This is a genomic window from Acinetobacter endophylla (genome assembly GCF_053543775.1).
In genome coordinates this window covers 115,344-172,349 of sequence record NZ_JBLVOM010000232.1, presented here as the reverse complement: position 1 = coordinate 172,349, position 57,006 = coordinate 115,344, and the positions used below count along the sequence as shown (strand labels likewise).

Here is a 57,006-nt window from a genome sequence, read left to right as displayed (position 1 = left end):
ATCTTGACGAAGAGCGTGCCGAGTTTTTTTCTCGTCCGCGCGCATTGCCACAGCAGCGTCCAGATGCAGCTCTGGATGACTGGCAAGTCTGGTTTATTGGTCACGCCACCACATTAATACAGATCGGCCCCTATAATTTCCTGACCGACCCGGTCTGGTCGGAATATGCCAGTCCTTCGGCTTCCACGGGTCCGCAGCGGGTCATTCCGGCTGGCATTGCTCTGGATGAGTTACCCCAGATTGATGCTGTACTACTCAGCCATAACCATTATGATCATATGGATCTGGCCAGTCTGGAATGGCTGCACAACACTTTTGAGATGCCGATTTATACCGGTCTGGGTAATGCCTGGTATTTGCCAGAACATTACACCGTGCATGAAATGGACTGGTGGGAAAATGCCTTTTTTGAAGAGATCCGGATTGTGTATACGCCGGCTCAACATGCCTCAGGGCGCGGTATGCGCGATCAGAACTGTGCACTTTGGGGAGGCTTTTCTTTATTATATGGCAAGGAACATTGTTTCTTTGCCGGAGATAGTGGCTACGCCTCACATTTTAAAGAAATTCGTAAACGTCTGGGTGCACCGCGAATTGCCTTACTTCCGATAGGAGCGTATGAGCCACGTGAACTGATGCGTGCGATCCATATGAATCCGGAAGATGCCTTTCATGCCCATCATGACTTGCAGGCCAAATGCTCACTGGCGATTCATTACCGTACTTTTCAGCTCACAGATGAAGACCGGGATGCACCGGAACATGAGTTGCATGAGATCATCAAGCATTCTTCCAAGTTAATTAATCCGTTTTATTGCATACGGGAAGGCAAGCGGATTATTGTTTAAGCACTTCCTATTAAATGAGTTGAATGGCCAGTACAGACAGCTTCTTCCAGAAAATGGCGTTTATTTTCGCTGGATGGAATCAGGCAATACTCGGTTTTACCAAATAGCCTGTAACGATTTAAAGCAACCACACGATATAGAAAGTCGCGGATAAAGCGCGGAACCAAATAACCTGCGCTCATTAAATTAAAGGGAAAACCGAGATGCTGCAGCACCTTCAGCAAGGCAGTCGATTCGGTATAGAGAGTGCCATCTTGAATGACGAGCATGGTGGTGTAATGCTCGGTTTGCATCTGATAATGTTCGAGCAGTGCCGTACCTAAAGGCGATTGGGCGGAAACCAGTTTAAACTGAATCTTTTTATCGTATTTAATCAAAAACCGTGCCCAGCCATTGCAGATCACGCAAACAGCATCAAATAAAACAATGTCGTGTTGTTGAATGATGTCTTCAATATTCGGATGCATTATTGTATTTCTTTTTGTGCCAGCTTGTTTCTATAGTGCTTGATGCTGCAATAAAAAACCACCCGAAGGTGGTTTCTATACATGTCTAAACTGGCTTAGAGAAAGCTAGGCAAACCTTTGGCTGGATCGCTTTCACGTGCTGCTTGGGCATCTGCTACGGTCATGCCGAGGGCTTGTGCTACGCCTTCGCCGTAGGCTGGATCACAGCTATAACAGTTGCGGATGTGACGGTATTTGATGAAATCTAGTGCATCACCCATTGCTCCGGCCGTGTTATTAAACAGAGCCTGTTTCTGCTGGTCATTCATCAGATTGAACAGGGCACGGGGTTGGCTGAAGTAATCATTGTCATCTTCACGGAAATCCCAGAAATCGGCATCACCGGTAATTTTTAGTGGCGGTTCTCTGAATTCCGGCTGTTCCTGCCACTGGCTGAAACTATTCGGCTCGTAATGTGGCAATGAACCATAGTTGCCATCCATGCGGCCTTGACCATCACGGCGGTTCGAATGAACAGGACAACGTGCAGCATTGACCGGAACCTGTGAATGATTCACGCCAACACGGTAACGCGCTGCATCGGCATAGTTCACCAGACGAGCCTGTAACATACGGTCTGGTGAATAGCTGATGCCCGGTACAAGGTTGCTTGGTGCAAAGGCAGCCTGTTCCACATCCTGGAAATAGTTTTCCGGATTGCGGTTCAGTTCGAATTCACCGACTTCAATCAGTGGATAATCGCCCTTTGGCCAGACTTTGGTTAGGTCAAATGGATGATAAGGCACTGTTTCGGCTTCCAGTTCTGGCATGACCTGAACGTACATTTTCCATTTTGGATAGTCACCACGTTCGATGGCATCAAACAGGTCGGTCTGGCTGCTTTCACGGTCTTTGGCAATCAAGTCTGCAGCTTCAGCATCGGTCAGGTTTTGAATACCTTGCTGGGTACGCATATGGAATTTCACCCAGAAGCGTTCATTCTTGGCATTGATAAAGCTGAAAGTATGGCTGCCAAAACCATGCATATGACGGTAACCGGTCGGGATCCCACGATCCGACATGACAATAGTCACTTGATGCAAGGCTTCAGGCAGTAATGCCCAGAAATCCCAATTATTGGTGGCACTGCGCTTGTTGGTTTTCGGATCACGTTTGACTGCTTTATTCAGGTCAGGGAACTTGCGGGCATCCCGCAGAAAAAATACCGGGGTGTTATTGCCGACCAGATCCCAGTTGCCTTCTTCGGTATAGAATTTCAGTGCAAAACCGCGAATATCACGTTCAGCATCGGCCGCACCACGTTCACCCGCCACCGTTGAGAAACGCGCAAACATTTCGGTTTTTTTGCCGACTTCAGAGAAAATTTTAGCGCGGCTATATTGCGTAATATCATTGGTCACGGTAAAGGTACCGAAAGCACCTGAACCTTTGGCATGCATACGACGCTCTGGAATCACTTCACGGACAAAGTTGGCCAGTTTTTCATTCAGCCATAAATCCTGGGCAAGTAAAGGTCCACGCGCACCTGCCGTCATACTGTTCTGGTTGTCGACCACAGGTGCACCAGCTTCAGTGGTCAGGTGGGTGACAGGGCATTTTTTTAAATCTTGGCTCATCTTTCCTCTCCAAGTTTTGAATATCTTGTGTCGTTTATCTAGTATTCATAAGATATTGAGATATATGCTAATCAGATCAGGTTTCACTATATTTACAATATCTTTAAATAAAGGGTGTTACAGCACAAAACGGAATTCAGGATATAATTGAGTGAGATCACTCAAAAAATATTTTTAAAGTTAATAAAGTTTAAAATATTGAAAATTAAATGGTTACTCTTAAAAAGTAACGGGTTTTCCACTCTCTGACAATATCAAATTCTATATATTTTGAATAACTCGAATAATGAATGGGATTAAACGAAAATAACAATATCTAAGTCCATAATATGTTTTTATCAAAGGATAAAAATAATAAGTGAAAAGTGTTATTTAAAATACATTTTATAACTGATTTACTTTAAATAGTTTTTTAATTGAGTTTTGTTTGGCTGAAGAAACCCATAAAAATAATGAATGAAATAAGGGTGTTTTCTGGCTATAGCTCCCATTTTTGCATACAGAAAATCCTAGCTAAATGGACTTTATTTTTAAAAAAGCATTGGCAGATATGCTTGAAAATTAGTCAGTCGGCCCTATAATTATTTCACTCCTTCTTCCAAATCATATAGAGAGCAAGATGGCCAAGAAAAAAACAGCCGAGCAGGTGGTAATCCACAATTTTGTGGCAAAACACATGTATGAAGTCAACAAAAGCCAGGTCTTTGTAGACCGAAAGAAAAATGCAAAACGTGGCTACAGCAAGCACAGACAAGGGCGATATTCCATGGAAGATCGCCCTTTTTTAATGGCCGCTTAAGGTCGGTAAGGTGGCTGGGGACGACGCGGTGACTGTTTAGGATTGGTTTTAACTGGAGAGAGCGGGGCGACAGGCCGGTTATTACGAGTTTGCGAATATTGATTCGGATGCCGGGATGGCGTTGTCGATTCATCCGCAATTAAGTCATTAAAGAATTTATTGAGTCTGCTTTGCACTGGCGCGTTGTGGTGAGGGGAGTGAGGCTGTGGTCTGGCCTGCTGAAAACTGGCAAATTGATCTTTTTGCTGGTGATAGAGTCTGGCGGCAATGACGGAGGGGTCATCTCTGCCTAAACGCCGCCGTTGCGATGCCGAAATTTCAATGCCCAATAATGGAGTCATTTTAGGCCGATCGGCATAGCTCGTTGCTCGATTGCTGGCAGGGCGTATATAAGATGAACCGGAATTATGAGCTTCTTTGCGGGCAGCCAAAGCTGGTGCAAGAATGACCACATAAAACACCGCAACAATCATGAACAGGATGACCAGAAATTCCATAACCACCTCTACCACTGTCGAGGGACTGGAAAAAGTCCCGTATTAGGCACTCACCATACGTGATGCTGATTTCACCATATCCCCTAAACCATGGGTTCTGAAATAATATTCTAGCCAGCTTTTTACCATGAGTGGATTGTCCATTTTTAACACATGTTGCAGCAATTCCTGTGCATCACTCATCGGAACATGACAAATGGTTTTACGTACCCGCAAAATATTACTTGAACTCATCGACAGGGTATTAAAGCCCATGGCCATGAGTAAAACGGCAGACAGTGGATCACCCGCCATTTCACCGCAGATACTGACCGGTTTTTCATTGCGATGACAGTCCTGAACCAGACGGGTCAAGGCACGCATTACTGCAGGGTGCAGGTGTGAATAGACATTGGCCACCCGTGGATTATTACGGTCGACGGCCAACAGATATTGGGTCAGATCGTTGGAGCCGACCGAGAAGAAATCGACCAGTTCGGAAAATTCATCAATCTGATATAGTACGCTGGGAACTTCCACCATAATACCGAGTTTAGGCTTGTTTACCTTGACCTGTTCTTCTTCCTGAATCGCCGCATGATCACGTTCCAGCAGATAGAGCGCTTCCTCGACCTCGCTGACACTGGTCACCATCGGCAGCAGAATATGCAGGTTATTCAGTCCGATACTGGCTTTGAGCATGGCGCGAATCTGTGAAGAAAAAATTTCCGGATGATCCAGGGTAAAACGAATGCCACGCCAGCCGAGTGCCGAATTTTCTTCTTCAATCGAGAAATACGGCAGGTCTTTGTCTGCACCAATGTCCAGCGTTCGCATCACCACCGGTTTATTGGCAAAATGACTGAGTTGCTGACGATAAATCGCACGTTGTTCTTCCTCGCCCGGGAAGCGGTCACGCAGCATAAACGGAATTTCAGAACGGTATAAACCGACACCTTTGGCACCGCGCTGCACGCCACGCACCACATCAATCATCAGGCCGGTGTTGACGTACAGTTTTACGGCGATGCCATCCGGGGTAATTGCATCTTTGGTTTCGTACTGACGCAAATCTTTGGCAATCTGTTCTTCTTCTTTTTGAATTTCTTTATAGCGACTGCGCAGGCGACGTGGCGGATTAATAAAGACCCGACCCTGATGCGCATCGACAATCATCTCCACATCATCGAGGGTATTGATTGGCAGTTCGGTTACACCGACTACGGTGGGAATGCCAAGGGCACGCGCCACGATCACCATATGCGAGTTCATGGCGCCTTCGGTAGTGACAATCGCGGCAATTTTATCCACGGGCAGTTCAACCAGTGCAGCCGTCGATATTTCCTCACCAATCAGAATACTTTCATCGGTCAATTCACGGTGACTGGCATCGGCTTCCTGTAAACGTGCCAGAATGCGGCGACCCAGATCTTTTAAGTCCGCCACTCGCTCACGTAAATAATCATCTTCCATCTGGGAAAATTGTGCCACATGATTGTCAATGACAATTCGCACGGCGCCTTGTGCCCAGTGACCTTCACGAATAAAGGCCTTGATTTCTGAAGGCAGGGCATTTTCATCCAGCATACGCAAGAACACGCTAAACAGTGCGCGTTCCTCGGCCATCAACGCATCCTGCATTTTGTCATCTAGCGACTGGATTTCTTCGCGGACTGAATTCAGGGCGTTATCTAATAGCTCCAGTTCTTCGCTAATGTCATCCGCTTCACGGTCAGGGACTGCGGCAAGATCTGCTGGCGGATAAAGAATCACTGCACGACCTAAGGCAATACCACCGGAGCCAGAAACTCCCTGAAAGGTTTTATAAGCGGGCAGGTTGCTCGGTTTACGGAATACATCGATATTGCCAACGGCATGGGCATGGGCGATGACGCCAGAAAGCTGCGCACAGAGTGTGACCAGAAAGGATTCAGCAGCTTCAGAAAAGTCCTGTGATTCTTTATTTTGAACCACCAGCACACCCATGACCTTACGACGGTACATCACCGGCACACCAAGGAAGGAGTTATAAATTTCCTCACCGGTTTCAGGTAAAAACAGGAAGCGCTCGTGTTTAGGGGCATTGTCCAGATTGACAATTTCCTCACGCTGCCCAACCAGGCCCACCAGACCTTCGCCGGTTTGCAAAGACACATGGCCGACAGATTCTGCATTCAGGCCTTTAGACGCCATGAGCAGATAACGCTGATTGCGTTCATCGAGGAGATAGATCGAGCAGACATCAACCTGCATGGCCTCGGCCACATGTTTGACCATAATGTCGAGTGATTCATGCAAACTGGTGGACGCATTGATCTCCTGAACAATACGTCTCAAGGTGTCCAGTTGCATATTCGACATAAGGTCTGCTCCGTCTATTCAGAATTTCAGTGATTAAGTTTATTTATAACAATAGCCGCGTAAAAAATCTGCATTATTTATGCGATTTTTTAAGGTTTTTGCTGGGGCAGTTGCTGACACAACTCCACCAGGGCTTTGCGGTAAACATCACGTTTGAAATTCACGACTTGACCGAGTGGGTACCAGTAACTGACCCATTGCCATTGATCAAATTCGGGCGGATCAGACAGATTCAACTGAATATGCTGAACGGGGGCCGTGAGTTTGAGTAAAAACCACTTTTGTTTTTGACCGATACAGACCGGATCAGAGTCCGTACGAATGTATCGATGCGGCAAACGATAGCGCAACCAGCCTTTGGTTTGCGCGACTATCTGGACGTGTTCGGGCAATAAGCCAACTTCTTCTCTCAGCTCACGATAGAGTGCCTGCTCAGGGGTTTCTCCATATTGGATCCCGCCTTGTGGAAATTGCCATGCATTATGACCAATGCGTTTTGCCCATAAAACCTGTCCAGCATCGTTTGCCAAAATGATCCCGACATTCGGTCGGAAACCTTCAGAGTCGATCATTTGGCTACCTAAAAATTGTTTAATTTATGCCTTTGCCATCGGGGAGCATTATTTCGTTATCCAACTCGAAAAAAGCAAAGTTTAAAAATGTTAAAATTGCTATGATCTTAACGAATTTCTATCGACTAGCGGAGATAGATTTACAATTTTTTTCTTAAATTTCAGTTTTAACGAGTATTTTCATGAAATTGGCGCTATTTGATCTCGATCACACCTTGTTAAACACGGATTCGGATCATTCTTGGGGAGAGTTTTTGGTCAGTGAGGGCCTGGTCGATCCAGTTCAGCATCGCGCCATGAATGACAAGTTCTATGACGATTATAAAAAAGGTGAGCTGGATCCTTATGCCTATAATGAATTTGTGTTCCAGTTTCTAACCCAACATGACAATGATTATTTGATTGAATTACATCAACTGTTCATGCAAAAAGTCATTCGTCCACAAATGCGTCCTGAAGGTTTTAAAGCCATTGAGCGCCACCGTGAAGCAGGGCATGCCTTAGTGGGGATTACCGCAACTTCAGACTTTATTACCGCACCCATTTTTCGTGAATTCGGAATTACTGAAATTATTGCCACCAATGCTGAAGTCATTGATGGGAAATATACTGGTAAAGTCATCAATACCGCATGCTATCAGCAAGGCAAGCTGGTGCGTCTGGAACAATGGCTGGAAGGCCGTGACGTAACCGAGTCTTGGGCTTATTCAGATTCGATTAATGACCGTTTCTTGCTGGAATATGCGGATCATGCGATTGCAGTGAATCCGGATGATCGCTTGGAAACTCTAGCCCAAGAACAAGGCTGGGAAATACAGGACTGGTCGATCTAATCACTCCGAACTCATTGATGTGATTATTAAGTACAACTTCGGTTGTGCTTTTTATTTGCCTCATTTGAATATTAATGTTTTTTCACAGTCCAGCTGAATCAGACATGCTATGCTCGAAAAACAGGACATGATAACAATAGTAGATTCTGAGGTATGAGATATGACTCACGTTCGACCACGTATGACACATCTGTTCCAACAGCTTGGCTTGGATGCCAGTGCAGAAGGTATTGAAACATTTATTCACGAGCATCAATTGCATAAAGATCTGACTTTACTGGATGCGCCGTATTGGTCAGAGGCACAACGTCAATTTTTAAGCGAGAAAATAGCCTCTGATGGCGAATGGGCGATTGTGGTAGATCAACTCAATGAATCCTTGCATGAAAATTCAACCAGTGAAGGATAAGATATAAAGCCAATCGTATGATTGGCTTTTTTAGACTATGACCTTACCTTTAGCGAATCCGTTTCCAGATCGTGACTTGTGACAGGGTATGTTGATACTTTCTGGCCGTTTCTCGAATCACAAAAGGCACATCTTGGGGTTCGTCCACCAATTCAAAGTGCTGGGTTAAAATGTTGGAAATACCAGCCAAAGTCGTGATCTTTTCCCCATCCTGCTGAAAACCGCCCAGCCATTCGCTACGCGCCGTATGTTCTTCCAGCCAGGTATAGGGCGAACTCAGCATTAAAATTCCACCTATATTGATACGTTTATGAATCTGCAATAAAAAGTCTTTCGGATGATGCAGCCGGTCAATCAGGTTCGCTGCCAGAATAAAATCATAGTCGCTAAAATGTGCTTTCAGGTTGCAGGCATCGGCCTGAAAAAATTCCGTTTTTGACGCAAACTGTTCCAAAGCGACATCTTCAAGTGAACAGCTTTTTTCTTCGCTTAATTCACCTTCTAGCGGCAGCTGATAACGTACCCTATTGCCTTGAGCCAAATAGACTGCCTGCTGGATAAAACGTGCTGAGAAGTCCAGACCGGTCACCTGATCAAAATAGTGTGCCAGTTCAAAGCTGGCGCGGCCGGTAGCACAGCCAATATCTAAGGCACGATGACATGGCACTTGCTGAAAATAGGGTTGTGCCAGATCGACCAGTGTTTTGGCAAAATTAGCGATACCAAAATATTCGGGGCCGTACTGGAATTCCAGATATTGGGAGACCAGCTGGTCGCTTTCATAGTTCGAAGGGAAATGTTGCAATGCTTGATCAGAAGCGACGTAGCGAAAACCAGCGTGCTGGAAGAAATGCCGTCTGAAGGCATAGCGGGAACTATATAAAGCTTCATTGCCCGCCGAAATCCAGGAGCCACCTTTCATCAGGTTATGGCGGCCGTCAAAGGTCGGTGTGCTGAAATCATCATAAAACGGATGCACCTGAAAACCCTGAAATGGATAGATCGGAGTTTCAGTCCATTGCCAGACATTGCCCTGAATATCGTAAAAATCGCCCTGCTTGAAATGATCGACCGGACAGGAACTGGTACCGTATTTCAATTCAATATTGGCCTGTTCAGGACTCGGTAAATCTGAATCCAGATCGGAAACCGCATACAGGCGATACCATTCATCTTCAGTCGGCAAGCGAATGGTTTTTTCCAGCTGTTGCGATTTCCACTGACAAAAGGCCTTGGCTTCATGATAATTCACTTCTACCGGCCAGTCCCAAGACATCGGCACTTCTTCCAGCATCAGTCGCAATGACCAGCCTAATTCAGTTTTGCGCCAGAAACAGGGATGAGCAGCTTGTGAAAATTGCAGCCAGCCTAGACCTTCTTCACTCCAGTATTGTTCGGTCTGATAACCTTGTGCTTCGACAAAGGCCAGAAATTCCTGATTCGATACCAGATATTTGGAAGCTGCAAAAGCCGCTACCTGCGCTTCATGCTGGCCGTATTCATTGTCCCAGCCATAAAATGGATCGTTAAAATATTTCTGCAAAAGCACCTTGCCGTCAGGTACCTCTAGCAAGTGATTATCCGGAGCCATGCCGGTAATGATATTGGCGCGCCACTGCGGATGCTGGCGTACATGTTCCAAAGCATGCTGGCGAATCAGCACGGAAGAAGTTTCCAGATGAATCCGTTCATGTTCGATGCCCATGATGATCGTCCACCAAGGATTTTGCCAGTTTAAGGGTAGAGTCAGCGGAGCATGTTCTAGAATGCTCAAGATCAGGGCACGTACCTGATGCCGATAATCACGGACTTCCTGCACACTGGGCCAGTCATAGTGCACTTCATCCAGGTCATCCCAGCTCATCTCGTCTACACCGATCGCGAAGATACTTTCAAAATGCGGATTTACGCGTTCGCTAATTAGCTTGCTGAGCAGCAGTTTATTGACAAAAAAAGTGGCGGTATGGGCAAAATAAAAAATTAGCGGATGACGTAAAGTAATCGGTTTAATAAAAAAAGCATCTTCATGCTTGAGACATTCAAACAGTTGCTCATAGGTGTCAAAAGTATTTAAGAAATATTCACGCAGACCGTGTCGGGCGGTCTGTTCATCGGAAAAATCAAGTGCCGGCGTGGGAAGCAGCATAGGTTTGGCCGAAAGCCACAGGCTGCTTGTATTGGTTTTATCTTGAGAGTGGGATTTTAGGGGAGAATCGAGCTGCATCCGTCAGGCTCCATCGAATAGTTTAAGCATTCCTCTGCATGCAAAAGAATGGAATTGTCTTAAAAATACTCGAAAGATATCGCCAGATGGGGTGTATTTCGGTAACAAAATGCTGCATCGTTTTGGATGCAGCATGTTCAGGAACAGCTTAAATAGACAGGGAGGCGCCTTGCATGAGCTGAACCAAAGCTTGTGCCGCTTTGGACTGGGTACGACCCGGATGCCAAACCATACCCAAGCGACGGTTCATTTCCAGATTAATATCCAGTTGGTGCAGGTCATGATTGACCAAAGTTTTTGGCAGTACCGACCAGCCTAAGCCAATCGATACCAGCATCCGGATCGATTCCAGCGGATTGTTGCTCATGCTGACTTTCGGTTTAATACCCTGTTTTTCAAACTCGGCCAAGGTGATCTGCGAGGTATAGGTCTGTGATGATGGCAACAGGCTCGGGTAGTCGAGCAAATCTTCCAGACACAGATTTTTTTGCTGTGCCAGCGGATGAAACGGTGCCACCACAAAGACCAGAGGATCATTCCAGATGGTCACGTAATTTAGACGCGCATCACCACGGGGCGGCAAGGTTAAAAATGCCAGTTCCAGATCGCCGGCAATTACCTGTTCATGCGCCTGTTCGGAATCTACAAAATGCACATCCAGAGTCACGTCCGGATATTCCTGGACATAACGGCGCAAATGACTCGGCAGATGATGCAGGCCGATATGATGGCTGGTACCAATTTTTAGTTTGCCCTGTACCTGACCCTGTTCATGACTCAAGGTATAATGAATATCACCGAGTTCATTCAGCCAGTTTTTCACTTTAGGTAACAGAGAGTGCGCCGCGTGGGTGGCCTGTACGCCACGTCCGGCAGATTCAAACAGCTTGACCCCAAAGTATTCTTCCAGACTGTGAATACGTTTGGTGACAGCAGGCTGGGTAATGAAGAGCTGATCTGCGGCCAGAGAAATCGAACCGGTTTCCATGACTTTCACGAAGGCTTCAAAGGCTGCGAGATTCATCTTAATCACCTATAAAGAATTTTTATGTGTAAATCTATTATTGTTATATTTTAAGAATAAATCAAAGCAAAATTAGCTCATCTATGTTGCAGTGCTGAATTACTATACATTTTCAAAGCCTTGGCATTTTAAAAACTAAAAAAGACCACCTATAAAGGCAGTCTTTCATCAGGAACCTCGACCGAAGAGCTTAGACGGTAATGTCCTCATTCTGCTGTTGGTTATTACCCTCCCAGATTTTTTCATGAAAGAAGAAAGCCACTGCCTGTACTGTTGGTTCTAATAAACTTAAGGCAATGGCCATGGTTAAACTGCCAGTCACCAAGTAGCCCACAATCATCGCCACAGTAATGTGCATAATGTAGTAGCTGAAGGTCTTTTTGAACATGCGCTGGTTGTTGTCTACAAAGCGTTGAATATGTGCCATGTCGAAGTTCCTCAAAATCATCATCTCTGTCGATGAGGAAATAATAATAATTCTCATTTAATTTGTAAAAGCGAATATTTTCTATAAATTAATCGGAAAATTAGATTTATAAAAATAGTGCTCAAGCATGATTTGATTCAGCTTTTGAAAGATTCCAAAAAGTTTCTTAACTGATAAAAATGATAAATTAGATTTATGTGATTGCAGCGATATAATCAAAATCAGAGAAAGAATTTACCCAGTCCAGTGGAGTACATCGACATGGCAGGCGCAACCCAAACAGCAAAAACATTATATGATAAATTGTGGGACGACCATTTAGTAACGCAACGTGATGATGGTTCTGCCTTACTGTACATCGACCGTCACTTATTACATGAAGTGACTTCTCCACAGGCCTTTGAAGGTTTGCAATTGGCCGGGCGTAAGCCATGGCGTTTAAGTGCAAATATTGCCACACCAGATCATAACGTACCAACCTCAAAGAAAGAGCGTGAGCAGGGCGTTGCCGGAATTGAAGATGAAACCTCGCGCATCCAGGTACAAACTTTGGATGATAACTGCAAGACCTTTAATATTGTTGAATTTGATATTAATGATATCCGTCAGGGCATCGCGCATGTGGTCGGGCCGGAGCAAGGCTTGACCTTGCCGGGCATGACTGTGGTATGTGGGGATTCGCATACAGCAACACACGGTGCTTTTGGCTGCTTGGCGCACGGTATTGGTACATCAGAAGTTGAACATGTATTGGCAACCCAATGCCTGGTTCAAAAGAAGATGAAAAACATGTTGGTACGCGTTGATGGCAAATTAGGCCAGGGCGTAACACCGAAAGATGTGGTCTTGGCCATTATTGGCAAGATTGGTACCGCAGGCGGTACCGGTCACGCGATTGAGTTTGGTGGTCAGGTCTTCCGTGACATGTCGATTGAAGGCCGTATGACTGTATGTAACATGGCGATCGAAGCCGGTGCACGCGTGGGTATGGTCGCTGTCGATGACAAAACTATCGAGTATGTTAAAGGCCGTCCTTATGCGCCGACTGCGGAACAGTGGGATCAGGCGGTAGCGTACTGGAATACATTGCATTCGGATGAATGTGCATATTTTGATACGGTGGTCGTGTTGCAAGGTGAAGAAATTGAGCCGCAAGTGTCTTGGGGAACTTCTCCTGAGATGGTCATTCCAGTGTCTCAAGCAGTACCAACTTTAGAACAAGCCAAAGACGATGTACAACGCAATGACTGGAACCGTGCTTATCAATATATGGGCTTAAATGCCGGTCAGGCCTTGGCTGAGATTCAACTGGATCGTGTCTTTATCGGTTCGTGCACCAATTCGCGTATTGAAGATATCCGTGCTGCAGCCGAAGTGATCAAAGGTCGTAAGGTCGCATCTTCAATCAAACAGGCGATGGTGGTTCCGGGTTCTGGTCTGGTCAAAGCTCAGGCAGAAGCGGAAGGCTTGGACAAGGTATTTGTCGAAGCGGGCTTTGAATGGCGTGAACCAGGTTGTTCAATGTGTCTGGCGATGAATGCCGACAAGTTGCAGCCGGGCGAGCATTGTGCCTCGACTTCGAACCGTAACTTTGAAGGTCGTCAGGGCAATGGCGGTCGTACTCATCTGGTAAGTCCAGCCATGGCAGCCGCTGCTGCGATAGCCGGTCACTTTGTTGATGTTCGTTCATTCTAGTTTAAGCCCTCATCCTGACCTTCTCCATGAGCCAAATGGCGCAAGAGAAGGGGTTCCCTCTCCTGAGTGAGTTTTAAGCACTGCTTTAAAACGAAGCGCAAGTGAGGGCTAGGGAGAGGTTACGGATTCATTGGGAAATAAATATGAAAGCTTATACCGTTGAACAAGGTATCGTTGCACCTTTAGACCGTGCCAATGTCGATACCGATTTAATTATTCCAAAACAGTTTTTGAAATCGATCAAACGTACCGGTTTTGGTGACAATTTGTTTGATGAATTGCGTTACTTGGATGAAGGTTATCCAGGTCAGGACAATTCAGTTCGTCCGATCAATCCGGACTTTGTCTTGAACCAGCCACGTTATCAGGGTGCGTCTATTTTAATTTCACGTGCCAACTTTGGATGTGGTTCTAGCCGTGAACATGCGCCGTGGGCTTTGAGTGAATACGGTTTCCGTACTGTTATTGCGCCAAGCTTTGCCGATATTTTCTTTAATAACTGTTTTAAAAACGGTATGTTGCCCGTGATTTTGGCTGAAGATATTGTTGAGCAGTTATTTAAGGAATGTGCGGCAGATGAAGGCTATCAACTGACCATTGACTTGCAGGCACAAGAAGTTCGCACCCCTACAGGTGAAAGCTTTAAGTTCGAAGTCGATCCATTTCGCAAGCATTGCCTGTTAAATGGTCTGGATGATATTGGCTTAACTTTGCAGGTGGCGGATGATATTCGTGCCTATGAAGAAAAAACCAAACAATCGCGTCCTTGGGTATTTGCCGAAATTCATGGATAAATCAGTAAAAATTGTCATGGCATGACTGCGATGCCCTTGCTAATATCGGAAGATTATTGAGTTTTTTGATTGGGTAAGACAGACATTATGGCGAATTATTGGAAACAGTGGCTTGCTTTAAGTTCAGTATCGGTGCTGTTGACTGCATGTCAAAGCATCGACACGATGAAACTCAAACATGCCAAAGAAAATACTGAGAGCAAAAGCAATGCCCTGATCTACTGTACAGGGACGCCAGATTGTCAGTTCGAACGCTTCAATCAGACCATTATTGTCAACGCCGACAATGGCCGCATCAGTGATGAGGCGCTGAAGCAGAAACTGGTGCGCTTGCAGGCCAAAAATTTAAATCAGGCCAATTCGATTTATTTATCTGTGCCGGCAGGACAGCATGAACTGGTCGTGCGTTTTTATCCGATCAGTAAGGATAAAGCGGAAACTTTACATGTATTCCATCGTTTTCAGGCCAATAACCGCTATAGCTTAAAAATGTTTCGTGACCGTAGTGCGCGTAGCAGCAGTTTATTAAATTCTTCGGCGCCGGATCCGCTTTGCGTAGATCTGGTACAAGAGCAAAAAACCATTCGTCGTTTTTGCAAACCCTATAATGCAGTCACCGGGATTGCAGAGTTTGTAGAAAAGAAAATTTAACCTCTGTCAGGTCTGAATCTGACGTTTTAAACGGAAAATCTCATGTCTAAACAAATTTTGATTTTAGCTGGTGACGGCATCGGCCCTGAAATTGTAAAAGCCGCAGAGCAAGTACTCACACGCGTAAATGAAAAATTTAATCTTGATTTGACATGGGAACAGGGCTTACTCGGTGGTGCAGCCATTGATGCTCATGGTTCACCGTATCCTGAAGTGACTTCTGAACAGGCCAAAAAAGCCGATGCGATTCTACTCGGTGCCGTGGGTGGTCCAAAATGGGATACGATTGAGCGTTCAATCCGTCCAGAACGTGGTTTATTGAAATTGCGTAGCGAACTGAACCTGTTTGCTAACTTGCGCCCAGCGATTCTTTATCCGCAACTGGCTGATGCTTCAAGCTTAAAACCTGAAATCGTGGCGGGTCTGGATATTCTGATTGTGCGTGAATTAACGGGTGGTATTTACTTCGGTCAGCCACGTGGTATCCGTGAACTGGAAAATGGTGAGAAGCAAGGCTACAACACCGACGTTTATTCAGAGTCTGAAATCAAGCGTATCGCCAAAGTCGCTTTTGAAATGGCCAACTTGCGCGGTGGTAAAGTGTGTTCAGTGGATAAAGCTAACGTGCTTGAAGTAACTGAGCTGTGGAAACAGACAGTGACTGCGCTGAAAGATGCCGAATATCATGAAATTAATTTATCGCACATGTATGTCGACAATGCTGCGATGCAGCTGGTGCGTGCGCCAAAGCAGTTTGACGTGATTGTCACCTCGAATCTGTTCGGTGATATCCTGTCTGATGAAGCTGCGATGTTGACCGGTTCAATCGGCATGTTGCCATCGGCATCTCTGGATGAAAATGGCAAGGGCATGTATGAGCCTTGTCATGGTTCTGCACCAGATATCGCCGGTCAAAACCTGGCAAATCCATTAGCGACGATTCTTTCGGTGGCGATGATGTTGCGTTATACCTTCCGTGAAGAAGCGGCTGCTAAAGCGATTGAAGATGCAGTAGGTCAGGTCTTGGATCAAGGCTTGCGTACGGCAGATATCATGTCTGAAGGCATGCAAAAAGTCGGTACGGTTGAAATGGGTCAAGCAGTCGTTGCTGCATTGAACTAAGCCTGTTTTGATTCAAAAAAACGCAGCCTTGAGCTGCGTTTTTTTATAATAGAAATTTCAAAGCTTAAACCCCTTAACAGGTTCGGCCTGTGGTGCGTACCGCGGTGGCAATATTATCTTTGAGTAAGAAGGTGATTTTACATTGCAATTTGACGTCATAGCCGCCGGCAGGGCTTACTGACACTGGAATCGGTACAGTGCCTGTCCCTGTGGCAGGAAACTGCGCTACAGGCAAAGGAATGGTAATGGGGCGTTGTACCACATAGCTTAATTGTTTTGCGCTGCGTTCAGGCTCACTGATCTGCTGGTAACCTAAACGTTTTAGATCCAGAGTTTGATCGATCAGTTGGCTGCTCTGCCCAATGAACTGTTGTAAATAGGCATCACGCTGCGCAGTTGTTGATGAGGTGGTGCTGCATGCATTAAGCAAACTGAATGCTGTACAGCATACTAAAATCAGTGTGAACTTCATGAGCTGTCCTCACACCAAATAAAATGAGTGTAAGCGCATTCCATGCAAAAATACTGTTGTGATTTGATACACGGTAGAAGTTTAGCGTGGTGAGGTTGATCCCTGATTTAATCCGATACAGGCTTTGAACTCGATGAGTACAGCTCAGCAAGCTCTACCGGTAAAGCGAATCGCCTGAACAATTTCATCTTTCAAGTCAAACCAGATTTGGCATTTCATCTCAATGTTATAACCACCATTTGAGGGCATCGGCATTGGTGCGCCGATCGGAATGCTCTGACTAATATTCGGCGTTCCCATTGGAATATTCATATCCCGAAAAATAGTGTAGCTGAGAAATTCTGTGGTTTGAATCGGTTGCTGGGAGGTCTTGAATCCAATGGCACGAAGATCAAGCTGGCTACGAACCTGTGCGGCAGTTTGACCTACATAAGGTTGTAGAGACTGATGCAGATGCTGATTGCCGCCGGTAGCGCATGCAACGAGAAACAAGCTGGAAAGTAGGGATAAGCATTTCATATTCATTGTTTTTATACATGTTATTTTTAATTCAATGAATAGTCGTGAATTTATAAGGCTGTGTCAAATTATTTTATTGATTGATAAATAATTCAAGTAATAAAAAAGCCACTAAAAGTGGCTTTTGCTTACGCTAAAACTTAGCGTGCACGATATGTGATACGACCTTTAGTCAAATCATAAGGTGTCATTTCAACCTTCACACTGTCGCCAGTTAAAATACGGATATAGTGTTTACGCATTTTACCAGAGATGTGGGCAATCACTTCGTGACCGTTCTCTAAACGTACACGGAACATAGTATTAGGAAGCGTCTCGGTGACAACGCCTTCGAACTCGATGAGTTCCTCTTTATTGGCCATAGCCTACCTGAATGAATAAATTGGAAAGGCGCAAATTATAGTCAATTTTTTTGCAAAATACAAGACGAAACGGGCGTTAGACTGATCATCTGCCAGTAAAATAGGCGAACTGTCACGATAATTTTTTTAACTAAAAAGACACCTGTTTCTGTTGTCAGTTTGGTCAATCACAGTTAATCTAAAATTAATCTTTTTAAGTATAAATGAAGTACATACAAGGAAGGCTTTTGAGTGAGTCAGCTAACGGATGCATCAGTCGTATTGCGTTTAGGCTATCAGGCGATTCGTCGTGCGGGGTTGCCGACAGAAGAACTTTTGACCAAAGCAGGAGTGGCTTTAAATCAGGTAGAGGCCAATGACCGTACGCCGCTGAGTGCCCAGTATGCCTTTTGGGTGGCGGCAGAGGAAGTCAGCAAGGATCCGGATATTGGATTGCATCTGGGTGAGCACCTGCCACTTTATCGTGGTCAGGTCATTGAACACCTGTTTGTTTCATCTGAAAATTTTGGTGAGGGACTGAAACGTGCTTTGGCTTATCAGCGACTGATCAGTGATGCCTTTGCTGCCAAATTAGTGATTGAAGATGATCGCTGCTATTTAACCAATGGTGAACAGCCTTTTGCTGAGAGTCTGGTCAATCGTCATTTTACTGAATGTGCTATGTCAGGTGTACTGCGTTTCTTTAAATTTATTACCGAAGGGCATTTTGAGCCGATTTATATCGATTTTAATTTTTATAAAGGGGCACCTGATGATGAATACTTCCGGGTTTATGAGTGTCCGGTCAGTCTAGGTCAGAAAGAAACCCGTTTGTATTTCGATCCGACTATCCTGGAATATCCGCTGTGGCAGGCTGAACCTGAGCTGTTGCAGCTGCATGAGCAACTGGCGATTGAAAAGCTACAGGAACTGGCAAGATATGATCTGGTCGGTGAAGTACGTCGTGCAATCGGCTCTACTTTGGAGAGTGGCGAAACCACGCTAGAAACTGTGGCAGCCCAGCTGAACATCACGCCACGCCGTTTGAGAACACAACTGAGTGAGGCACATACCAGCTTTCAGCAGATTCTCTCGGATTATCGCTGTCGTCTGGCCAAGCGTTTGCTGGCGAGTACCAATGAGAGCGTCGAGCGGATTGTCTATCTGACCGGTTTTTCCGAGCCAAGTACCTTCTATCGTGCCTTTAAACGCTGGACCAATGAAACGCCAGTGGAATATCGGAAGCGGAAGCAGCGTTAAAAATCCCTCCTAACCTCTCTTTAAAAAAGGGAGGAATTCCCCCACTGCTGTCCCACAATTTTTACAAGAGGAAGCTCATTTAAGCTTCCTCTTGTTTGATGGGGACTTTATCGGGTGAAAATAACGCTTTTAAGGTTTTTATTTCAAATAAATTCACTTGAATTATTCTGAGTAAGCGCTGAACTGTCCAGCCTTTTTTCCCTAAATGTTGAGCGAAACTTACCAGTAAATAGGCGATCATCGCAATCCAGATTTGCGTCTGAATGGCGTTCTTGCTTCGGCCTAAAAAGGCTTTTAATTTCAGGTTCTGTTTAATCGCTTTAAAGAACAATTCAACTTTCCAGCGGTCTTTGTAAATCGCTGCAATGGTAGAGGCAGCTAGATGAAAGTTATTGCTGAGAAAGCTAAAGTGCTTGCCACTTTGCTGATCTCTATATTCAATTCTTCTTAATACGGGGGCTTTTCTTTTTAGGGCATGTGCGCTATTTAGCTGAATGGTTTCATCTTTTAGAATGCCTTTGGATTCAAGCACTGGATGTTGCTGGATCACCTGATACACCGATTTAGGTCTAAAACGTGTCACAAAGCTAACGTTTTGAGCGCTTAGATTCGCATACCATTGATAATCGACATAGCCTTTATCAAAGACCACAATGCTGCCAGCGGGAAACTGGAATTTTCGGCCTTGTAACATGTCATTTTCTTTACCATTTTCAACTGCAATAAACTCAGGAATATCATTGCTGTGATTCAATCCTATGCTGAGTTTCATGCTGGCTTTTGAGTCGTGAACTTTGGCCCATTCACATAAGGAAAGCGACAGGTCAATATGACTGGCATCCAGGGAATATAATGGATTCTTAAAGCGAAATTTATGGGCTACTTTTGAGTGTTCATAGTATTTAAGCAACTTGTAAAAGAGCTGTTGATACAAGGCAGCAGGCTGCTGCTCATTGATTCGTGCCAGTGTACTTCGGGGAATAGACTTTGCTCCGAAATGACTCAGTTTGTCCTGTTGGCACTCCAGATTGGATTGAATATCTCTCAGACTTTGCCTGCAGGAAAGTTGAGACATCAAGATGGCAATAAACTGATCCCATCTTGAAGCCGCTCTAAATTTCTGTCCAACATGGTGTACTTTAGCAAGTTGTTCAAAATCCTGTCGCACGACGGGTTTAATTAGCTGATGAAATACGGTATTCTGATGTGACAAAACCTGAATCCTGGTCGTTAAAGTGTTTGTTTGCACTCATATTTTAACTGTTTGGACTCAGGTTTTTTATTTAAATCAAACTATGGGACAGCAGTGGGAATTCCCCTCCTTTTAGGAGGGGTTAGGGGAGGTAAATATTCTAAAAAATTTAAAAACTATTCCGGCATATTCAGCCAGTGCGGACCTAAGGGTAATTCAGGTAATTCAAACTGCGCCGGATAATCAGCATGAATAAAATACAAACCATCTGCTGGCGCAGTCACACCAGCAGCTTTACGGTCTTCTGCCGCGAAAATATTATCAATATGATCGGCAGCATACATGCCCTGACCAATTTCCAATAAACATCCCATGATATTGCGCACCATATGGTGCAGAAAGCCATCGGCCTGAATATCCAGTACCAGATACTGACCATGCTGAATCAAGCGGCAATGGCTGACATGACGAACGGGCTGATTGGACTGACAGGCTGCGGCGCGGAAGCTTTCAAAGTTATGCGTGCCTTCAAACTTTTTCGCGGCGTATATCATCTGTTCAACATCAAGCGGTGCATAGACATGGGTGACCTGTTTATGCAGCAATGCCGGGCGCACAGGGTGGTTATAGACCACATATCGGTAGCGGCGCGCCTGTGCCTTAAAACGGGCATGGAAGCTGTGATCCATTTCTTTGATCCACTGAATCGAGATGTCTTTAGGGAGTTGGCTATTGCAGCCCATTAGCCAGCCACGTTCAGAACGCACGGCATCCGTATCAAAATGCGCCACCATATTGGTCGCATGTACCCCGGCATCCGTGCGGCCGGCACCATGCAGGCTAATCGGTTGATCGGCAACTTTGCTCAGGACCTTTTCAATGGTTTCCTGTACGCTTGCAACTCCCGGCTGTTGAGTCTGCCATCCCCGATAATGCATCCCACAAAACTCAATTCCCACCGCAAAACGCTGCATAATGACCTCAAAACCTTATTGATCGTACCAATGACGATGCCATTGCTCTACAGTGTCGTATTGTAAATACATTTTCAGGGCTTTTGCATACAGATCCGCATGTCCATAACTTTCATTCAGCAAAATTTTGCAGTGATTCACCCATTCGGCAATGGCATAGCGCTGATCCGTCGCACCAAAAGGCACTTGGGTGGTTAAGACGCAAATACAGCCCTGCTCATAGAGTTGATCAATGAGCGCAATCATGGCGTCATTGACCGCCAGGTTGCCAGTGCCAAAACCTTGCAGAAATAAAAAATGCGGTGGTCGAGCCAAGAGGTTGTTCAGGTTATTCAGCTGCTGGGTCAGATCAACCGGCTGCATCATGATGCTCATACAGTTGAATTTAGCCGCTTTCACAATATCTTTAGCTTCGATCTGATAACACGCTTGACTGGTTTGGATTGCGATATTGGCTTCAAGACCTGCAAAGGCATTTAACTCGGTAGTATGCTGTTTCAGTGCAGTTTGCGCATGTAGCAGCTGATGATGGAATGCCAGATAGACTCCAGCGCTACATTCGCTGATGGAATCTAGTGCAAATTTCAGGTTATCCAGGGCATCACTAAATTCACGCTGTTCATTGCCTTGAGCATTCAGCAACGGATATTGGCTACCGGTCAGCACCACATGCGCCGAGTTTCCAATAAAATGTGCCAGTACTGCACTGGCATAACTCAGCGTATCTGTACCGTGAATAATCACAAAATGCTGGATTTGCCGCGATTGCAATTGCTGAATAAACTGTACCAGTTGCAACCAGTCGGTTGCTGTGCAGGCACTACTGTCCTTAATGGCGGGTGCATGGTGGCATTCTACAAAATACTGCTCTGCAAGTATCTGTTCGAGCTTTGGAATAAATAAATCAGCAGGCATCGGTGCGAGAGGATCCCCCACGCAGCCGAATGTGCCGCCCATATAAATTAATGCAATATTTTTTATCATAAAAAAAGCAGCCAATTATTGACTGCTTTAGTGTAAATCGAAATGCATCAAGATGCGATTTGATTCAGTAATTGCTCGGCGCGTTGTTGTTGCTCAGGAGTATATTCAGCTTCTCGCTCCGCAATGACTTCACGGGCAGCGGCATAGGCACCGAGTTGAATATATTGCTGCGCAAGATCCAGGTCGAGACCTGCTTCATTAACATCCAGTAATTCCGGGAAAGATTGCACCAGCGGATCATGCTGATCTATCGTTGCCTGAGCTGGTGTAGCAGGAAGATCGAAACTCATCGCTGTCGCAGCAGGCGCTTCTGGCGTGGTTTCTAAATGATCTAATTTGAAATCCATGCCTGATAGATTGGTTTGTGACGCTGGTTCTGCCACAGGTGCTGCAGCTGTCAAGCTAGACAGGTCAAACTCAGTCGCTGGCACTGCAGTTTTCTCAGCTGCTGGTACTGGCGTGTCAAGCGAGAAAGAAAAATCTAGAGGTTTGATTTCTTCAGTGGCAGCAGCTGTTTGTGGATGGTTACTTTCTAACTTGAGATCAAAGTCAGCAATTTCATTGCCGCTTATTTTCTTTTCAAAATTTGGCTCTAGAGTGTCACGAGCTGCAGAGGGTGAAACTTCAGTTGTAGTGGTCTCTACTTTAAAAGAATCGAAGTCAAATTGAATTTCATTACTGTTTTTAGCTGGTGTTTCAGTCGGTTCAGCCTGAGGAATACTAGGTGCGGTATTAAAATCTAAACTCTTATTCTCGACAGGCTCAGTCTTCGTTGTGACTGGTGCAGCAGGTGCAGAACTAGGCGTAAAGTTAAACTCAAGAGGTGATGGTTCTTCTTTCGCTGGAGCGATTTCCTGTTGTAATTGCTCGAATGCCAATTCCGTTTTAGTATCCGCAGGCAGCGTAGCTTGATTTAAGGCATCAAAGGCGGTGTTATTGGATACGGGCGTGGCAGGTGTAGCAGTCTGAGTCGATTCTGTAGCTTTTGTTTTTTCGTAAGCCGTTCTCTTTTCTTCAGCTGGGCTGAGTACATCGTCAATGTTGAGTGCACGAATATGATTAATGAGTTGCGTAATCGCAAAATCATCTTTCTGCAAGATATGAATATCTAACAGCAACAGATAAAGTTCGTGTTGGGAATTGTCACGATTCAGCGCCTGATTAATCTGCGCTTCGGCGGCAAAAAAATTACGTTCCTGAATTAGGCCTTCAATTTTCTTGCGTGTTTCTGCCGATAATGGTGTTGCTGATTTTTTTGTGACCCCGACTGGCTCCACTACTTTGGTTCTTTGTGGAGCAGCTTTTGAAGCAGAGCCAGGTTTTTTCGCTTTTACCGTTTTAGTTTTTGCTTTATCTGATTCTTGAGCATCTTGTCGTTTTTTAAAGACAATTAATACGATGATCAATATCACTAATGGAATCACATAAATCAGCATGTTTTACCCCTTGGGGATAGAGTAGTTTAAGTTCGCCTATCCCAATAAATCGTCATGTGTAACTTTTTAATTAATTGGCTTCTTATCTGCTTGTTGGGCTTTGAGCTGTTGTTGTAGCTGGGCCAGACGCGCATTTAATAACTGAATTCTGTGATCCTTCTGATTGAGTGCCAATTCTAATTCAGTTACGTTTCTCTGTAATTTAACGGTTTTTTCTCGGGCTGTCATAACTTTTAATGACAATTCCTTTGATGTTTGATTGCGTTCTGTGTTCTGGTTTGCAGAAACTTGCCCGGAATCGCGCTGGTTCTCAGCCACTAGGCTCATTTCTGCCTGATTCAGGCGGTATTTAGTCTTGCCAGTAGGCTTAGACGGTAGCTCGGTTTGCTTTGCCGCAGTGACTTTAATAGGCGCAGGTGTAGGATGAGTCGTATTTAAGTTCAATGCAGCACCTTTACGTAGACGATTGGCATTTCCTCCAATAAAAGCATGCTCATTGTCTTTTTTAATTTGTTGCATGACTTCATTGACCGGGCGCTGCTGCTGTTGAGCAATTCGTGAGGCAATTCCCCACAGTGACTCATTGGATTGAACTACATAAGTAGGTTGAGTCTGATTCGGAGTTGCTTTGACTGGTGAAGCTTTTGTAGTAACTGGAGCTGGAGTTTTCACCGGATTAGTTGATCCAGTTGATTTTCTGGCTTGTTCCTCAGCAAATTTTTTCACCAATGGATCACTGGAAGCAGTTTGATGATCAGAATGGGACTCTACAGCTTTCTGCATATTTGCTTTATTTGGTGCTGATGCACTTTGATTTGCTGGTATCGTACTGGTTGGTTTGTTTGTAGTCGAGGCTGCTGCAGGAGCCGGCGATGCAAGAGTTGCTTGTGAGGTCCTTACTGAATCTGAAAGCGCCGCTGCAGTTTTAACTGGGGCTTGAGTATCGGGTGGAGTTACAGCCTCGCTTTTCAATACAGGCGCAATCGCTTGAGCCTGAATCGCTGGACTTGATGTCATTACAGCTGGTGCAAATGCAGTTTTAGGAATGGAAGTGTTCGATAATGCAGGTGGTGCTGTGCGTTGCAAAGCCAACGGCTTTTCTAAAACCGGTGGATTATTTAAGGCTGTGGAAGCTGCTGTACTGTAATGGCTACTTACGGGTAAGTTGAGTGCAATATCTTTTTCACTGACGACGACAACTGGTGCAAGCGGGCGTTCATTCTGTTTGAGGCTGGCTTTTAATAAATCGGTTTTAGCTTGTAAGGGCGTACGGATATGTTGCAGACGTGCAGCACTGCCTTCCTTGATTTTGACAATAATATTCAGCTCGCGCTCTGTCATGGGTCGAGAAGAGGTAATGGTAATAACCCCAGTGCCATTATTGCTGCGCCGAGTAAAAAAGTTCAAATGACCGGGTGGCTGATGCGATGCACCCATCGAGATTAAATCTTCAGGTGAAGCCAGACTGACTTCAATCGGCAAATTGATATCAGACTGCCGAAAAGTCATTTCTGCGTAAAGTAACTCCCCAGGGGCAGACTGAATCTGAACCGGATCTACATTAATCGCATAAATGTTTTGTGAAGCGACAATGGCTAAAATGGCAAGCTTTAATTTGTTATATACAGTCATCTTAATCGTGAGCTCAGTCATTATCGCATAGCGAAAATTATAGATTAACGGGATGTTTGTTTTTTGTAAAATACTTACGCAATAGTTACATAAAAAAGCCGATCAATAAAGATCGGCTTTTGGCTTTATATCCACAGGATATTAGGCATTTTTATAATCAATCAAAATACGTAGCATACGGCGTAACGGCTCAGCGGCACCCCAAAGCAACTGGTCACCTACAGTGAACGCACCCAGATATTCTTTACCCATATTCAGCTTGCGCAGACGGCCGACTGGAACGCTTAAAGTACCTGTTACAGCAACAGGCGTCAGATCAGTCATGGATGCTTCACGAGTATTTGGAACCACTTTAGACCAGTCATTGGCACGTGCAATGATGTCTTCGATTTCATCCAAAGGTACATCTTTTTTCAATTTCAGGGTTAATGCCTGAGAGTGACAACGCATGGCACCAATACGCACGCAGTGACCATCAATTGGCACGATCTGCTGGTTGCCCAGAATCTTGTTGGTTTCAACCTGACCTTTCCATTCTTCTTTCGACTGGCCGCTTTCCAGTTGCTTGTCGATATAAGGAATGAGTGAACCAGCCAAAGGAACGCCAAAGTTTGCAGACGGGAAGCCTTCACCACGTTGTAATTCAGCAATTCTAGAGTCGATATCCAGAATTGGAGAACGCGGATCATCTAGCAACTCTTTGGTATTGTTATATAAATAACCCATACCATTGATCAGTTCACGCATGTTTTGCGCGCCTGCACCTGAAGCGGCCTGATAGGTCATTGACGTTGCCCATTCCACCAGATTGTTCTGGAACAGACCGCCCAAGCCCATCAGCATCAAGGAAACTGTACAGTTACCACCGACAAAAGTCTTGGTGCCTTTAACCAAACCATCTTTGATCACATGCATGTTGACCGGATCAAGTACGATGATGGCTTCATCATCCATACGTAAGGTTGATGCTGCATCAATCCAGTAACCGTTCCAGCCTTCAGCTTTCAATTTCGGGAAAACTTCAGAGGTATAGTCGCCACCTTGACAGGTAATAATGACATCCATTTGCTTCAGACTGTTAATGTCTGATGCATCCATAAGTGCTGGGGCGGTCTTACCGCCAAATGCCGGCGCTTCACCGCCTGCATTACTGGTAGAGAAATAGAATGGCTCAAAATGAGCAAAATCATTCTCTTCAACCATACGTTGCATAAGGACGGAACCGACCATCCCGCGCCAACCGACCAGACCTACTTTCATGTCACTTTGCCTCGGTGCGTTAAAAAATCAAAAGGGATTCGAGTGTACCAAAAAGGGACCCAACTGCAAGAGCTACACAATCAAAACATCAATATTCTTGAGAGAAATATCTGCTTTATGATACATACAAAATTGATAACGTCATTTTTCTTTTAGAAAAAATAATAACTTAATTAAGAGCGCAGTTTATGATATGGGTTATCCAAATTCTGGCAATCATTGTCATTTGGTTAAGTTTCTGGTCACTGATACCACGCGATGAATGGTGGATTCGGGGTGCGGATTTTCCACGATTACAAATTCTGGTATTGGGCTTTATCGCCTTTATTCTTTTTCTCCTGGTTGATCATCCCTGGAACTGGTTGAATCAGCTGCTTTTTATCGGTCTGATGGCAGCTTTGGCCTATCAGTTGAAAATGGTATTGCCCTATACCTTTATCTGGAAAAAACAGGTCAAGCAGGTCAAGCATGATCAGCTGGATCCGCAACGTCAGATTTCCCTGGTCGTTTCCAATGTACTTACTACCAATACCAAATATCATTTACTGATCGAGCAGATCCAGATTCATCAGCCAGATCTGGTTTTGACTCTGGAAACCGATCAAAACTGGCAAAATGCACTCTCGGTGATTGAAGCTGATTATCCTTATCGCGTGCCTGTGCCTTTGGATAATCTGTATGGCATGCATCTTTATAGCAAGCTTGAACTCAGTGAAACCGAGGTTAAATTTATTCTGAGTGATGAAATTCCCTCAATTCATACCACGGTGATCTTACGCTCAGGACAACCGGTACAGCTCTACTGTCTGCATCCCAAACCGCCCAGCCCGACCGAGGCCAAAGATTCCACCTTACGTGATGCTGAACTGCTGATTGTTGGTGATCAGATTAAAGATCTGGATGAAAGCTGCATCGTGATGGGTGATCTGAATGACGTGGCCTGGTCACGTACCACACGCCTGTTTCAACGCATTAGTGGGCTGCTGGATCCGCGGGTAGGGCGTCATTATGTGAATACTTTTCACGCAGATTATCCTTTTTTTCGCTGGTCGCTTGATCACGTCTTTCACAGTACCGATTTTGCCTTGGTACACATGGAGCGTTTACCGCATGTGGGTTCTGACCATTTTCCGGTCTTTCTGGTTTTGCAAACCGGTCGGATATTCGAGCATATTCAGGAAGAATTAGAACAAACTGATGAAGATGAGCAGGAAGCACAAAAAGCTATTGAAGAAGGTATTCAGAAAGCAGAGAAAGAGGAAAAAATAGTCACTGATGAAGTTGCTCTGACATATAAAGAAGGGGGCAAAATCTCTTAGCTTTTTAGAAGAAAAGTGTACGATATTGCTTACAACAGTTTCCGCTTCTTGCGAATGGGCAGAGGTTGGGAATCTGGGTATTCTAGGTTTATCAGCACAGGGAGTCGAGAAAGGATATTCTCATAAGGAAGACGAAGCTGAATGAAGACATCATGGATATGATGCTGAAAGGGAAATCAAAAAAAAGCAGAACGAATTATAATATGTGAAAGCACAACCTCATTAACCCGAGTTTTACAGGATGTAGAGCTCGGGTTAAATTATTTCCAATGCTTATTTTTCTAATTTGTTGATAATTAAAATTATTTATTTAAGGCTATATTTTGAGAGTGCAGAAAGGAAATTGTCATTGTCAGTAATGATTCGGTCAATCAATCGGAAGTACTTCAGCTCTATCGTATGAATCTAATGGTCTGCCGCTGAGAAACCACAACTTTTACTCCAAGCGTTACAACACTCGCATCGTCTGGTCACTGCACGGATAAATGGCCGGCTAGTTGGACTGGCAAATGCGATTTCAGATAATTATCTGGTGGTGTATTTCCCGCATTTTTTGGTTGATCCCAAGTTGCAACGACAGGGCATTGGTCGTCTGATCATGCAAAACATGCTGCAATATTATTCAGGATTTCATCAGCAGATTTTAGTGGCCGATCAGCAGGCGACAGGTTTTTATCAAGCCTTAGGCTTCACGTGTGCGGGAAAAACGGAAGCCATGTGGATTTATCAGGGAACGGATCATTAAAATGATTTTAAGCTAGAGCCCTTCAAATCCCGTGATCAAATAGATTTAGTAAATTGATTTATAGCCTTCAGGACGAGTCTTAAAACGGCGGTGGAACCACATATATTGGGTCGGTGCGATGCGCAACTGCTGCTCAATCACCCGGTTCACGCGAGTGGCATCTTCAACTTCATTCTCACTAGGGAAGTTTTCCAGTGCCGGTTCAATGAGCACATGGTAGCGCGGATTGTTAATATCGCCATGACGGTAGAAATATAAAGGAATTGCAGCCGCTTTGGTCATTTTCAGTAAACGGCGATGTGCGGTTACAGTCGCCGCAGGCACGCCAAAAAAAGGTGCCATCACGCCTTGTTTTAAACCATAATCCTGATCCGGACTGTACCAGATCGCATGGCCATTTTTCAGGTTACGTACCAGACCGCGCATATCATCATGGTCAATCTGATTGGCATAAATTGTGGCGCGACAACGGTAAATCAGCATGTCCAAAAGTGGATTATTCTGCGGACGATAGACCACATCCGGTTCAAAATATTGTGCGCAAAGATAACCACCCGCATCGAGCAAAGTTGAATGCGTGCCTAATAACAGCATGCCTTGGCCTGCGGCTTGTGCCTTCTGAATATGTTCCAAGCCTTCAATACTGACGCGGCCCTGAAACCATTTCGGACTGTACCAGGCATTCAGCGTCTCAAACACCCCCAGCATTTGATCGATAAATACCTGACGGGCATTGTCCTGTACCTGCTTTTCAGACCATTCGGGAAAGCAGACTTCCAGATTACGCAGCGTGGTTTCACGGCGTGATTTCAAGTATTTAAAAGAAAGGTGGCCCAGCAGGGACGCCAGACGATGCTGAATGGCCCAAGGTAAGATCGCCAGAATCATCAGGAAAATAATGCCCAGCCATTTGCCCCAGTATTGAGGTAACAGGAATGACCATTGAAATTTACCGGGTTGATATGCAGGCTGAGTACTCATAAAACAATATAGGGCCAAAAGATTAAGTGCAGTCTAACAGAGAAGATTATTGAAATAAAAAAGCATCTGTACGAATACAGATGCTTGAGTAAAAGCTCGGGGAATATTTAGCCGTTACTTAGATTGTCCAGCTCTTCCCAGCGCTCTAATTTTTCCAGTAACAGCTCATCAATTTCAGATAAACGGTTAGAAAGTTTCAGTGCTTTATCAGAATCAGTCACAAATAAAGAACCATCAGCCAGTTGTGCATTGATCTCGGCCTGCTCTTTTTCCAGCGCTTCCATCTCAGCAGGAAGTTGGTCGAGTGCGCGCTGGTCCTTGTAGCTAAGCTTAACTTTTTTGGCAGCGACCGGCGCAGTCTCGGCTTCTGCTTTGGCCATGGCTTTTTTCACAGCACTTTTTTGATCAACCACGGTTTGATCCGGACGCTGTTCTAGATAATCCTGATAACCACCGACATATTCGTCGATATTGCCCTTACCATCAAAGACCCAAGTGGATGTCACCACGTTGTCCATAAAGGCCCGGTCATGCGAGATCAACAGCAGAGTGCCTTTGTAGCCGCCCAGCATTTCTTCCAGTAACTCTAAAGTCACCATGTCCAGGTCGTTGGTTGGCTCATCCATCACAATCAGGTTCGATGGTTTCAGCAACAGTTTCGCTAGCAGGATACGATTGCGTTCACCACCCGACAAAGCTTTGACTGGGGTACGTGCACGCTCCGGCGAGAACAGGAAATCTTGTAAATAGCTATAGATATGACGGCGGTTGCCATTCACATCGACGTGGTCAGAACCTTCGGAAACGTTATCTTTAACAGATTTTTCCAGATCCAGTGCATTACGGAGCTGGTCAAAATAGGCCACTTCTAACTGCGTACCGGTCTTCACCGTACCGCCATGTTCTAGCTCGCCCAGAATGGCTTTAATCAGCGTAGTTTTACCGACACCGTTATCACCGACCAGACCGATACGGTCGCCACGGAGGACCAGTGCAGAAAAATTATTGATGATCGGTGCATTGTCACCGAATTTCACACTCAGGTTCTCGATTTCAAACACCAGTTTGCCTGAACGGTTGGCATCCTGAGTCGCCATCGTCACTTTACCTTGCTGTGAACGACGTGCTTTAGATTCTTCACGCAATGCTTTCAGAGCGCGGACACGGCCTTCGTTACGGGTACGACGGGCTTTAATGCCTTGACGGATCCAGACTTCTTCTTCAGCCAGCTTTTTATCGAAGAGCGCATTTTGCTTTTCTTCAGCTTCCATTTGCTGGGCTTTCATGTCTAGATAACGTGAATAGTTACCTTCATAACTGCGCAGCTGACCACGATCCAGCTCGACAATACGGGTGGCGATGCTATCGACAAAGGCACGGTCATGCGAAATGAACAGCAGGGTCAAATTGTTTTGATCGAGCAGGAATTTTTCCAGCCACTCGATACTTTCAACGTCTAAATGGTTGGTCGGCTCGTCGAGTAACAGTACATCAGGTTGGGTAAGCAAGGCACGCGCCAGTAAGACACGACGCTTACGACCACCGGACAAGTCGGCAAGATCTGCATCCGGGTCCAGGCCCATTTTGCTTAAAATCGAATTGACCTTGGTTTCCAGCGCCCAGCCATCCAGCTGATCCATTTTGTGTTGCAGGTTGCCCATACGATCACAGGCGTCCATGTCACCGAGTACACAGGCTTCACTAGCAGCATGATAAGCACGCAGAACTTCTGACGCTTCACCAGCGCCATCTGCCACGATATCAGCCACTTTGCCTGAATCCATCGGTACATCTTGCGCCAGCATGGAAATGGTAATACCGTTTTGTAATGAAACTTCGCCGTTGTCAGGCAGTAAACTTCCTTCAATCAGCTTAAGTAAGGTAGACTTACCCTCACCATTACGGCCAATCAAACACACTCGTTCGCCGCGTTCCAAGTTAAAATTCGCGCCGTCGAGCAGGGCGGGTCCACCAAACGCAAGTTGGACATCCCTAAGGGTAATATAGGCCATAATGTTTCCTGAAATCCCCAATGAGGACTTTAAATGACTAAACAACAAAATCTAAATGATCAGGCGTCATTTTCCGCACCCATTGAAGATTTGCAAGTGCGAATTGCATTTTTAGACGATTTAGTTGAACAGTTGAATGATCAGGTGGCCAAACAAACCCTGGAAATTGCTGATCTGAAAAAGCAAATGACGCTGTTATATCAACGTGTTGAGTCTTCAGATTTGTCTGAAGGCATTGCAGAATTTGATCCGGTTGCGGACCGCCCACCGCATTATTAATTTGCAAGCAATGATTTAATCAACAACAACCCTTAGCTGATCTAAGGGTTTTTTATTGAAAAATAAAAATGAGCCACTCTATAAGATGGCAAAAGAGAAATATTTTTGTTTTGAATGGGCTTTTAAATTGCATTAAATCCGCATATAAAAGTAATCAAGCGTAGCGCGATGATCAAGTGCCAAAGAAATTTTCCTGTTGAAAACAAACATTCGCGCTTGCAAACAGATTTTTTGCATGCATTTCATAAAATGCAGTTTGGACCTCTGCCGAAACAGGCCTGCACCCATTCAGCCGTAAAATTATTTGACCTTTCACTCACTTCCTACTCTAATACGGGCTCTCAGGTACATTCCGGAATTGCGTCCCATGCACCCAAAAGTTGTTCTCCTCGACCTCGAAAATAATTTCCCTACAGCCAAGTTAATGCGTGAGATTGTGGCGCATTATTCGACTTTATATCTGTTTAGCTGTGCCGGAAAATTTGAATTCTCCTTAGAGGATTTAACCGAGCTTGCCGGCTGGATCAGCAGTGGTCAGGTGGTGGTACTGGACACGCCTGAATCGCCACAAAAAGAATATGAATATGCGGTCATTGTCGGTCAGCTTATGGCGCTACTGGAGCCGGAAACCGAGGTTGAATTGATCTCGGCGATGGACAGCTGCGAGATGTTGCAGCAGATGCTGCAAGCTTCTGATATTCCGTGTCACCTGATTCAGATTCAGCCTGATGAGCCAAACATTCTAACCGATCAACCTAAAAACCATCTTCCGAGTCTGGAAGCCATCAAGAACAAACCTACCTTGCAACTGGTGAAAAAATACTGTGATGCTTTAGGGAAAATGAGTGGCAAACCGAATACGGTGGAAACCCTAAAAAACTCAGTGGCGAATATTCTGAAAGTGATGCCGGTAAAAGCTCAGCATGTGGTCGGCATGTTGATTAACCTGAAAATCGTCAAACGCTATGATGAGCAAATCAGCTTCCGCAAAAAAGTCCTGAAACAATGGCTGCAGCTCAATCTGGATGAACAAAGCCCGGTTGAAAATCCAAAACTGGATCAGGTCATTTCCCAACTGAAGGCAGATGAAGCTCCAGTTGCATCTGAAATACTCAAGTCACCAATCCAGTCGGCACAGCAAGACCTGTTCAAGAACTTTGGCCGGATCGATCCGGTACAACTGGAAGTGGCGCGTAAACTGCGTGAATTGCAGGGTGATAAACCCAAAGACATTTATGAGCTGCGTGATTTACTGGAACAGTTATTTCCAAAATCGGACATTCGCTTGCTGCTGAAAGAGCTGATCGAGAAAGGTTATATTTACTGGAATGGTCACGAAATTTTATATAGTCATGAAATGTTCCTGAATTAATTTTATCGTGCAAACTTGCGTTTTATATTGTGCTTATGCAACTCTAATAATAGAACATAAAGGTTGAACTATGGAAAACACTGGAATCTGGGTGACGGTGGTCATCATCATTTTCGTCATAGGGTCGATTTTCGGGTTACGTGTAAGTCCCCGAGAAAAAGCCTTGGGGCTGATGCGTGATAAAGCCCGTAAAATGGGTTTGCATCCACGTCTGGTGGTGGCACCGGACTGGACCAAAATCCCGAAGGCGACTGAAAGTCGTGCCAGTATGGTCGCATACTACAGTGTGCTGATGCCAGATGCACGTTTGCCCTTGATGCGCGCCCGTGTTGTCGATAATAAACTCGAAATCGTGCAGGGTGATGAGAAATTTAAAGATTTTCCCATTGCATTAAAAGGCATTTATGCTATTGATATGCAGGCCAACTGTGTCGGCGTGTATTGGGATGAAGAAGCTGATTTAAGAGCGACCCAACTCGACGACATCAAAGCGCTGTTACACGCTTTGGCTGAACTTTAATTTAGAAATAAACAGGATTAACGGTTAATTATGGCGAACGCTCCTCGGTCCACATCAAAAAGCAGCACAGCGAAGTCTCCCGACGCTGGAAGCAAGCGTGCCCTAGTGATTGTGGAGTCGCCTGCAAAAGCGAAAACAATCAATAAGTACCTTGGTCCGAACTACATCGTAAAATCATCAGTGGGTCATGTGCGTGACTTGCCGACAGGCGGTTCTGCAAAATCGACAGAGAAAAAACCGGCGACACGTACCAAACTGACGGATGCAGAAAAAGCTGAAAAATCACAGAATGCGTTGATTAACCGCATGGGTGTCGATCCGGAACATGACTGGAAAGCCAAATACGAAGTCCTTCCTGGCAAAGAACATGTGGTTGCCGAACTGAAAAAACTGGCATCGCAAGTCGATGAAGTCTATCTGGCAACGGATATGGACAGGGAAGGAGAGGCGATTGCCTGGCATTTAAAAGAAGTCATCGGTGGTGATGATTCGCGTTATCAGCGTGTGGTCTTCAACGAAATTACCAAAAACGCGATTCAGGATGCCTTTAAGCATCCGTCACGTCTGGATACCAATAAAGTCAATGCACAGCAGGCACGCCGTTTCCTGGATCGTGTCGTGGGCTTCATGATTTCGCCATTGCTTTGGGAAAAGATTGCCCGTGGTCTGTCGGCCGGTCGTGTACAGTCGGTTGCAGTGAAGCTGGTGGTCGAGCGTGAACGTGAAATTCGTGCCTTCATTCCTGAAGAATACTGGCAGGTGTTTGCCGATACCAAATCGAAAAAAGATGATATTCGTCTCGAAGCGGTCAAGCAAAATGGCAAGACGCTCAAGCTGCGCAACAAAGCCGAAACTGATGCCTTATTAAACCTGATCAAAGATGCGGATTATACGGTTTCTGCACGTGAAGATAAGCCAACCAAGGTTAATCCAAGTGCGCCGTATATCACGTCAACGCTACAACAGGCAGCCAGTACCCGTCTCGGTTTTTCTGTGAAGAAAACCATGATGCTGGCGCAGCGTCTGTATGAAGCCGGCTTCATTACCTATATGCGTACCGACTCGACCTTCTTGAGTGATGATGCGGTGAATATGGTGCGTGGTCATATCGAATCCGAGTTTGGCGAGAAGTATTTGCCTGCCAAGCCGAACCGTTATGGCAATAAAGCCGGTGCGCAAGAAGCGCATGAGGCGATTCGTCCATCTATGGTTGGCTTAAAAGGCGACAGTCTGGTGGGTGTTGAGCGTGATGCACAGCGTCTGTATGACCTGATCTGGCGCCAGTTTGTTGCCTGTCAGATGACTCCGGCAGAATACCTGTCTTCTACCATTTTAGTGGATGCTAATGGCGTGGAACTGAAAGCCAAAGGCCGTACCTTGGTCTTTGATGGCTTTACTCGCGTGCGTGGTGCCAATAAAGCCGATGACGATATTTTATTGCCTGCGGTCAAAGTCGGTGAAGTCCTCAAACTTGAGAAACTTGATCCATCTCAACATTTCACCAAGCCACCGGCACGTTTTACCGAAGCCTCACTGGTCAAAGAACTCGAGAAAAAAGGCATTGGCCGTCCATCAACCTATGCTGCGATTATCTCGACCATTCAGGATCGTGGTTATGTGAAACTGGATAACCGTCGTCTCTATGCCGAGAAGATGGGTGAGATCGTTACCGATCGTCTGGATGAAAATTTTAGTAATCTGATGAACTATGCCTTTACCGCAGATCTTGAAGGTCAGCTGGATAAAGTAGCAGATGGTGAGCGTAACTGGAAAGAGTTATTAGACAGCTTCTATGGCGATTTTAAGCAACGTTTGACTACGGCGCAGGGTGAGAACGGTATGCGCCGCAATCAGCCTGTAGAAGTGGATGCAGTACACTGTAAAGAATGTGACCGTCCAATGCAGATTCGTACCGGAACCACAGGCGTATTCTTGGGTTGTTCAGGCTATAACCTACCGCCGAAAGAGCGTTGTAAAGGAACCTTGAACCTGACACCAGTTGAGTCTCTGGCTGCATTATCTGATGATGAGGCTGCGGAAACTGCTGACCTGATGTCGAAGAAGCGTTGTCCGATCTGTGAAACTGCCATGGACAGCTATGTGATTGATGGCGGCCGTAAACTGCATATCTGTGGGAATAACCCGGACTGTAGTGGTTTTGAACTTGAAGAAGGTGAGTTCAAAATTAAAGGCTATGATGGCCCGAGTATCCCATGCGACAAGTGTGATGGTGAAATGCAGCTGAAGACGGGTCGTTTTGGTCCGTATTTTGCCTGTACCAGCTGTGACAATACCCGTAAAGTCTTAAAGAGCGGTCAGCCTGCGCCTCCACGTGTGGATCCGATCAAGATGGAGCATTTACGTTCTGCCAAGCATGACGATTTCTTTGTACTGCGTGACGGTGCAGCCGGTTTATTCCTGGCGGCAAGCAAGTTCCCGAAAGTGCGTGAAACCCGTGCACCGAAAGTGGCCGAGATTCGTTCTGTTGCCGACCAGCTTGATCCAAAGTATCAGTTTATCTTGCAGGCACCTGATGTGGACCCGGAAGGGAATCCAACTCTGGTAAAATTTAGCCGTAAGAACCAGTCACAATATATTGGTTCGGAAACTGCAGAAGGCAAGCAAACCAAATGGTCTCTGGTTTATCAGGACGGAAAATGGGTTGAAGCCTAAACTCTAAGATTCAAAAAAATGCTGACGAAAGTCGGCATTTTTTATGTCAGAATCATGTATATAAAAAATTAAAAATAATATCTTGGGGTGGATGTGGATATTCAGACAAAAAAGTTCGCTGTATTAATCGATGCGGATAATTCTTCTATCAACGCGATTTCATCGGTATTGGAGGAAGTTGCGAAATATGGAATTGCCAGTGTCAAACGTGTGTATGGGGACTGGAGCAGCGAAACTTTAAAGAAATGGCGAGATGTACTCCTTCCTCATGCCATCACTCCGGTACAACAATTCGCTTATACCAAGGGTAAAGATGCGACGGATATGATCCTGATCATTGATGCTATGGATTTACTTTATGCAGGTGCATTAGATGGATTTTGTATCGTATCCAGCGATAGCGATTTCACGCCCTTAGCTTCACGTATTCGTGAAAATGGTCTAACAGTGTATGGCTTTGGCAAAAAAGCTACGCCTGAAGCATTTAAGAAAGCCTGTGACAAGTTCATTTATATCGAAAACTTACTTGTAGATAGTGAAATTAAAAATAATGAGGATGGTGAAGAAACAGGATCAATAGATAAAAAAGTTTCGGAGATTATCAAGACTAATGGACAAAAAACTATATCTGCGCAAAAGGAAATTCAGTTACCTGAAGGGATGGATCGAGCTACGCTTAACTTAATTTATAAAGCTGTAAAAGATAATGCCGATGATAATGGATGGGCGAATTTAGGGATGGTCGGGCAGTATATCAGTGCAGTAAAGCCTGATTTTGACTCTCGTAACTATGGTAGAGCCAAATTGTCAGGATTAATAAAAACTTTAAATTTATTTGAAACAAAAATAGAAATGAGTCAGATGTATTTAAGAAAAATGAAAAAGCAGAGTGTGTAATCGATATGTGGAAAAAGATTCGGATTCTGATTTTATTAATCATCTTATTGATTGTCGCAGTTAATGCCTATCGTGATCAAAACCAGAACTGGTCAAAGCCAATTATTGTTTTGCTGCATCCGATTAATGCCGATGGATTACCGACCACACAGCAATATATCCAGCAACTGTCAGCTCAGGACTTGAATGGAGCAAGGGAATATCTGGAAAAAGCAGCTCAGCAGTATCGCGGAAAGCCGACTTATTTTTATTTTAATTTAGGCCGTGAGCTTCAAGTTCTACCACCCAAAGTCCCTGAGCAAGCCTCGCTCATCGATACAGTTTTATGGAGTTTAAAATTCCGGTTCTATGCTTGGAAACAACGACAGAGTTCAGATCCTTCAGCCAATGTGACTTTATTTTTAAATTACTATGATCCTGTGCAGACCAAGCAATTGAAACATTCAACTGCCTTGCAAAAAGGCCGAATTGGTTCGGTAAATCTATTTGCATCCAAGCAACAGACTGAACAGAATAAAATTGTCTTGGTTCATGAGTTGCTGCATGCCTTTGGTGCTTCAGATAAATATGATTTGGCCACAGGCCAACCGATTTATCCACTGGGTTATGCATTTCCAGATCAACAACCCTTATTTCCGCAGGCCAAAGCGGAGCTGATGGCAGGATATATCCCGGTGTCTCAAACCACCAGTAAAATGCCAGAATCTTTAAATCAAACTTTGATTAATGAGATAACTGCAATTGAACTGGGCTGGAAATAAAGACTTGTGGATAGTGCTGGATTTATCCACAATTTAGACTTCATTTGTGGATAAAAGATCACACCATGCCGCTCACCTTTGTGCTTGCTCCCGACTCGTTTAAAGAAAGCATGTCTGCTGCACAGGCTTCTCAGGCCATGCAACGCGGTATTCAGAATGTCATTCCGGATGCCCACATTATTCATGTGCCAATGGCTGATGGTGGTGAAGGCACGGTCGATGCACTGATTTCAAGTTTAAAGGGGGAAAGTATTGCATGTGAAGTGACCGGGCCATTATCTGAGCAACGTATTCAGACCTATTGGGGTTTGGTTGATGCAAGCCAGACTGCCGTGATTGAAATGGCCAAGGCCAATGGCATTCATTTATTGAAACCTTCACAGCGTAACCCGATGCTTACTTCGACCTATGGTACAGGAGAAATGATCAAACAAGCATTGGATTTGGATGTGAAAAAAATCATCATTGGGCTCGGTGGCAGTATTACCAATGATGCAGGTGCTGGTATGGCGCAAGCACTGGGTGTGCGGTTTCTAAATTATAAGAGTGAGTCAATTCAGGTCTGTGGTGGAAACTTAGATCTGGTCAAATCAATGGATTTATCCGAACTTGATCCACGTTTAGCAGATACTGAAATAATCATTGCATCGGATGTCAACAATCCACTGTGTGGACCAAATGGTGCATCGATAATCTTTGGACCACAAAAAGGTGCAACGCCTGAAATGGTCAAGCAGTTGGATCAAAACCTCTGTCATTTCGCCGATGTGGTTGCTCAGCAGATTGGCTGTGATTATCGTCATGTGGCAGGTGCGGGCGCTGCCGGTGGATTGGGTTTTGGTTTAATGGCATCCACTGCTGCTTCCATTCGATCAGGTGTAGAGCTGATGATTGAACAGGTTCAACTGGGTGAAAAAATAGCGCAAGCAGATCATGTGTTTACCGGGGAAGGTAAAATTGATTTTCAAACCAAATTTGGCAAAACGCCATTTGGTGTGGCGCAGGTTGCAAAACACTTCAATAAACCGGTGATTGCTTTTTCGGGTCTAGTCGGTGAAGGGATTGAGGATTTGTTTGAGTCAGGATTTAGCCAGATTGTTGGGATTAATCCGCCAGATTGTCCTTTAGAGGAAGCCTTAAATAATGCAGAAATGAACTTGGAGAAAGCTGTCGCTGAGATAGTTAAAAATCTTTTGACAGAGTGAAAGTATTTCTCTCTCCTGTAATCCAGCACGCCCTGTCGTTAGCTAATATCAAATCAGGAAATAAAATTGGAGACAGTTTCAGGACAACTGAAAAGCCATAATTCTGGAAGCGATCTGTTAAACTACATACATCCACAAAATGATGAGTGAAAATGAGTTTAGCCACCCTGATTGATGAATTAAATCCTCAGCAAAGACAAGCAGCCACCACAGAAGCAAAACACAGTTTAGTGCTGGCCGGGGCAGGTTGTGGCAAAACCAAGACCATCGTGGCACGCGCAGCTTACTTGATTGAACAGGGCGTGCCTGCCAAGCAGATTCAGATTCTGACCTTTACTCGCCGTGCAGCCAGTGAAATTGTGGCGCGTGTCGAACTGGCACTTGGTGAACAAGCCAAGGGGCTGCGAGCCTCGACCTTTCATACCTTCTGTATGTATCTGCTGCGCCGTATTCCGAAAGCTTTTGGTCTGGAACAGTTTTCGATTATTGATCGTGATGATCAGCTGATGATGTTCCGCCTGATTCGCGGCCGTGATGACAAGAAAAATCCCAATCATTTGCCTAAGCCTCAGGAATTATGTGACCTGTATTCTTTTGCACGGAATACCCGGCAAAAACTCAGTCTGGCATTAGAAAAACAGATGCCAGAATATCTGGCTCTCAAAGACCAGATTGCTGACATCATGAAAGAATATGAAGCACGTAAGCAGGTGCGCAGCTTTCTGGATTATGATGACATCCTAGCGGTAGTTGCCACGGCGCTGGCACAGTCCGAAGGTCTGGTCGACTATGTCGCTTCGATCTGTCGGCATATGCTGGTCGATGAAATGCAGGATACCAATCCATTGCAATGGGCTTTGCTGGAGCCACTGAAAGACCAGATTAGCCTGTTCTGTGTCGGTGATGATGCGCAGTCGATTTATGGTTTTCGTGGTGCAGACTTTGAAAATATTCACCATTTCAAAGAGCGTGTGCCAGATGCGCAGATTTTTAAATTAGAAAAAAACTACCGCTCGACCCAGGAAATTCTGGATCTGTCCAACTGGCTGCTCGATCAGTCTGAAATCAAATATGACAAACGTCTGGAAGCGTATCGCGGAGAAGGCATTAAGCCGCGCATGCATATTTTCCCGAATGAGTTTGATGAAGCCAAATGGATCGCGATTGATATTAAAGAGCGTCATTATCTGCAAGGTAGTAAGTGGGGCGAGCATATGGTGCTGGTTCGTTCCAGTTTTGCCGCACGGCATATTGAGGCAGCCTGTATCGCGGCTAATGTGCCGTATCGCTTTATTGGTGGCATGAAGCTGTTGGAAACGGCGCATGTCAAAGATTTGCTCAGCATGCTGCGCGTAGTCGCCAATCCGCTGGATGATATCGCCTGGATGCGTTTCTTGACCCTGTGGAATGGTGTTGGTGATGTGGGTGCCAGTAAGCTATCGCAGCAGTTATTGGCTGAACCGGAAATGGAAGCTATTGCAGATAATTTGGAAAAATTTGGCAAGATACCATTAGAAACTATTCTCATCATGCAGCAGATGAGTGTGCTCAAAGGCGAAGTGCAAGCCTGTGTCGGTCTTGCGATTCAGGCGATTGAATCGCAGTTGGCGGAAAACTATAAAAAGGATTGGCCACGTCGCCAGAGTGATTTTGAACTCGTCAAACAGCTGGCCTCCAAGCATTCACAGTTGAGTGAATTTTTAGAGGAATATGTACTGGATCCGGTGTCAATCTCGGAAATTGAACGCCAGTCGGATCATGATGTGGTGACCTTAATCACCATTCACTCGGCAAAAGGTACTGAGCAAAATGTCTGTTATGTGGCCAATGTCACGCCAGGCAATTACCCGCATGCACGTGCTCAGGGTGACTTTGATGATGTCGAAGAAGAACGTCGTGTGCTATATGTGGCGTTGACCCGGGCAAAAAATGAATTGATTCTGACCAAACAGAACCTGAATCATTGGGCGCGGGAAACGGTCGATGAGCAGGGGCGTAAAGTCGAAAGCTATTTCCTGAATGATCTCACCCGGCATTTATGTACCACGGAAACCCATTACAAGACCCGGCAGCAAACGGTAAAAAGTGCCTTGATTGAACGCAAGTCGATTAATTTAGATTTTGGCATTGATCTCGATTAAACTATGGCAAAGTTGTTTCATGCAAAAAGTAGAGTAGGCGCGTGCTTTTTGATATTTTTTGCCTATCTTCTTAAGGTTGTAAGATGAAAATTTTAGTTCGTAATTTAGAACGTACGGTCACAGAAGCCGAATTACTGAAACTGTTCCAGGAATATGGCACAGTGGAGACCTGTACTTTGGTGCTTGATGCAGCAACAGGCAAATCAAAAGGTTTTGCTTTTGTAGAAATGCCACATGGCCGTGAAGCGGTGAAAGCCATTAAAGGCCTGAACACGTTGCGCTTGCACGGACATGGGATCCGCGTGAAAGCTGCAGAAGACAAGCCTCAGGCTTAAACTCAAAAAAGGAGCACTGGATAGGCTCCTTTTTTTATGGTCGAAATTTAGTATCGCCGTACTTAATCAGTGAGCTCAATGCTCTGAATTTCAGTGCGGGATTGATTCAGTCTAAACATCTTTTGATTGCGAAATGCAGGCGAACCTTTTACTTTATAAAAGCCAAAATTTGTTTTAACCCTTAGGAAATCTCGATGACCCGTGTTGCTCGCTATCATGCGGACCGTACCAATCAAAAACTGTATTTCGCCCGTCTATCCTGCCAGCAAGCAGAGCAAACCGAACATGTACAACAGGCTCAGGCACAACGTGAAGCAACTGTGTTTCATTTGCATGGTGCTTTGTTAGCATTTTTACAGGAACTGGTGCGTTACTATCGCCTGAATGATCCTCATCCGACGCTAAAATCGATCGAAGAACTGATGGCGGCCAAAGGCCAGATTTCGCCAGAAGTGGCGGTATTGCAACATTTGTCCAAGAGCGGTTTCATTGCTGAACTGAAGCGCGCGTACCGTCTGTGCCAGTATGCGCCCGAACCAAGTACCCCAGAACCTGAAGACGAAACATCCTCAAATCTCATCATTAAAGTCACACAGTCTCCACAAGCGTGGTTACCTGATACTGCTATATTGAGAGAGTGGCATCGTGACCTGACCCAATTAATTGATGGTTTTCGTAATGAGATGATTGAATTTTAATCGGATCGGCTGTACTTGAAAATGCAATTTTTAACCCTATATCAATTACTCTAATGATGCAAAGTGCACCCGGCGCTTTGCCACCATGTTGAACATGGAGGATATATGTCTATAGAACAGTTGAAAGATTTATTTGGTAATCAAGACGCGATTTTAGAACTCGTTCAACTTGAAGGCGGCGCGTTGGCTCTACGCAATGCAGGCTCACATAAACAGCCTTTGGTCATGATTCAATTTAATGATGAGGTGAAAGCTTTACTTGGAGAGCAGACGCCCGTGATTGCGCAACAGATGATTCAGGCAGCACTCTATGGTTTGCTGGAACAGCAGGTCAATGAGTGGCAGGCTGAAGTTGTGGATGAAGAACCAAAGTATATGAGTTAATCGTTGAAATTTATTTAGAAAGCACACTATCGGTGTGCTTTTTGAGTTTTATAGGTTATTAAATTAGGCAGATTTTAAGTACCATAAAACGTTCATTTGAAATGAAGATGAAAAATCAGTATTTTAAAATTTAAGTCGTGAGCAGTCTGAAGCCAGTGTGTTAATAAAATCTTTGGCTCAGAGATATATTGATGTCCATAAAAAAAGTTGCCAGATCCGGCAACTTTTTTATTTGGCGTTTATTCAAAGAAAAACTTTAATGAGAAGGCGTATGCTGATGCGCGATCTCAATCTGGTTTAAAATATGATTGCTCATATTTTTCGCCATTTCTTCTTTGGCATAATAAACCGCACCGATATTATCCCGACGAATGGCTTCAGCTTCTTCCTTGCTTTCTGCACAGACTAGTACCTGAATTTGTGGATTCAAGGTCTTGGCAATGTCGACAATTTTATGAATATCAATAATATCCATAGGCGAAATCACCAATAAGCGCGCATGTTGGATATGTGCCTGAATCAGCACCCCAGCTTCAGTGGCAACACCAGACACAGCAGCAATGCCTTTCTCACGCAGGTTTTCGACGATGTCACGGTTTTCTTCGGCAATCACCACCTTGATATTTTCTTCCATCAATGAGCGGGTAATGCGACGACCTACCTCACCATGGCCAATAATGACCACCTGATCACGCAGGTAATCCTGTGAGACTTCATCGGGTAACATTGCCAGAGGGTCACCACTGCGTTCCAGTAATCGGGCCAGAGTCGAGCGTTCCCGAATCCATTTCTGTACCGGTTCAATCGCGGAAAAGATAAAGGAGTTAAGCGTAATCGAAATCAAGGCACCTGCCAGAATCAGGTTTTGACCTTCCAGCGAAAGCAGGTTAAGCGAAACACCGAGCGCAGCCAAAATAAAGGAGAACTCACCAATCTGTGCCAGAGAAGCACCGACGGTCAAGGCGGTATTGATCGGATAGCGAAAGAACAGCACCAGTGCCATAGCCGCAATAGTCTTACCAATCATGATAATCCCGACCACGGCCAGCACATGTAGAGGCTGTTCCAGCAAAATGCGCGGATCAAACAGCATGCCGACGGAGACAAAGAATAAAATCGAGAAAATTTCACGCAGTGGCAAGGTTTCTTCTTCGGCACGATGACTGAAATCAGATTCTTTCACCACCATCCCGGCAAAGAAAGCACCCAGTGCCATCGACACGCCAAAGATCTTATAAGCACCAAAGGCAATCGAGACGGCAGCAGCCACCACTGTTAAGGTAAACAGCTCACGTGAACCCAGACGTGCCACCACCTGTATGATCATCGGAATCAAGCGTTTACCAATAATCAGCATGAAGGCAATAAAGCCTGCGACTTTAAGTAAGGTAATCCCTAAGGTAAGCCAGATATTCTCATCGCTTGCGCCTTCCAGCGCCTGCCCCCCTAAAAGCACCGCAGTGGCAGGTAACAGTACCAGCGCCAAGACCATGACCAGATCTTCGACCAGCAACCAGCCAACAGCAATTCGGCCATTGATTGAATCCAGTAAGCCACGATCACCAAGGGCTTTGAGTAGAACCACGGTACTGGCACAAGACAGGCTTAGGCCGAAGACCAGTGCTGAGCCAAAGCTCCAGCCCCACAGCATCGAAACTCCAACCCCGAGCAAGGTGGCAACTGCAATCTGTAAAATGGCCCCGGGCAGGGCAATCCGGCGGACCTGCATCAGATCGTTCAGGGAAAAATGCATTCCGACACCAAACATCAGGAACATGACGCCAAGTTCTGCCAGTTGGTTGGCCAGATGAATATCACCGACCACACCGGGTGTATGGGGACTAATCAGAATGCCGGCAATTAAGTAACCGATCAAAGGGGGAAGACGTAACCGTGCAGCGAGATAGCCAAAGACCAAAGCTAAGCCAAAACCAACAGCCAGTAATATAATGAGCTCTACGTCATGTGGCACTAAATACTCCTTTAGCTAGGTTTGCTGGGAAATAAGCACAAAAAGTGCCAAAACATGCAGAAAGTTTATCAAGTCGGATAAAAAAAGTGCAAAAAAAAACGACCCGCAAAGGTCGTTTTTTTAAAGAAACTAAAATTATTTGATTTTAGCTTCTTTGAAGATTACGTGTTGACGGATTTTTGGATCAAATTTTTTGATTTCCATTTTTTCCGGCATAGTACGTTTGTTCTTAGTCGTGGTATAGAAATAACCTGTACCAGCTGAAGAAACTAAGCGAATTTTATCACGCATGGTTCAGACTCCTTAGATCTTTTGACCTTGAGCACGTAGGTCAGCAACAACCTTTTCAATGCCCAATTTGTCGATAATACGCATACCTTTAGTGGTTAAACGAAGACGTACAAAACGTTTTTCGCTTTCTAACCAGAAACGGTGGTGGTGCAGGTTCGGCTCGAACCGGCGCTTAGTTTTGTTGTTGGCGTGTGAGACGTTGTTACCAACGACTGGACGCTTGCCGGTAACTTGGCAAACCTTAGACATGGTGTAACTCCATTGATTTAGCCAACAGCAAATCTGTATGGCCAGTCAAAAATAAACGGATTGAAATCATTCAAGGGGCGTTTTATATCAAAAATGCGCTTAAAAGACAAGCGATTTTCGTCAAAACGCGGCACGAACTATATCGATAGCTCATGCCTTGATCATTTAGCGGAGAAGTGTCTTCGAAATCAGCTTGTGAATCGGTTTATTGAACGGTGGCAGAATGTATTTCAAGCTGTACAGCTTTGGATTCGACATTACTGAGCGTTCATGCGACAAACTGAAGAAGCCTTCTGGGCCATGGTATTTACCCATACCTGATGCACCGACACCCCCAAATGGTAGATCATCCTGCGCAACATGGGTCAGTACCGTATTTTGCCCGAAATGCCCTGAATGGGTACGCTGTGCGACATAATCGGCACGCGCCTGATCAAAGTCGAAGTAGTATAAAGCAAGTGGACGCGGACGGCTATTAATAAAGTCGATGACATCGTCAATTTGATCATATTCCATGATCGGTAACAGTGGGCCAAAGATTTCATGCTGCATGATCTGCATCATCGGGGTGACATTGGTCACGATGGTCGGTGCAATCTTGCGCAGATCAGCCGAGTTTTCACTACGCGGATTAATTTCAATGACTTGCGCACCCTGTTCACGCGCATCATCCAGATAGCCTTGCAGACGGTTATATTGTTTGACATTAATAATCGAGGTGTAATCCTGATTATGGGTGATATCCGGATACATACTTTCGACACAGGCTTTAAAGTGATCAATGAACTCGGCAGTTTTCCCGCGAGGCAAGAACATATAGTCCGGAGCTACACAGGTCTGACCGGCATTCCAGAGTTTACCCACCGCAATCCGCTGCGCGACATCGCGCAGATCAATCGATGGATGCACCAGTACCGGCGATTTACCGCCCAGTTCCAGAATCACCGGAACCAGATTTTCGGCAGCGGCTGCCATGACGGTTTTACCGACTGCAGTTGAGCCAGTGAAAATCAGTTTATCGAAAGGCAAACGACAGAAAGCATCTGAAATCACACCACCACCATTCACCACAGCGACCAATTCTTTAGGGAAGGCTTCAGCCAGGGCTTTTTCCAGAACTTCACCAAAAGCAGCGGATGCACTGGAAATTTTGATCATGGCATGGTTGCCGGCCGCTAGTGCGCAAATCAAAGGGCCAATCGACAACAACAGCGGATAGTTCCACGGTGCGATAATTCCGACTACGCCCAAAGGCTGATATTGTACCCAGGCTTTTGCCGGCTGATGAATAATGCCGACATGACGCTTGGAAGGTTTCATCCATCGGGTCAGGTTTTTGCTGTAATATTTGATATGTTCCAGACAGGTGAGCAGTTCACCAATCTTGGTTTCCCCAATGGAACGGTTACCATAGTCCTGATTAATTGCATCAGCAAATTGATCTTGATACTTAACTAAGATACGCTTAAGTCGAGCTAAACGATCGATACGTTCCTTTGCAGTCGGCAGAGGGTAGTGTAAGTAAGCGTGTTTTTGTTGCGCCAAGACTTCATTCAGATATTGGCTATCAAAAAAATGTGGTGTCATTGATGTTGTTTTTGTGTGACTGTTCATGCCGCACTACCATTATTCAAAAATCGATTAATTAATTTTTAGAGCAAATACTCTAATTAGTCAAGTGACTTTGTGTGTTAGCCTGCTAATGCATGAACTGAATGGTTATTTTAGGATGTCCCAAACCAAAACCTTAAAAACTAAAGAGCGTATCTTGCAGCTCAGTTTGCAGCTGTTTAACGAGCGTGGCGAACGATCGGTAACCACCAATCACATTGCGGCTGAACTCGGCATGAGCCCGGGTAACCTGTATTATCATTTCCGCAATAAAAATGAAATTATTAAAGAATTGATGGAACAGTACCAGCATCAGACCCTGGAAATGCTGGCGCTGCCGGATGACCGTGCACTGGATGCCAATGATAAGGTGCATTATTTTCAGGTGCTGAGCAGCCAGTTATGGGCTTACCGTTTCCTGCATCGTGATGTCTATCATCTGGTAGAAAATAACGAAGATTTTCGCAAGATGTATCCACGCTTTGCCGGACAGGTGATGCAGCAGGGCCAGAAAATTTATAAAGGCTTTGTTAATGCAGGCCTGATGGACATGACCGATTCAGAAATTGAAGCCCTGATCATTAACCTGTGGATTGTACTGACCAACTGGACCAACTTCCTGTATATGTCAGGTCATTTAACCGATTCCAATACGCTGGAAGAAAAATGGGTCTGGCAGGCACTCCGTCAAATGGTATTCCTGGAAGGGGCGTATTTACGTGGTGAAAGTCGTCAAACCTATGAAGGTTTATTGAGTAGTTTGGGCTCTTCGGAACTTTTTGCCAGCCTGTCGTCATCTAAAGATTCTGAATCTGAACAAACTATTCAGAATATCCAAGAAACGCGCTAGAATACTCGGCTTATTTTTAATTTAACTGATTAGTGACTTAAACCAACATGAATATGACGACTGCTAACACCGCACGTTTATTGATTACTTGTGAAGACAAGCCGGGCATCGTGCAGGCTGTTTCGAGCTTCTTGTATCATCAAGGTGCCAACATTACTGCGCTTGACCAATATGCGACAGCAGCGCAGGGCGGACGTTACTTCATGCGCGTTGAATTTGAATTAGATAATCTTCAAAGTCGTAAAGAAAGTATTATCCAGACTTTTGCAGCGAATGTGGCAGAACGCTATGGCATGCAATGGCGTCTGGCTCTGGTCAGTGATGTGAAAAAAGTCGGTATTCTGGTGTCTAAAGTCGATCATGCCTTGCTTGAGCTGTTATGGCGTCATGCGCGTGGTGGTCTGCCTTGTGAAATTACCAAAGTAGTATCGAATCACGAGACTTTACGCGAAGCAGTTGAAAATTTTGGCATTCCATTCGAAGTTGTGCCGGTGACCAAAGACAACAAACCTGAAGCTTATGCAGAAATCGACCAGTTGATGCAAGGCAATGACCTGTTGGTGCTGGCGCGTTATATGCAGATTCTGGATGAAGAATTTGTCAGCAAGTGGGAAATGAAAGTGATCAACATTCACCATTCTTTCCTGCCAGCTTTCGTAGGTGCCAATCCGTACAAACAGGCCTATGAAAAAGGTGTGAAGCTGATTGGTGCAACTGCACACTATGTGACTGCTGATCTGGATCAAGGTCCGATCATCGAGCAGGATGTGGAGCGCGTGAACCATGACTTTACCGTTGAGCAGTTACGTGAACTCGGTCAGGATGTGGAACGTAATGTATTGGCCCGTGCGGTAAAATGGCATTTGGAAGACCGTATTATTGTCGATGGCAACAAGACTGTCGTGTTCCAATAAGACTTGCATTGAGTTTTAAAAAGGCATACTTTTAGTGTGCCTTTTTTGTTTTGATGCAAAAAAGTCAGTCAAAGGAAGGATTAGCGGTTGCAAATGAAAACACTTCTCATTTATTATTGGCATACTTTAATTGTGCTAACCGATGAGCTTGATAGTTTGTTCCACATCATCTCCTCAAGGTAATAGATTTAATGAGTCAAGTTGCTGCGCCCCAAATGCCTACACCGCCAAATCAGATGAAAAAGAAAGTCATCTCTATCGTGGCGGCTGTACTGGTTGGGCATGTGGGTGTGTTATATGCGATCAGCCAGATGAAAGCACCTGAGCTGGCACCCATTGATAAGCAACCCTTAAAAGTGCGCTTTGTAAAACTCCAGGAAGCGCCAAAACCTTTACCGCCAAAGCCGAAGGCCGAGCCACAAAAAGAGCCGCCTAAGCCAAAAGAAGTCAAAATTGTCGATAAACCGCTGCCACCACCACCGAAAAAAGTAGAAAAAATCGAGCAGGTGAAAAAGGCTGAAGAGCCAAAAGTGGTTAAAGCACCGCCAGTTGAAGCAAAACCAACCCCAAGTCCGGTTGTACCGACAGTGGTCACTGAAACTAAAGTTAAACCGGCACCTGCTCCAGTCGCGCCACCTGCGCCTGTGGCACCGCCAGCACCTGCTGCGCCGCCATCCCCGAAAAGTGTATCGATTGGTGGGGGCGTGTCCTGGCAGCGTTCACCCAAAGTCTCGCTCTCTGCAGGTGAATTAAAATCAGCCTGTTCACTGGTAGTAGATGTTTCAGCGAATGAGCAGGGTAAAGTGGTTTCTGCAACTGCACGAAATTCAAGTTGTAGCCCGGCAGTAACGCGCAAAGTAGAAGCCGCGGTACGTCGTGCACAACTCACTAAATATGTTGAAAATGGTGTGGCTTATCCAACCCGTGTGGAACAGCCTTTCGATTTTCAGGTTAAATAACGGCTCACCCATTAGGAGTTCGAATATGAACTTTTCAGTTTATTGGCAACACGCTGATGCAGTCAGTAAAACGCTGTATTTCGTGTTATTGGCAATGTCGATTGCGACATGGACCATTTTTGTGCTGCGTTTGATGGGCACTCGCCAACTGAAACAGATTGCCTATGCTCAGTTATCTCAAGCATTGGAAAAACTGAAAACCAAGCTGGCTCCTTTGGGCTTTGAACAGCGTAAAGCAGTGGCAGAACAGGCGCTGTTACGCCAGATTTCAGCAGAAAAAGCCAATGCCGAAAAAGGTGTATCAGTTCTGGGTACCATCGCATCGATCTCTCCATTTGTCGGTTTATTCGGTACGGTATGGGGTATCTTCCATGCGCTGGTTGCTGTTGGTAAAAGTGGTCAGGCAGGTCTGGCACAAGTGGCAACCCCAGTCGGTGAAGCGTTGATTATGACTGGCTTAGGTCTGGCAGTCGCGATTCCTGCGGTACTGGCTTATAACATCTGTGTCCGTGCTAATCGTGGCTTGGCTCATGAATTACAAGATCAGGCACATGGTCTGTTGATTGATACCATGCTGCAACAGGAATCTGCTGCAAAAAAGTCTGATGAAAAAGTAACACAACAGAGTTTCGTGGGAGGTCAAGTTTAATGGCTTTTCAACTGGGTGAAGACAACGATGTAGGCATGAATGAGATGAACCTCATTCCCCTCATCGACATTATGTTGGTATTGATGATCATCTTTCTGGTGACAGCGACCGTTGCGAACCCATCAATTCCATTAACCTTGCCACAAACCACTGCGGAGATTATCGATCTGCCGCCTGAAAATGTCACGATCAGTATCAATGCCAAAGGTGACATTGCTTGGAATGGTGATGTACTGACGCTAGAACAACTTGAAACCCGTTTTAATGAAGCGGGCCAAGCTGAACGTCAGCCGACCATTGTGCTGAAAGCGGATAAAGAATCACGTTATGACTCAGTGGCGCAAGTCATGTCGCGTGCGAGTGGAGCCGGACTCAGCGATATTGCTTTTGCAACCGATAACTAAGATTCAGGTAATAAAAAAAGCGACTGATTGCAGTCGCTTTTTTTATGCCCATTTTTCATGAATCTTAATGAGTTTTTAGCAAGGTCGTAAATTTGCTGCGTAATTTATTCAATTTTGGCGGAATGGCAAAATTGCAATAGCCCTGGGTCGGGTTCTTGGCAAAGAAGTTTTGATGATAGTCTTCCGCCGGATAGAAAGTCGGGGCAGGGCTCAGTTCAGTTACCACATTGATGCCATCGGCTTTCAGGGCATCCATCGCCTGCTGCGCCTGTTGCTGCTGTTCATCATTCAGATAATAAATCACAGAACGATACTGGGTGCCGACATCATTGCCTTGACGGTTTAATGTGGTTGGATCATGGGTCGCAAAAAAGACATCGAGCAATTGGTTATAGTTAATCTGGTTTTCATCGAAATCGATCAGAATGACTTCGGCATGGCCGGTATTGCCACCACAGACATCATCATAGTTTGGCTGAGTTGTGTGCCCACCTGCGTAACCGCTGACGACTTGCTGAACTCCCTGAATCTGTAAAAATACGGCTTCAGTACACCAAAAGCATCCCCCACCGAAAAGTGCCTGTTGCATGGTTGATTCCTCATTCAATTAAATAACTCAATCGGGCTGATGGTTAAATTCCAGCTCATCAGTATGAAAGATAAAAAAGCCTGTCCATACAGGCTTTTTGTAGGGAAGTATTAACGCGGCTGAACAGCACTTTCCAGCTGGATCAAGAGATTTCCATGGCGATCCAGTAATTTTAAGGTTTTACCAAACACTTGATAATGAGTCACTTTGGCTAAAGCTTCATTAAATTTCTGATCAAGCTGATCGTTGTTCATACAGGCCATACGGGTAGTGGCCATCTGGCTCAGGGTCAGCGTGTCTTTTGCTGCTGTGTAGCTGCCCATAATCCGGTTACAGCTATCTGAACCTGAAACGCGCTGGGTACTGGCATCAAATTGCAGACTCGGAACATTGCGTGCGGTTGGCACCGTCTTGATTTCAGTATTGCCAATCTGGGTTGCAATCCAGATACGATTTTGCAAAAGTTGTAAATGATTCGCGGTTTGTGTCGTGGCTGTATTGGGTACAGTTTCGCAGCCCATGACCGTTAAAACCGAGCCTAGAATCGCGATTGCAGTTAATTTTTTTAGCATGAGAGATACTCTGATCATTGACTAGCTGTTTGTATATAAACAAAAAAATGATCAAGGTTCCAGTTGATTTTGTATCTTTATTGAAGTGGATTTGCTACACAGTTATTGCATGTCGGGTTTTGGTAGGCCCTGCCGGATCAGGCGTGAATAGTCCTGACTGGAGAGATTAGCGGTGCGTTCTACCCGTGGATTGACATGTGCCCGTTGATACCAGGTGTGCATATCCCAAGACTGTTCCAGTACTTTAAGATCATAGAGATAATTCGGTAAATAGCCGGAGGCAAGCAACCGGTAATCTGAGGGTAGCTGTTGTTGCGATATCGCCTGAACCATATCAAAGACTAGTGTGGTGCAATTACTGGTCAGGGTATTGTACCATTTTGGCTTTTGGGCCAGTTCATCGGCCTGACGCAGATATTCCTTGAATAGCGCTTTAGCCTGAGCTTGCGGCATTTTGACTGGGAAAAAATAGACCTGTTCACCACGGACATTGCTACGGGTATAGACAATATCCTTTTCATCCGATGCGACCAGACTCAGTTCATATTTTCGGAAAAAGCCACCAATCGCTGAAAACTCTTCATTCTTTTCCTTGCGAATTTCAATCGAGAAGGTGAGTGGCTTTTGATTGGCAAAATCGAAGCTGACCAGGGTATGGGCAATTTTAGGCCCCATCCAGTAGGAAGTAATGATGTTCACGCCAGTAATCTGATTCAGATCAAAACTGCGGCTTTCCCAGCGTTCGATATAGCGACCATCGGCCTGCCAGTCAAAGTTGCGGATATTGTGTAAGGTAACCTGATCGCCTTGCTGCTCATAATGCAGAAGCTGGGAACCCTCAGGATTCCACTCTCGATCCTGACGCGCTTCCAGACTGAAATATCCCAGCAGACAGAATAAAAAGGCCAGAAGATAAAGAACGCTATCCACTTGGCGGGAGATCAGATGCCGGGTGAAATAAATCCCGAGAACGACCAGCGCAAAGGTCAGCCAGAGTCCAATCAGCATCAAGCTGCCGATTTTTCCGAGGGGTTGATGAACCCAGAGCATCAGGCTGAACCACAGGCTCGACAGAAGGACGAATAAAGTAAACAGGCTGCCCAGTAGCCACAGACTCCAATGTCTGGAGATGTATTCGCGTCCCTGCATCATCACTTTTTCATGAGAAATAGGTTTTATTTTCTGTAGGTTGCGAACTCAAAAGCAATGCCGGTTTTGTCGTCGATATGTTGCTCGGCAGCGACTTTTTTAAATTCTGCTGGAATCGCTGGATAATAGGCATCGCCCTGTACATCCAGTTCGACATGCGTCAGTTCTAGACGGTCTGTGATCTCCATGGTCTGTTTAAAGATTTCACCGCCACCAATGATGAAAATGGTTTCAGGCTTTTCTGAAGCTTTCACATCTGCCACGGCTTGGCTCAGTGCATCTTCAATGCTATAAGCGACTTTGGTACCTGCAAATGCCCAGTTTGGATCACGAGTAATGACCCAGTTCACCCGTTTAGGTAGATTACGTCCCATCGACTCTAGTGTCTTGCGACCCATCACCACCACACCGCCTTGGGTAATTTCCTTGAAGTGTTTCAGGTCGGCAGAGATATGCCAAGGTAGGTCATTGCCCTTGCCGATACAACGCTGCTGATCGATGGCGACGACGTGTACAACTTCTAAATCTTGAAATGACATGTATTGATCCTTCTCATCAAACCCAAAGCCCTTCGTGTAATTTTTTACTGGTACGAAGGAGAGGTTCACAATTTATCTTGATTGCCTTCACGCTTTAGGGCCGGGAATATATTTTGAAAGGAGTTGGCGATTCACGCGTGGTAAAAGGCCTCTCCCTAGCCCTCTCCGAGGAGGAGAGGGAATTTTATAATAAAGAAAATTAAACAGCGACAGGGGCTTTAATTCCTGGATGAGATTCATAACCGACAATTTCGATATCTTCAAATTTGAAATCGAACAGGTCTTTGATCTCCGGATTTAGTTTTAATTGACAGAGGCCTAATGGCTCACGGCTGAGCTGTAACTGTGCCTGTTGAAAATGGTTGCTGTACAAATGAGTATCGCCACCAGTCCAGACAAAGTCACCGACCTCCAGATCACAGACTTGCGCGATCATATGCGTCAACAAAGCATAGCTGGCAATATTAAATGGTACACCCAAAAATACATCGGCACTGCGCTGGTACAACTGACAAGACAATTTGCCATTGTGCACAAAGAACTGGAACAGGGTATGGCAAGGTGGTAATGCGACCTGACCCGCTTCATTCGGGTTCCAGCCCGATACAATCAGACGGCGCGAATTTGGATTGGTTTTAATTTCATTGATCAACCATTTGATCTGGTCAAAACCGTCCTGGTTATAGCTATTGTCTGCATTTTTACTGGCACCAAAATTACGCCATTGGTGACCATACACTGGGCCTAATTCGCCTTCAGGACGGCCAAAACGCGCAGTCTGTTCTGCGGTCGCCCATTCGTCCCAAATCGAGACTTTATTGTCTTTTAAATACTGAACATTGGTATCGCCTTTCAGGAACCACAACAGTTCAATCACGATAGAACGGAAATGAACTTTTTTGGTGGTGAGTAAAGGAAAACCTTGGGAAAGATCAAAGCGCATCTGATGACCAAATACCGAACGTGTCCCTGTGCCGGTACGGTCGCCTTTATCGCCGCCGTTGTCGAGGATATGTTGTAAAAGGTCAAGATATTGGCGCATAGGTCTCTCTTAAAAATTTGTTTAAATTACCTTTTTTCAGAAAAAAAAGTCTATCTCAGATAAAGCCGTTTTCTGTTGAGCTGGGCAAATTGAATTGAATGCATCATAACATTTTTTTCTAATATTTCTGATATTGCATTAAATGTAAAAAAGCACCCAAAAAGGGTGCTCATTGCTAAAAAGACTTAAGCGGTTTTATTGCCCGTATGAACTGTATGAATCAGATCAGACAGATCATATCCCAAGGATTCTGCATAACTTAAATATTCGCGTTGAATGGTTTCATCCAGACTGGTACCGCGATGCAGTAGCCATAAATATTCTTTATTCGGTTCGCCTACAAGCGCGGTCTGATAATCTGGATCGATTTTTAATACCCAGTAATCACCCTTGGTGAACGGAATCCAACGCAGGCCTTCAGGTAAAAAGCTGACTTCAAGCTTGGCATGTTCTGCATCGATAATGGTCGCTTCAGCAATGGCTTCATCCAGTTTGCCATAACCATCCAGACAACGGTTCTGAACCCGAACCTTGCCATTTTCATTCAAGCTATAGACAGCAGAAATATCGGTGCTGTCTTCAGGTTGGTGCTTCATCGGCAAGTGTGCAATGTCATACCAGGTACTTAAATATTGTTCTAAATTAAAATTTGAAACGGTACTTAAAGTCTGACTCATTTTTCTTCTCTGTTTAGTTCAATATTTAAAGTTTAGTTCAAGGTTTAAAAATGCCGCATCAGTGTAATACAGGCGGTAAAGCTCAAAATGATGTAATCATGTGGTGAAATGTTATCTGAAAATGGCCGAGCTACAGATTAAATCCACACGTTTGAGTAGAAAAAGATAAGGACTCATTTTGCGTATTTCAGGCTGAAAAAGCTTTGCAAGGCATTGGAATTGGCTTTGCTTTACATTTTTTTTGCAAAGATGATGGGTTTTGTAACTGTATTAGAAAGAACGGCTTAATTTGAATGCCGCAAAAATAGACAAATTTATTTACATTTTTAATGTGAAAGATAACATTTAAACGACTAGTATTCTCGGCTTGTTAACAATATGAAAGCCTAAATTACAGGCGAGGAGCGGTTGGTAAGGCATGATCTATGATCATCAAGTAAACATGAGCGAAGTACATGCTCCTGTCCAAGCGAATATCATGGTGCGTTCCCAATCGGAGCAAAGACCTAAAAAGTCATCCCAGCAAGCTACTGTCCGTAACGCTTCAGGCGTAAGCAATGGCCATCGTATCAATATCGAGAAATTTACCAGTTATCTGCAAGGCATTACCCGAAATACCAGTACACAGAAATGTGCGCGCAGTATTCGTGTCGGTCTGCAATCCTCGGGTGCGAAAATTGTGAATCATCCGGTCGCAGCGGCAGATTGGGGAAGTACCCTGATGCAGCTGGGCTATAAGAAAATTAATGCTTCTTTTGATCGGCCGAAAAAAGGCGATATCTATATTATTGACCGTACTCAGGGCCATAAATATGGACATATCGCGGCTTATTCAGGTAGTGCCTGGGTATCGGATTTTAAACAGCGAGATCATGCGGTTTATCGCAATAAAAACGTGACTTATAGTTATTATCGTCTGGAAACTTACTTCTAAGAAAACACTGCGAAGTGATCAGTCCTCAAAACGCTTCGCACGGCTTTCATAGATTGAAACGATAAATAATCCAATCGCGGCAAAGCCAAGACATTGCAGACCCAAGGCAAATTTACCCCATTGCTGGCGCTGTTCGGGCAAATAGCCAAACAGGGTAATTAAGGCAATGATGGGAATGACCCGGCTCAAGGCGCTAAAGCCATTTGCATAGGGATTGGATTTCGAAATTTTCAGACGGAAATGGTGCAGTAAATGCATGACAATTCCAATCACTAAACTCACCCCAACAAATACTGGATCTAACTGGGCTACAGTTGATGCTGTATAAATCAAAATACAGGTCGCGATGATGACGATGAGTTTGATTTGACGGCTACAGCGTTCGGAATACCAAAATTCAAGCATGGGGTGAACCCGAATCTGATTTGTTTTGATTGAGCAGCGACAATGGTGAAAATAGGCAAATCGCCAGTGCCATAAATGCAATGCCTTGTGCACCCGGAATCAGGATTTCGCCCTGTTGCATATTCATAAAAACTAAAGCAATCAATAAGGCAATTGGAATCCAGGTCAGTAATCTATACAGCAAACCGGTCGGGTTTTTGCTGGCAAAGTGGATTTTGCAGTAACGACAAATCAGAAAAATGATGCCGGTACCGACAAACATCAAAATCGAATCTAAGGGCAGTGGTTCCATCCAGTACAAGCCTGCAGCTGTCGCTGCAATCACAATAAAGATCAACAGTTTTTTGAGAACAGATACCTGCGGATTAAACCAGAACTCAAGCATAATAATGAAAGAATAGAAGAGATAATCGGCACTTTAGCATATTTTGAGTATAAAAAAGCGAGGCCTTTGCCTCGCTAAATTACGCGATTTTCTTAGCTATTTTTG

General features: G+C 45.0%; 60 protein-coding genes (2 of these 60 running past the window's edge). 28 read left to right on the top strand and 32 right to left on the bottom strand.

From position 1 onward, the window contains the following. On the top strand, positions 1–848 hold the 3' portion of the coding sequence (locus ACNPNW_RS07355; RefSeq protein ID WP_448766812.1) for an MBL fold metallo-hydrolase. 208 nt of this gene lie to the left of the window's left edge; the window shows 848 of its 1,056 coding nt (coding positions 209–1,056); its start codon lies off the left edge, out of view; the stop codon is at positions 846–848. Here ACNPNW_RS07355 and ACNPNW_RS07350 read toward each other — a convergent pair. Continuing rightward, positions 845–1,315: a thiol-disulfide oxidoreductase DCC family protein gene (locus ACNPNW_RS07350; protein ID WP_004647372.1), complete on the bottom strand. Its 471-nt coding sequence runs from the start codon at positions 1,313–1,315 to the stop codon at positions 845–847. The two genes, ACNPNW_RS07355 and ACNPNW_RS07350, sit on opposite strands and share 4 nt — an antisense overlap. 95 nt (positions 1,316–1,410) lie before the next feature. Then, entirely contained in the window at positions 1,411–2,931 is a 1,521-nt protein-coding gene (locus tag ACNPNW_RS07345; protein ID WP_005102997.1) for a catalase, read from the bottom strand. 619 nt (positions 2,932–3,550) lie between these two features. Between ACNPNW_RS07345 and ACNPNW_RS07340 the strand changes: the two genes are divergently transcribed. Then, positions 3,551–3,730, top strand: coding sequence for a DUF7230 family protein (locus ACNPNW_RS07340; RefSeq protein WP_004647375.1), 180 nt, complete (start codon positions 3,551–3,553; stop codon positions 3,728–3,730). Here ACNPNW_RS07340 and ACNPNW_RS07335 read toward each other — a convergent pair. From ACNPNW_RS07335 to ACNPNW_RS07325, 3 genes are all read right to left on the bottom strand, one after another. Next, complete coding sequence (locus ACNPNW_RS07335; RefSeq protein ID WP_004647376.1) at positions 3,727–4,227, bottom strand: hypothetical protein; 501 nt, start codon at positions 4,225–4,227, stop codon at positions 3,727–3,729. The two genes, ACNPNW_RS07340 and ACNPNW_RS07335, sit on opposite strands and share 4 nt — an antisense overlap. Before the next feature lie 42 nt (positions 4,228–4,269). Continuing rightward, positions 4,270–6,567, bottom strand: a complete 2,298-nt coding sequence (gene ptsP / locus ACNPNW_RS07330) for a phosphoenolpyruvate--protein phosphotransferase (protein WP_004647377.1) — start codon at positions 6,565–6,567, stop codon at positions 4,270–4,272. A gap of 89 nt (positions 6,568–6,656) precedes the next feature. After that, positions 6,657–7,139 (bottom strand): RNA pyrophosphohydrolase, encoded by a 483-nt coding sequence (locus ACNPNW_RS07325; protein ID WP_004278502.1) that lies wholly within the window; start codon positions 7,137–7,139, stop codon positions 6,657–6,659. Between the two features lie 182 nt (positions 7,140–7,321). On the opposite strand from ACNPNW_RS07325, the gene ACNPNW_RS07320 reads away from it, so the two are divergent. Further along, the gene (locus tag ACNPNW_RS07320) at positions 7,322–7,972 is read left to right on the top strand and encodes an HAD family hydrolase (protein WP_396469414.1); all 651 of its coding nucleotides are present in this window, start codon (positions 7,322–7,324) and stop codon (positions 7,970–7,972) included. A gap of 160 nt (positions 7,973–8,132) precedes the next feature. Further along, positions 8,133–8,381, top strand: a complete 249-nt coding sequence (locus ACNPNW_RS07315) for a DUF2789 family protein (protein WP_004278500.1) — start codon at positions 8,133–8,135, stop codon at positions 8,379–8,381. Between the two features lie 49 nt (positions 8,382–8,430). Here ACNPNW_RS07315 and ovoA read toward each other — a convergent pair whose 3' ends face one another. From ovoA to ACNPNW_RS07300, 3 genes are all read right to left on the bottom strand, one after another. Further along, positions 8,431–10,605, bottom strand: coding sequence for a 5-histidylcysteine sulfoxide synthase (ovoA, locus tag ACNPNW_RS07310; RefSeq protein ID WP_420937801.1), 2,175 nt, complete (start codon positions 10,603–10,605; stop codon positions 8,431–8,433). Positions 10,606–10,753: 148 nt separating this feature from the next. Beyond that, positions 10,754–11,629 carry a LysR family transcriptional regulator gene (locus ACNPNW_RS07305; protein ID WP_004278498.1) on the bottom strand — a complete coding sequence of 292 codons (876 nt, stop codon included), beginning with the start codon at positions 11,627–11,629 and terminating at the stop codon, positions 10,754–10,756. A gap of 190 nt (positions 11,630–11,819) precedes the next feature. Next, positions 11,820–12,056, bottom strand: coding sequence for a DUF2061 domain-containing protein (locus tag ACNPNW_RS07300; protein WP_004278497.1), 237 nt, complete (start codon positions 12,054–12,056; stop codon positions 11,820–11,822). Positions 12,057–12,317: 261 nt separating this feature from the next. Between ACNPNW_RS07300 and leuC the strand changes: the two genes are divergently transcribed. The 4 genes from leuC (at position 12,318) to leuB (ending at position 16,318) form a co-directional block, all read left to right on the top strand. Next, entirely contained in the window at positions 12,318–13,751 is a 1,434-nt protein-coding gene (gene leuC / locus ACNPNW_RS07295) for a 3-isopropylmalate dehydratase large subunit (protein WP_005245907.1), read from the top strand. Between the two features lie 143 nt (positions 13,752–13,894). Next, positions 13,895–14,545 carry a 3-isopropylmalate dehydratase small subunit gene (gene leuD / locus ACNPNW_RS07290; protein ID WP_138742831.1) on the top strand — a complete coding sequence of 217 codons (651 nt, stop codon included), beginning with the start codon at positions 13,895–13,897 and terminating at the stop codon, positions 14,543–14,545. Positions 14,546–14,632: 87 nt separating this feature from the next. Further along, positions 14,633–15,196, top strand: coding sequence for a hypothetical protein (locus tag ACNPNW_RS07285; protein WP_004647383.1), 564 nt, complete (start codon positions 14,633–14,635; stop codon positions 15,194–15,196). 42 nt (positions 15,197–15,238) lie between these two features. Next, positions 15,239–16,318: a 3-isopropylmalate dehydrogenase gene (leuB, locus tag ACNPNW_RS07280; RefSeq protein WP_448766811.1), complete on the top strand. Its 1,080-nt coding sequence runs from the start codon at positions 15,239–15,241 to the stop codon at positions 16,316–16,318. A gap of 73 nt (positions 16,319–16,391) precedes the next feature. Here the strand turns inward: leuB and ACNPNW_RS07275 are convergent, their stop codons facing one another. From ACNPNW_RS07275 to infA, 3 genes are all read right to left on the bottom strand, one after another. Continuing rightward, positions 16,392–16,790 carry a hypothetical protein gene (locus ACNPNW_RS07275; protein WP_004278492.1) on the bottom strand — a complete coding sequence of 133 codons (399 nt, stop codon included), beginning with the start codon at positions 16,788–16,790 and terminating at the stop codon, positions 16,392–16,394. 144 nt (positions 16,791–16,934) lie between these two features. Next, positions 16,935–17,315 (bottom strand): hypothetical protein, encoded by a 381-nt coding sequence (locus ACNPNW_RS07270; protein ID WP_004278491.1) that lies wholly within the window; start codon positions 17,313–17,315, stop codon positions 16,935–16,937. 134 nt (positions 17,316–17,449) lie between these two features. After that, positions 17,450–17,671, bottom strand: coding sequence for a translation initiation factor IF-1 (infA, locus tag ACNPNW_RS07265; RefSeq protein ID WP_001284370.1), 222 nt, complete (start codon positions 17,669–17,671; stop codon positions 17,450–17,452). Between the two features lie 231 nt (positions 17,672–17,902). On the opposite strand from infA, the gene ACNPNW_RS07260 reads away from it, so the two are divergent. Further along, positions 17,903–18,910: an AraC family transcriptional regulator gene (locus ACNPNW_RS07260; protein WP_004278490.1), complete on the top strand. Its 1,008-nt coding sequence runs from the start codon at positions 17,903–17,905 to the stop codon at positions 18,908–18,910. A gap of 79 nt (positions 18,911–18,989) precedes the next feature. On the opposite strand, the gene ACNPNW_RS07255 is transcribed toward ACNPNW_RS07260, so the two are convergent. The 6 genes from ACNPNW_RS07255 to asd all read right to left on the bottom strand — a co-directional run bounded on the left by ACNPNW_RS07255 (position 18,990) and on the right by asd (position 26,388). Beyond that, entirely contained in the window at positions 18,990–20,123 is a 1,134-nt protein-coding gene (locus ACNPNW_RS07255) for an IS4 family transposase (protein ID WP_004647387.1), read from the bottom strand. A gap of 155 nt (positions 20,124–20,278) precedes the next feature. Then, complete coding sequence (gene truA, locus ACNPNW_RS07250; protein ID WP_004278489.1) at positions 20,279–21,076, bottom strand: tRNA pseudouridine(38-40) synthase TruA; 798 nt, start codon at positions 21,074–21,076, stop codon at positions 20,279–20,281. 15 nt (positions 21,077–21,091) lie between these two features. Continuing rightward, complete coding sequence (locus tag ACNPNW_RS07245) at positions 21,092–22,060, bottom strand: asparaginase domain-containing protein (RefSeq protein ID WP_004647388.1); 969 nt, start codon at positions 22,058–22,060, stop codon at positions 21,092–21,094. Positions 22,061–22,107: 47 nt separating this feature from the next. After that, positions 22,108–23,496: a T4P machinery localization factor FimV gene (gene fimV, locus ACNPNW_RS07240; protein ID WP_396469411.1), complete on the bottom strand. Its 1,389-nt coding sequence runs from the start codon at positions 23,494–23,496 to the stop codon at positions 22,108–22,110. A gap of 66 nt (positions 23,497–23,562) precedes the next feature. Continuing rightward, positions 23,563–25,149, bottom strand: coding sequence for a FimV/HubP-related protein (locus ACNPNW_RS07235; protein WP_448766810.1), 1,587 nt, complete (start codon positions 25,147–25,149; stop codon positions 23,563–23,565). A gap of 120 nt (positions 25,150–25,269) precedes the next feature. Then, positions 25,270–26,388 carry an aspartate-semialdehyde dehydrogenase gene (gene asd, locus ACNPNW_RS07230; protein WP_004647391.1) on the bottom strand — a complete coding sequence of 373 codons (1,119 nt, stop codon included), beginning with the start codon at positions 26,386–26,388 and terminating at the stop codon, positions 25,270–25,272. A 188-nt stretch (positions 26,389–26,576) separates the two neighbouring features. Here asd and ACNPNW_RS07225 point away from each other — a divergent pair, with 188 nt between their 5' ends. Together ACNPNW_RS07225 and ACNPNW_RS07220 are read left to right on the top strand one after the other, a co-directional pair. Continuing rightward, positions 26,577–27,707 (top strand): endonuclease/exonuclease/phosphatase family protein, encoded by a 1,131-nt coding sequence (locus ACNPNW_RS07225; RefSeq protein WP_396469409.1) that lies wholly within the window; start codon positions 26,577–26,579, stop codon positions 27,705–27,707. Positions 27,708–28,173: 466 nt separating this feature from the next. Continuing rightward, positions 28,174–28,452, top strand: a complete 279-nt coding sequence (locus ACNPNW_RS07220) for a GNAT family N-acetyltransferase (protein ID WP_396469423.1) — start codon at positions 28,174–28,176, stop codon at positions 28,450–28,452. A gap of 45 nt (positions 28,453–28,497) precedes the next feature. Here the strand turns inward: ACNPNW_RS07220 and ACNPNW_RS07215 are convergent, their stop codons facing one another. Both ACNPNW_RS07215 and ACNPNW_RS07210 read right to left on the bottom strand, forming a co-directional pair. Next, positions 28,498–29,433: an LpxL/LpxP family acyltransferase gene (locus ACNPNW_RS07215; protein ID WP_044111852.1), complete on the bottom strand. Its 936-nt coding sequence runs from the start codon at positions 29,431–29,433 to the stop codon at positions 28,498–28,500. Positions 29,434–29,540: 107 nt separating this feature from the next. Continuing rightward, complete coding sequence (locus ACNPNW_RS07210) at positions 29,541–31,445, bottom strand: ATP-binding cassette domain-containing protein (RefSeq protein WP_044111853.1); 1,905 nt, start codon at positions 31,443–31,445, stop codon at positions 29,541–29,543. Positions 31,446–31,478: 33 nt separating this feature from the next. On the opposite strand from ACNPNW_RS07210, the gene ACNPNW_RS07205 reads away from it, so the two are divergent. From ACNPNW_RS07205 to ACNPNW_RS07155, 11 genes are all read left to right on the top strand, one after another. Continuing rightward, positions 31,479–31,724 (top strand): SlyX family protein, encoded by a 246-nt coding sequence (locus ACNPNW_RS07205; RefSeq protein ID WP_004278477.1) that lies wholly within the window; start codon positions 31,479–31,481, stop codon positions 31,722–31,724. Between the two features lie 367 nt (positions 31,725–32,091). Continuing rightward, positions 32,092–33,096, top strand: a complete 1,005-nt coding sequence (locus ACNPNW_RS07200; RefSeq protein WP_396469407.1) for a hypothetical protein — start codon at positions 32,092–32,094, stop codon at positions 33,094–33,096. Positions 33,097–33,166: 70 nt separating this feature from the next. Then, entirely contained in the window at positions 33,167–33,616 is a 450-nt protein-coding gene (locus tag ACNPNW_RS07195; protein ID WP_004278475.1) for a hypothetical protein, read from the top strand. Positions 33,617–33,646: 30 nt separating this feature from the next. Next, positions 33,647–36,289: a type I DNA topoisomerase gene (topA, locus tag ACNPNW_RS07190; RefSeq protein ID WP_004278474.1), complete on the top strand. Its 2,643-nt coding sequence runs from the start codon at positions 33,647–33,649 to the stop codon at positions 36,287–36,289. Between the two features lie 93 nt (positions 36,290–36,382). Continuing rightward, positions 36,383–37,186, top strand: coding sequence for an NYN domain-containing protein (locus tag ACNPNW_RS07185; RefSeq protein WP_034439084.1), 804 nt, complete (start codon positions 36,383–36,385; stop codon positions 37,184–37,186). Positions 37,187–37,191: 5 nt separating this feature from the next. Beyond that, positions 37,192–37,947, top strand: a complete 756-nt coding sequence (locus ACNPNW_RS07180) for a hypothetical protein (RefSeq protein WP_121979825.1) — start codon at positions 37,192–37,194, stop codon at positions 37,945–37,947. Between the two features lie 65 nt (positions 37,948–38,012). Beyond that, positions 38,013–39,152 carry a glycerate kinase gene (locus ACNPNW_RS07175; RefSeq protein WP_396469406.1) on the top strand — a complete coding sequence of 380 codons (1,140 nt, stop codon included), beginning with the start codon at positions 38,013–38,015 and terminating at the stop codon, positions 39,150–39,152. Between the two features lie 152 nt (positions 39,153–39,304). Then, entirely contained in the window at positions 39,305–41,293 is a 1,989-nt protein-coding gene (locus tag ACNPNW_RS07170) for an ATP-dependent helicase (protein ID WP_253173009.1), read from the top strand. 83 nt (positions 41,294–41,376) lie between these two features. Continuing rightward, positions 41,377–41,628, top strand: coding sequence for an RNA recognition motif domain-containing protein (locus tag ACNPNW_RS07165; protein WP_004729489.1), 252 nt, complete (start codon positions 41,377–41,379; stop codon positions 41,626–41,628). Between the two features lie 194 nt (positions 41,629–41,822). Continuing rightward, positions 41,823–42,326: a DUF6586 family protein gene (locus ACNPNW_RS07160; protein WP_004278463.1), complete on the top strand. Its 504-nt coding sequence runs from the start codon at positions 41,823–41,825 to the stop codon at positions 42,324–42,326. A 105-nt stretch (positions 42,327–42,431) separates the two neighbouring features. Then, on the top strand, positions 42,432–42,710 hold the full coding sequence (locus tag ACNPNW_RS07155) for a hypothetical protein (RefSeq protein ID WP_004278462.1): 279 nt from the start codon (positions 42,432–42,434) through the stop codon (positions 42,708–42,710). 256 nt (positions 42,711–42,966) lie between these two features. Here the strand turns inward: ACNPNW_RS07155 and ACNPNW_RS07150 are convergent, their stop codons facing one another. The 4 genes from ACNPNW_RS07150 to ACNPNW_RS07135 all read right to left on the bottom strand — a co-directional run bounded on the left by ACNPNW_RS07150 (position 42,967) and on the right by ACNPNW_RS07135 (position 46,836). After that, the gene (locus tag ACNPNW_RS07150; RefSeq protein WP_420937471.1) at positions 42,967–44,682 is read right to left on the bottom strand and encodes a cation:proton antiporter; all 1,716 of its coding nucleotides are present in this window, start codon (positions 44,680–44,682) and stop codon (positions 42,967–42,969) included. 135 nt (positions 44,683–44,817) lie between these two features. Further along, positions 44,818–44,973 (bottom strand): 50S ribosomal protein L33, encoded by a 156-nt coding sequence (gene rpmG, locus ACNPNW_RS07145; protein WP_001205031.1) that lies wholly within the window; start codon positions 44,971–44,973, stop codon positions 44,818–44,820. A gap of 12 nt (positions 44,974–44,985) precedes the next feature. Beyond that, positions 44,986–45,222 carry a 50S ribosomal protein L28 gene (rpmB, locus tag ACNPNW_RS07140; RefSeq protein WP_000048256.1) on the bottom strand — a complete coding sequence of 79 codons (237 nt, stop codon included), beginning with the start codon at positions 45,220–45,222 and terminating at the stop codon, positions 44,986–44,988. A 165-nt stretch (positions 45,223–45,387) separates the two neighbouring features. Then, positions 45,388–46,836, bottom strand: coding sequence for a coniferyl aldehyde dehydrogenase (locus ACNPNW_RS07135; protein ID WP_004647408.1), 1,449 nt, complete (start codon positions 46,834–46,836; stop codon positions 45,388–45,390). A gap of 115 nt (positions 46,837–46,951) precedes the next feature. Between ACNPNW_RS07135 and ACNPNW_RS07130 the strand changes: the two genes are divergently transcribed. The 5 genes from ACNPNW_RS07130 to ACNPNW_RS07110 all read left to right on the top strand — a co-directional run bounded on the left by ACNPNW_RS07130 (position 46,952) and on the right by ACNPNW_RS07110 (position 50,609). Further along, the gene (locus ACNPNW_RS07130) at positions 46,952–47,683 is read left to right on the top strand and encodes a TetR/AcrR family transcriptional regulator (RefSeq protein WP_034437998.1); all 732 of its coding nucleotides are present in this window, start codon (positions 46,952–46,954) and stop codon (positions 47,681–47,683) included. Positions 47,684–47,730: 47 nt separating this feature from the next. Further along, positions 47,731–48,597 carry a formyltetrahydrofolate deformylase gene (purU, locus tag ACNPNW_RS07125; RefSeq protein WP_004647410.1) on the top strand — a complete coding sequence of 289 codons (867 nt, stop codon included), beginning with the start codon at positions 47,731–47,733 and terminating at the stop codon, positions 48,595–48,597. 191 nt (positions 48,598–48,788) lie between these two features. Beyond that, on the top strand, positions 48,789–49,556 hold the full coding sequence (locus ACNPNW_RS07120; RefSeq protein WP_005267494.1) for an energy transducer TonB: 768 nt from the start codon (positions 48,789–48,791) through the stop codon (positions 49,554–49,556). 25 nt (positions 49,557–49,581) lie between these two features. Further along, entirely contained in the window at positions 49,582–50,205 is a 624-nt protein-coding gene (locus ACNPNW_RS07115) for a MotA/TolQ/ExbB proton channel family protein (protein WP_004647413.1), read from the top strand. Beyond that, entirely contained in the window at positions 50,205–50,609 is a 405-nt protein-coding gene (locus tag ACNPNW_RS07110; RefSeq protein WP_086044131.1) for an ExbD/TolR family protein, read from the top strand. The genes ACNPNW_RS07115 and ACNPNW_RS07110 overlap by 1 nt, the downstream gene beginning before the upstream one ends. Before the next feature lie 64 nt (positions 50,610–50,673). Here the strand turns inward: ACNPNW_RS07110 and msrA are convergent, their stop codons facing one another. From msrA to ACNPNW_RS07080, 6 genes are all read right to left on the bottom strand, one after another. Continuing rightward, positions 50,674–51,198: a peptide-methionine (S)-S-oxide reductase MsrA gene (gene msrA / locus ACNPNW_RS07105; protein WP_004647414.1), complete on the bottom strand. Its 525-nt coding sequence runs from the start codon at positions 51,196–51,198 to the stop codon at positions 50,674–50,676. A 110-nt stretch (positions 51,199–51,308) separates the two neighbouring features. Next, positions 51,309–51,770: an META domain-containing protein gene (locus ACNPNW_RS07100; RefSeq protein ID WP_004647415.1), complete on the bottom strand. Its 462-nt coding sequence runs from the start codon at positions 51,768–51,770 to the stop codon at positions 51,309–51,311. 102 nt (positions 51,771–51,872) lie between these two features. Continuing rightward, on the bottom strand, positions 51,873–52,922 hold the full coding sequence (locus tag ACNPNW_RS07095; protein WP_420937470.1) for a DUF4105 domain-containing protein: 1,050 nt from the start codon (positions 52,920–52,922) through the stop codon (positions 51,873–51,875). A gap of 23 nt (positions 52,923–52,945) precedes the next feature. Further along, the gene (locus ACNPNW_RS07090) at positions 52,946–53,458 is read right to left on the bottom strand and encodes a dihydrofolate reductase (RefSeq protein WP_086044127.1); all 513 of its coding nucleotides are present in this window, start codon (positions 53,456–53,458) and stop codon (positions 52,946–52,948) included. A 199-nt stretch (positions 53,459–53,657) separates the two neighbouring features. Next, positions 53,658–54,500, bottom strand: a complete 843-nt coding sequence (thyA, locus tag ACNPNW_RS07085) for a thymidylate synthase (RefSeq protein WP_086044126.1) — start codon at positions 54,498–54,500, stop codon at positions 53,658–53,660. A gap of 185 nt (positions 54,501–54,685) precedes the next feature. Next, a complete protein-coding gene (locus ACNPNW_RS07080) occupies positions 54,686–55,177 on the bottom strand; it encodes a lipocalin family protein (RefSeq protein WP_086044125.1) in 492 nt (163 codons plus the stop codon). 418 nt (positions 55,178–55,595) lie between these two features. Here ACNPNW_RS07080 and ACNPNW_RS07075 point away from each other — a divergent pair, with 418 nt between their 5' ends. Continuing rightward, positions 55,596–56,111 carry a hypothetical protein gene (locus ACNPNW_RS07075; RefSeq protein WP_004729511.1) on the top strand — a complete coding sequence of 172 codons (516 nt, stop codon included), beginning with the start codon at positions 55,596–55,598 and terminating at the stop codon, positions 56,109–56,111. An 18-nt stretch (positions 56,112–56,129) separates the two neighbouring features. On the opposite strand, the gene ACNPNW_RS07070 is transcribed toward ACNPNW_RS07075, so the two are convergent. The 3 genes from ACNPNW_RS07070 to lgt form a co-directional block, all read right to left on the bottom strand. Next, entirely contained in the window at positions 56,130–56,516 is a 387-nt protein-coding gene (locus tag ACNPNW_RS07070) for a hypothetical protein (RefSeq protein ID WP_086044124.1), read from the bottom strand. Continuing rightward, positions 56,509–56,901, bottom strand: coding sequence for a hypothetical protein (locus ACNPNW_RS07065; RefSeq protein WP_005250664.1), 393 nt, complete (start codon positions 56,899–56,901; stop codon positions 56,509–56,511). The genes ACNPNW_RS07070 and ACNPNW_RS07065 overlap by 8 nt, the downstream gene beginning before the upstream one ends. 92 nt (positions 56,902–56,993) lie before the next feature. Beyond that, positions 56,994–57,006: the 3' end of a prolipoprotein diacylglyceryl transferase gene (lgt, locus tag ACNPNW_RS07060; RefSeq protein ID WP_005103147.1), read on the bottom strand. It continues 797 nt past the right edge of the window; only the last 13 of its 810 coding nucleotides appear in the window; the start codon falls outside the window, past its right edge; the stop codon is at positions 56,994–56,996.

Coding starts and splice junctions, on each gene's coding strand:
- ACNPNW_RS07350 (WP_004647372.1), bottom strand. CDS start 1,315: ATGCATCCGAATATTGAAGACATCATTCAACAACACGACATTGTTTTA.
- ACNPNW_RS07345 (WP_005102997.1), bottom strand. CDS start 2,931: ATGAGCCAAGATTTAAAAAAATGCCCTGTCACCCACCTGACCACTGAA.
- ACNPNW_RS07340 (WP_004647375.1), top strand. CDS start 3,551: ATGGCCAAGAAAAAAACAGCCGAGCAGGTGGTAATCCACAATTTTGTG.
- ACNPNW_RS07335 (WP_004647376.1), bottom strand. CDS start 4,227: ATGGAATTTCTGGTCATCCTGTTCATGATTGTTGCGGTGTTTTATGTG.
- ptsP (WP_004647377.1), bottom strand. CDS start 6,567: ATGTCGAATATGCAACTGGACACCTTGAGACGTATTGTTCAGGAGATC.
- ACNPNW_RS07325 (WP_004278502.1), bottom strand. CDS start 7,139: ATGATCGACTCTGAAGGTTTCCGACCGAATGTCGGGATCATTTTGGCA.
- ACNPNW_RS07320 (WP_396469414.1), top strand. CDS start 7,322: ATGAAATTGGCGCTATTTGATCTCGATCACACCTTGTTAAACACGGAT.
- ACNPNW_RS07315 (WP_004278500.1), top strand. CDS start 8,133: ATGACTCACGTTCGACCACGTATGACACATCTGTTCCAACAGCTTGGC.
- ovoA (WP_420937801.1), bottom strand. CDS start 10,605: ATGCAGCTCGATTCTCCCCTAAAATCCCACTCTCAAGATAAAACCAAT.
- ACNPNW_RS07305 (WP_004278498.1), bottom strand. CDS start 11,629: ATGAATCTCGCAGCCTTTGAAGCCTTCGTGAAAGTCATGGAAACCGGT.
- ACNPNW_RS07300 (WP_004278497.1), bottom strand. CDS start 12,056: ATGGCACATATTCAACGCTTTGTAGACAACAACCAGCGCATGTTCAAA.
- leuC (WP_005245907.1), top strand. CDS start 12,318: ATGGCAGGCGCAACCCAAACAGCAAAAACATTATATGATAAATTGTGG.
- leuD (WP_138742831.1), top strand. CDS start 13,895: ATGAAAGCTTATACCGTTGAACAAGGTATCGTTGCACCTTTAGACCGT.
- ACNPNW_RS07285 (WP_004647383.1), top strand. CDS start 14,633: ATGGCGAATTATTGGAAACAGTGGCTTGCTTTAAGTTCAGTATCGGTG.
- leuB (WP_448766811.1), top strand. CDS start 15,239: ATGTCTAAACAAATTTTGATTTTAGCTGGTGACGGCATCGGCCCTGAA.
- ACNPNW_RS07275 (WP_004278492.1), bottom strand. CDS start 16,790: ATGAAGTTCACACTGATTTTAGTATGCTGTACAGCATTCAGTTTGCTT.
- ACNPNW_RS07270 (WP_004278491.1), bottom strand. CDS start 17,315: ATGAATATGAAATGCTTATCCCTACTTTCCAGCTTGTTTCTCGTTGCA.
- infA (WP_001284370.1), bottom strand. CDS start 17,671: ATGGCCAATAAAGAGGAACTCATCGAGTTCGAAGGCGTTGTCACCGAG.
- truA (WP_004278489.1), bottom strand. CDS start 21,076: ATGCAGCGTTTTGCGGTGGGAATTGAGTTTTGTGGGATGCATTATCGG.
- ACNPNW_RS07245 (WP_004647388.1), bottom strand. CDS start 22,060: ATGATAAAAAATATTGCATTAATTTATATGGGCGGCACATTCGGCTGC.
- fimV (WP_396469411.1), bottom strand. CDS start 23,496: ATGCTGATTTATGTGATTCCATTAGTGATATTGATCATCGTATTAATT.
- ACNPNW_RS07235 (WP_448766810.1), bottom strand. CDS start 25,149: ATGACTGAGCTCACGATTAAGATGACTGTATATAACAAATTAAAGCTT.
- asd (WP_004647391.1), bottom strand. CDS start 26,388: ATGAAAGTAGGTCTGGTCGGTTGGCGCGGGATGGTCGGTTCCGTCCTT.
- ACNPNW_RS07225 (WP_396469409.1), top strand. CDS start 26,577: ATGATATGGGTTATCCAAATTCTGGCAATCATTGTCATTTGGTTAAGT.
- ACNPNW_RS07215 (WP_044111852.1), bottom strand. CDS start 29,433: ATGAGTACTCAGCCTGCATATCAACCCGGTAAATTTCAATGGTCATTC.
- ACNPNW_RS07210 (WP_044111853.1), bottom strand. CDS start 31,445: ATGGCCTATATTACCCTTAGGGATGTCCAACTTGCGTTTGGTGGACCC.
- ACNPNW_RS07205 (WP_004278477.1), top strand. CDS start 31,479: ATGACTAAACAACAAAATCTAAATGATCAGGCGTCATTTTCCGCACCC.
- ACNPNW_RS07200 (WP_396469407.1), top strand. CDS start 32,092: ATGCACCCAAAAGTTGTTCTCCTCGACCTCGAAAATAATTTCCCTACA.
- ACNPNW_RS07195 (WP_004278475.1), top strand. CDS start 33,167: ATGGAAAACACTGGAATCTGGGTGACGGTGGTCATCATCATTTTCGTC.
- topA (WP_004278474.1), top strand. CDS start 33,647: ATGGCGAACGCTCCTCGGTCCACATCAAAAAGCAGCACAGCGAAGTCT.
- ACNPNW_RS07180 (WP_121979825.1), top strand. CDS start 37,192: ATGTGGAAAAAGATTCGGATTCTGATTTTATTAATCATCTTATTGATT.
- ACNPNW_RS07175 (WP_396469406.1), top strand. CDS start 38,013: ATGCCGCTCACCTTTGTGCTTGCTCCCGACTCGTTTAAAGAAAGCATG.
- ACNPNW_RS07170 (WP_253173009.1), top strand. CDS start 39,305: ATGAGTTTAGCCACCCTGATTGATGAATTAAATCCTCAGCAAAGACAA.
- ACNPNW_RS07165 (WP_004729489.1), top strand. CDS start 41,377: ATGAAAATTTTAGTTCGTAATTTAGAACGTACGGTCACAGAAGCCGAA.
- ACNPNW_RS07160 (WP_004278463.1), top strand. CDS start 41,823: ATGACCCGTGTTGCTCGCTATCATGCGGACCGTACCAATCAAAAACTG.
- ACNPNW_RS07155 (WP_004278462.1), top strand. CDS start 42,432: ATGTCTATAGAACAGTTGAAAGATTTATTTGGTAATCAAGACGCGATT.
- rpmG (WP_001205031.1), bottom strand. CDS start 44,973: ATGCGTGATAAAATTCGCTTAGTTTCTTCAGCTGGTACAGGTTATTTC.
- rpmB (WP_000048256.1), bottom strand. CDS start 45,222: ATGTCTAAGGTTTGCCAAGTTACCGGCAAGCGTCCAGTCGTTGGTAAC.
- ACNPNW_RS07135 (WP_004647408.1), bottom strand. CDS start 46,836: ATGAACAGTCACACAAAAACAACATCAATGACACCACATTTTTTTGAT.
- ACNPNW_RS07130 (WP_034437998.1), top strand. CDS start 46,952: ATGTCCCAAACCAAAACCTTAAAAACTAAAGAGCGTATCTTGCAGCTC.
- purU (WP_004647410.1), top strand. CDS start 47,731: ATGAATATGACGACTGCTAACACCGCACGTTTATTGATTACTTGTGAA.
- ACNPNW_RS07120 (WP_005267494.1), top strand. CDS start 48,789: ATGAGTCAAGTTGCTGCGCCCCAAATGCCTACACCGCCAAATCAGATG.
- ACNPNW_RS07115 (WP_004647413.1), top strand. CDS start 49,582: ATGAACTTTTCAGTTTATTGGCAACACGCTGATGCAGTCAGTAAAACG.
- ACNPNW_RS07110 (WP_086044131.1), top strand. CDS start 50,205: ATGGCTTTTCAACTGGGTGAAGACAACGATGTAGGCATGAATGAGATG.
- msrA (WP_004647414.1), bottom strand. CDS start 51,198: ATGCAACAGGCACTTTTCGGTGGGGGATGCTTTTGGTGTACTGAAGCC.
- ACNPNW_RS07100 (WP_004647415.1), bottom strand. CDS start 51,770: ATGCTAAAAAAATTAACTGCAATCGCGATTCTAGGCTCGGTTTTAACG.
- ACNPNW_RS07095 (WP_420937470.1), bottom strand. CDS start 52,922: ATGATGCAGGGACGCGAATACATCTCCAGACATTGGAGTCTGTGGCTA.
- ACNPNW_RS07090 (WP_086044127.1), bottom strand. CDS start 53,458: ATGTCATTTCAAGATTTAGAAGTTGTACACGTCGTCGCCATCGATCAG.
- thyA (WP_086044126.1), bottom strand. CDS start 54,500: ATGCGCCAATATCTTGACCTTTTACAACATATCCTCGACAACGGCGGC.
- ACNPNW_RS07080 (WP_086044125.1), bottom strand. CDS start 55,177: ATGAGTCAGACTTTAAGTACCGTTTCAAATTTTAATTTAGAACAATAT.
- ACNPNW_RS07075 (WP_004729511.1), top strand. CDS start 55,596: ATGATCTATGATCATCAAGTAAACATGAGCGAAGTACATGCTCCTGTC.
- ACNPNW_RS07070 (WP_086044124.1), bottom strand. CDS start 56,516: ATGCTTGAATTTTGGTATTCCGAACGCTGTAGCCGTCAAATCAAACTC.
- ACNPNW_RS07065 (WP_005250664.1), bottom strand. CDS start 56,901: ATGCTTGAGTTCTGGTTTAATCCGCAGGTATCTGTTCTCAAAAAACTG.